Below are 57,671 nucleotides of genomic sequence, written 5' to 3' on the forward strand. Positions count from 1 at the left end.
TCCGTGCGCGACAAAAGGTTTGTCGAACTGGATGACGAAGAAGTTTTTGAAGTTATTCTGCAGCCCCCTGCCGTTGTGTACATAGCCTATAATCCTGCGCTCTTTCGGCAGTATCTTCACCATGCTCATGCCGGTGTAGCCGTCCAGCACAATATAGGAACCCTGCGAACGGGGGAAGGAGAACCGGGCATGCACCCCGCGTTCGGTAGGCGACATTTCGGTAGTGATGTTGTTGTCCAGCGTTACCTTGTAGTAGTGCGGCTTGGCAACTTCATTTTTATGGTCGAAACGGGCCGCCCTTTTATATTGGTCCACCGCGAGTTCGCCGGTTACCGGCATAAGGGAGAACACGGCATAGTCATTTGTCCAGGAGCTGCACTGGTGCGCCTGCTGAAAACCCCGTATGGAATCTGCCGCGTACTGATATTTCCAGCCGTCGCCGTTCACACCGGTCTGCGGCGTCCAGGTGTGCATCGCGAACGGGAGGGCCGTTGTCGGGTAGGTGTTGCCGCGGGTAAGCTCGAAGGAGGAGTTGGTTCCCTGCAGCGTGTTGACGTATTTTACCAGATCCGGGGTGTCTGCCAACAGGTGCCGGGCCGGGAGCCAAAGCAACAGGGCAAGCAGTATTTTTATTCTCATATCTGTCCCATATAGGATTTCACCGTTTCTGTGCTGTCTTCCTGCCCATAGACTGACAGGAAGCCACACAGCTTACTATGAAAACGTTTATGGGCAAAGTTTCTAACCGCTGTGGCGGAGATTTACTGACAATGAAGCTGTTTAGCGTTTCCTATTTTAGTGTCAAAACCTGCCGTTGTTGGTGTTTTCACCGACAACTATACTTTCACTAACAAGTTCTTGCTGGTGATAACAGGCAGCAAGGGCTTCATGCATCGATTTTTTGGAAACTCTAAACAGCTTCTATATATACCAACACCAGCAGGGGAAATAACGCTCTATATATAAACAAGAGTTTGCTGCCTTACAAAAACTTAGCTACGTTTAATAGCCTAATAGCCTCTTACCAGCGGCTATTGTCCTGCAGCGTTTTCGGACAGTGTGAGGGATTTGAATTGCCTGGTCAGGTCCGTCAGGGATTTTTCCACACCCATGCGCTCCAGCGAGGAAGCGCCTACAAAGCCATGCGCGCCAGTGTTATCCAAAACTACCCGCACATCCTCCGGCGTGTTTATTGGGCCGCCGTGGGTCAGGAAGAAGATATTGGGGTTTACTTCCCTGCCCGCCGAAATGATGCTGTTGGTACGCTCAATGGCTTCGTCCATGCTGCAGGTGGCCCCTACCACACCAATAGAACCGCCCACCGTTGTGCCCACATGGGCAATGATGGCATCAGCCCCTACCTCGGCCATCTGCCGGGCCTCCTCTGGTGAGGCCACATATACGATGGTGAACAGGTCCATCCTGCTGGCCAGCCGGATCATCTCCACCTCCTTGGCAAAGCCCATTCCGGTCTCTTCCAGCACCGCCCGAAAATGACCATCGACAATGGAATGCGTCGGGAAGTTGTTCACTCCCGAAAAGCCCATTTCCTTCACCTTCAACAAATGATGCCACATCCGGCGACGCGGGTCAGAACCGTGAACACCGCAAATAACGGGCACCTCTTCCACCACCGGCAGCACCTCGAACTCGCCAATTTCCATGGCCACCGCGTTGGCGTCTCCGTATGCCATCAGGCCCGCCGTAGAGCCGTGCCCCGCCATCCGGAAACGCCCCGAGTTATATATGATGATGAGGTCAGCGCCGCCTTTCTCGATAAACTTAGCGCTGATGCCTGTACCGGCTCCGGCAGCGATAATAGCTTTCTGCTGATCCAGGGTAAGCTGCAAGCGGTCTCTGACTTCCTGTTTGGTATAGGGGTTTCCTTTACCTGTCCATGGGTTTGGCATAGCTGTGAATTTTGAGTTATGGGTTATATGTGTCTAACTTATGTAACGCCTGAAGCAGTTGCTTCTCATCGCTGCTTTTCCACTTTCGTCTTTTTTATCAAATCCAGCAACACCTGTACGGCTGTTTCGGAGAAAGCCCTGTCGTTGATAAGTTCATCGGCCACTATATCTACCGGGATGTATGCCGTGGTGCCCATCACGCCGGTACTGACCGCCAGCACCTGTTCTCCCTGCGCCAGCAGGCGTTCGCGGAGAAAGGATAAGACTTCTCCCTTTGTGTCGAAACAGCCCAGCATTAAGATGGACTTGTGAGTGGAGGTCATGCTATATATGCGGTTTAACTGGCGCGTAAAATGGGGCTATGGCTTTTTAACCAATAGTCATTTGGTGCGTTCATGAGCTTCCCCGAAGCCTAAGCCGTGGCAAAAATGGTTTACGAATTTACAAATTCTCCCAGTAATCCAGCGGATTGCTTAAAATTTGGCCCGTGGTGGAGGCTGTATAGGCTGATATACGTGATCGATATATGGAGTTGGAGGAGTGTGTGCTACCTGCATTGGTAAGCTGCTGCAATGCTTTAACAGCCACTTTGTAGGCGTAAAGCTATATATGGCTGTGGCGGCTGCGACGTGTTGCAATCAGGCGGTGGCAGGCCAGTTGCTCCTGAGCCATGCCAGCCCTTGCCCGTATAAGGCGGTGGCCAGGTTTACTCTTTTGTCAAAGTCTTCGTTCCCTGTAAATCCATTGCTGACGAACCGGCGGATAAGCTGCGCGTTTGCTTCCGCGGTTGGGTCCTGCACAATGGCATCCGCCCCGGCTCTGTAAGCGCTGAAAGCATCCTGCGAAGCCTCAAACGACTGTGTCATAAAAGCTCCGCCCTGCTGCCGTACAGCGCAGGTAATGCCGCTTGCTTTTGCGATAGATGGCGCCAAAGTGCCTTCAACCCCCCTTTTAAACACAATAACGCCTGAAAAGCCCGCCATGCCTGCCAGCGTGATCATCTTCTCGATATAGGTGATGTGAAATACAGAGGTGACGAGGATACGCGCTTTGCAGGGGTTCAGCACTTTTTCCAGGGTTGCCAGAAATGGGCGCTTGAAAATCAACCGTCGCCTGTCCACCCATTGGTCTAAGGCCGGAGAAAGCGCCTCCTGGTCCAGCGCCCACCCAAACTCAGGCGCGGGCTGTGCCAGGTCGCTGGCTTGCCGCATAAACCGCCCCGCCAGTTCGTGGTATATATCCCGCGTGTTCAGGGTATATTTGGGCCCCGCCGATCTGCCCATGGACACGACAACAGGGAAGCCCGCCTGCTGAAACACCCGCGCCAGTACAGGCGTGATCATATAGGAGTGTTCCACGCCGTCGAAAGGCTCCGCCAGCTGGATCAACGTTCCCTCCGCTGGCTGCGCGTCGCGAAAGCCGGGAGTATAGGTTGAGGCCGCCGCTTCCATCAGGCCCCGGTATTCCTCTTCCGTTTCGTAGCGCATCCGCAGCATGCTGGCCGCCATCCCCCGAAAGGTCTCCCCGGGTGCATCCGAGAAAAGGAAGCCGCCGAGCGTCCGAGCTTCTTCTGCGCTCAGGTATTGCTTGCTGAGCAATTTTACGCCAATCTCCCTCATGTCTGCGGGTGCGTCGGCACAGAGCGAGTCATAGATGAGCGATGCCTCCTTGCCGCTCCCATATAAGAGGCGCTGTTCTTCTTCCGTAGGTCCTTTCGCCAGCAACGAACCGTAGAAGGCACCCTTCTGGATCGGGATTCCCCCTCCTGCCGACAGGTAGGCTGAAATAGCTTCAATCTGGTCGGTGGGCAAAGGCTTGCTGCCATGCTTCCCGATGCCAATGACTTTGATGCCCTGTAGCAAGGGATTGTCGGGCATTGTGTAGGAGTTCTTCATATATAAACGAATTAAGAGCGTGTAAAGGGGAACAGGGATTTGTCTAAAGCCTCTGTTGCCTTACTCTTATAACGCCCTGCATATGCCACAGCCAAGCCGGATATGAGGAATGAACCTCACTGCACCATACAGGTATTACGGGAGAAGAAGCCTGCAGTGCTACGCGACGCGCACAGCCCGCTCCCAAACTGGCTGATTAAACAAAAAAAGCCCTGAGTATCATATAGATACTCAGGGCTTCAAAATTATACTAAGTGGAGATGCAGGGATTCGAACCCTGGTCCAGACAAGGAAACCGTCGTGCCTTCTACATGCTTAGGCTTATTCAGATTGTCGGGAGCTTGCAAGTATAAGCCAGGCTTATGCGCACTCCTTAGATGCTTCAGTTTCGCCTGCGCATCGCATCACTGCACAGACTAGTAAATCGGATCGAAGCCTCGTATGTGCAGGCAGATTCACGAAACCCGCACGAGACTATGGCTAGTGCTTAATACCTAGATTAAGCAGCCATGGCGTAGTTAGATTCGCCATTTATTGTTTGAACGAATTTTTAACAGGTGGCACGTTCATCACCCGGCATGCTTACACGCAATCTGCGCAAGCTGTCAATTCCAGTCATCCCCATAAGTGAAAGAACGCCTTCCTGCCGCATAATACTCAAGAAGCATGCCACAAAGATAAGAAATTTATCCGGAATTCCCTCCCTGTGGCTTCTATGAAACAGCGTTTGCTTCCGTAAGGTTTCATCCGGTTTATATATAGCCGCGCTGTCTGAACTGCCAGTATGCTGGTTATATAGGGCACAGCACACTTGCTCACTTATATATAAGGGGTATCGTACAACCGCCCTATATAAATAGCAGGCAAGAGCATTTATATATACCCTTGCCTGCCATTCAATCTATTCCGTCCGGAGCGAGGTGACAGGGTTGGCGACAGCCGTGCGGATGGCGTGGAAGCTGAGCGTGAGCGTGGCGATGATGACCGTGGAGACAAAGGCCACCGCAAAAATCCACCAGCTCAACTCTGTCCGGTCAGCGAAGTCGTTCAGCCAGCCGCCCATCAGGTACCAGCCCAGCGGCAGGGCAATGAGGTTGGCAATCAGCACCAGCTTCAGGAAATCCTTGCTGAGCATAAACACGATGCCCGACACAGAGGCACCCAGCACTTTCCGCACCCCAATCTCCTTGGTGCGCTGCTCAGCGGTGAACAGGGCCAGCCCGAACAGGCCGAGGCAGGAGATAAAGATGGCGATGCCGGCAAAGTAGTTGGTGAGCTTGCTGATGATGGCCTCGGAGCGGTACATCATCTCAAAATCGTCGTCCAGGAAGTGGTACTCGAACGGGTAAGCCGGGTTGTGCCGCTTCAGTATCTGCTCGATGGCGGCCAGCGCCTCCGTAGTCTTGCCCGGCGCAACCCGCGCGAAGACCAGGTTCTGGTCTTCCGGCAGCAGGCGCAGAATGAGCGGCTGCATGGTGCTGTGCATGGAGCGGGTGTGGAAGTCTTTCATCACCCCGATGATGTGGCCCCGGTTGCCCCACTCCAGCCACTCGCCCACCGGCTCCTCCAGTTGCATCAGGCGGGCGGCCTCCTCGTTCACAAGAAAAGCCGCCGTGTCCGTACCGTATTCTCTGGAGAAATCGCGCCCTTCTTTTATCTCAATGCCCATGGTCTCCAGGAAATCATAATCAACCGTCATCACGCTGAACAGGATATCGGCTGCCGGGTCTTTGCCCTTCCAATTGATGCCACCCGTGGAGTTGCCCACCATCAGCGGGTTCTGGTTGGCGGAACTCACGGCCATAATGCCCGGCACATCCTCCAGTTCGCGTTTCACTATCTCATAGCGGCTGCGCAGTTCGCCTTCCAGCGGCATATACACCAGGTTCTCGCGGTCCATGCCGATGTTCTTGGTCCGGATGTAGTGCAGCTGCAGGTATACCACCAGGGTGCTGATGATGAGCAGCGCCGAAAGGATAAACTGGAACACCACCAGGCCCTTGCGGAAGACAGCCACGCGGTTTCCCAGCCGCACCGTGCCCTTCAGCACCACCGCCGGCTTAAAAGACGAGAGGAAAAAGGCCGGGTAGCTCCCGGAAAAAAGGCCCGTGAGTACGGCCACACCCAGCAGCAGGAGCATCAGCTCCGGGTTCATCAGGTCGAGCTTGATGAACTTCCCGGTCAGGTCGTTAAACTGCGGGAGCAGCATGCCCGCCAGGTTCAGCGACAGGAAGAGCGCCAGGAAGGAAACGAGCATGGACTCCACCAGGAACTGGCGCACCAGGGCCGGTTTGCTGGCCCCGATGGCCTTGCGCACGCCTACTTCTTTGGCACGTTTCGCGGACCGGGCTGTGGCCAGGTTCATGAAGTTGATACAGGCAATCACAAGTATAAACACCGCCACAACAGAGAACAGGCGCACGTTCTCGATTCTGCCGCCGCCCACTTTCCCGTTGCGGAAGTCGCCGTGGAGGTACATGTCGCTGACCGCCTGCACAAACACCTCCGTCTCCGAGTCTTTGCTGTGGTTCATGATTATGGGCTTTACCTTCTCGTTGAGGGCGGCGATGTCGGTGCCGGGCTGCAGCAGCAGGAAGGTGCGCAGGGCGTTGCTGCCCCACTCCTTCAGCCAGTCGTTTCCGGGGCTGTTGATCCAGTCATCCACCGGCATCACGTAATCGAACTGCATGGAGGAGTTCTTCGGCACGTCCTGCATCACGCCGGTCACTTTGTAGCTCTTGCTGTTGTCCACTTTGAACATCTTCCCCATGGCCTCCTCCGGAGAGTCGAAAAACTGCCGTGCCACCGTCTCCGAAATCACCACAGAGTGCGGCTGCTGCAGCACCTGCGTGGAATCGCCGTACAGCAGCGGGAAAGAGAAGACCTCAAAAAACTCCGGGTCTGTATAACGGCCGTTCACTTTCAGCACTTTGTCATTGTGGGCGAAAAGCTGCTTCCACTCCCAGGTGGTGGAACGCACGGCATGTATCACCTCCGGAATTTCCTGCTCCAGCGCCTCAGCCAGCGGACCCGGCGTCGCGTCTATCATCAGGTCGTCAGCCCCGGGGTAATGCTGCACTTCCATCACCCGGTACAGTTGGTCCCCCTTCGCGTGGAACCTGTCGAAGCTCAGCTCATCCCGCACCCACAGCATGATCAGGATGCTGCAGGTCAGGCCGAGGGCCAGGCCCGATATGTTGATGAGGGAGAATAGTTTGTGGCGCATCAGGTTGCGCCAGGCCATCTTGAGGTTGTTCTTTAACATAGTCGTAGGCGTTGTGCTGTTATATATAGTTCCGTTTCCTGCCGCTTATTCCGGAGCTGGGCGTTTCGGGAAAGCTACAAGAAATTTATATGCCATTGTATTAACATGCTGATTATCAGCATATATAAACTTATCATCATCTTAGCAGTGTGCGCTTCCGATACACTTCTTTGCGCGACACCTGTGCGCTTGTGGTACAGCTTGTCTGAATCAGGATTTTCAGGATTAGAGGATGGGCAGGATGATGGTGGCTGATGAGGTAGAGACAATGCAGTGGCAGGTGAATTTCAAATAATCCGGATTATCAAAAAATCCTGTTCATCCTTTCCCATCCTGAAAATCCTGATTCAGACATTTTCACAGAATTAACTATATTCGTCTTGATAAACAGGCACTGGAACGAAAAATGGCCGCAGTAAAAAATGCCCGGGTACTGGTAGTGGACGACGAGAGCGATGTGCTCTTCGCCATCAAAATGCTGCTGAAAACGGAAGTAAAGCAGGTGGTGACGGAGAAGAACCCGGAGAACCTGCTCCCGCTGATTGAGAGGGAGCAGTTCGACGTCATTTTCCTGGACATGAACTTCAAAAGCGCCCTGAACACCGGCAACGAAGGCCTTTTCTGGCTGAAGAAGATTCTGGGCAAAGATCCTGGGGCCATGGTGGTGCTGATTACCGCCTACGGCGATGTGGAACTGGCGGTGCGGTCGCTGAAAGAGGGCGCTTTTGACTTCATTGTGAAACCCTGGCACAACGACAAACTCATCGAGACGCTCCACAACGCGCTGCAGGCCCGGCAGCATAAAGCCAAGGGTGGTAAAGCGGCCCCGACCCCTGCAAAGCCAGACGCAGGCTTTGAGATTCTGGGGGAGTCGGAGGCGCTTCGCGACGTGCTTTATAAAATCGAGAAGATTGCCCCTACCGAGGCCAACGTGCTGATATTGGGCGAAAACGGAACCGGCAAAGAGCTGGTGGCGCGCGCCCTGCACCAGAAATCTTTCCGGTCAGGCAAGCCCTTTATCAGCGTGGACATTGCCGCCCTCACAGATACCCTCTTTGAGAGTGAACTGTTCGGCTACAAAAAAGGCGCTTTTACCGACGCCAAAGAAGACCGCATGGGCCGATTTGAGGCGGCAAACGGCGGCACGCTGTTTTTGGATGAGATCGGGAACATATCCCCGGCCATGCAGGCCAAGCTGCTCACGGTGCTGCAAAACCGGCAGGTCATCCCGCTCGGCTCCAACACACCCGTTCCGGTAGACATCCGGCTTATCACCGCCACCAACGAGCCTATATATGAACTGGCGGCAAAAAACCAGTTCCGGAAAGACCTGATATACCGGATCAACACGGTGGAGATAACACTGCCCCCGCTGCGCGAGCGCCACGGTGATGTGGAGTTGCTCGCCCGCCATTTTGCCGCCCATTATGCCGCCAAAAACCACAAGCCGGCGCCATCTTTTACGGAGGCCACGCTGCGGAAACTGAACCAGCACAGCTGGCCCGGCAATATCCGGGAGTTGCAGCATGCCGTGGAGCGGGCCATTATTATGGCCGAGGACAACGTGCTGCAGCCGCAGGATTTCAGCTTCTCTAAAATGGAGGTGCCCGCTGCGCAGGATGCCACAGCCGTCTATATGTCCCACACTACCCTGCCGCTGCACGAGATAGAGCGCGAGACGATTCGCCGCGTCATCGAGAAAAACAAGGGCAACATCTCCAAATCGGCCAAAGAGCTTGGCCTTACCCGCACCGCCCTCTACCGCCGCCTGAACAAGCATGATATTTAAGCGCCTCGAGTTCGGGCTACTCGTCCGGTTTCTGCTGTTGCTGGGGATGATGTACCTCACGCTGCACTACCTGGTGCAGTTCACGTGGCTGCAGGTGGCATCTGGCGTGCTGGTGATGCTGGCGCAGGTGTGGGAACTGGCCAGGTATGTCACGCGAAGCAACAACGAGCTGGCGAAATTTCTGCAGGCCGTGAAGCAGCGCGACTTTTCGCAGCGCTTCAACGAGCACACCACCAATAGTTCGCTGCAGCAACTGCATCGCGCCTTCAACCTCATCAACGACACCTTCAAACAGCTGCACATCGAGAAAGAGGCGCAGTTTCAGTACATGCAGACCATCCTGCAGCTGATAGACACGGGCATTATGGCGGTGGAGGAGGAAACAGGTGAGGTGGAGTGGGCAAACGAGGCGCTGAAGAAGATACTGGGCCTTCCCTATCTGAAGAGTGTATCGGGTCTTGAACCGCGTTACCCGGTGCTATATGAGGCCGTGCAGCAGCTGCAGCCAAACGAGCACCGCCTCCTGAAGCTGAAGCTGCCGAACGGCACCTCACAGTTGCTGCTCTCAGCCTCGTCCTTCACGATGCAGCACCGCCACCTGCTGCTAATTGCGGTAAAAAACGTGAGCGCCACCGTAGACGAAACGGAGACCGAGGCCTGGCAGAAGCTGCTGCGCGTGATGACGCACGAAATCATGAACTCCGTGGCTCCCATCGCCTCGCTGGCCGACACGCTGGGCCGCCACCTGCAGCAGGAGCGCGAGCGGTATGTGCAGGAGCCCGACGCGGTTCCGGACCCGGAGCTGCTGGAAGATACAGAGCAGGGCATCGCCATCATCAAGAGACGAAGCGAAGGATTGTTGCGCTTCACGCACTTTTACCGCAACCTGAACAAGTCGCAGCAACTGCTGCTGACCACTGTGTATGTGCAGGAGCTGTTTAACAGCATCGACCGCCTGATGCGGCCACAGATGGAGGCGCAGGGCATCCTGTTTATATGCCACCTCCAGCCCAAGGACCTCACCCTGAACGCCGACGTGACCCTGCTGGAACAGGTGCTCATCAACCTCCTCCTCAACGCCAGACGGGCCGTGCAGGGCAGGCCTCAGCCGCGCATCATCCTGGCGGCCCAGCTAACGGAGGGCAAAACCGTGATTGAGGTGGAGGACAATGGCAGCGGCATCCCGGAGGAACTTCTGGAAAGCATCTTCATTCCGTTCTTCACCTCGCACAAGGACGGCTCCGGCATTGGCCTCAGCCTTGCCAAGCACATCATGCTGCTGCACAAGGGAAGCATTCAGGTAGAAAGCCAGGAGGGCGTGGGCAGCGTCTTCAGGCTGGTGTTTCCGTAGAGACGCAATATTTTGCGTCTCCCTACCTCGGTTCAGACGCTCGCGGGACCTTCGAACACCGCGAGGTCATTCGAAACGCAGTATTTTGCGCATCTAATGTCACGAATAACAGGAAAGGGGTCCGTGCCTCTTCATCCTTTCGCTGCCCTTAACCATTGTGCGTTGCTTTCGTTGACAGATAAATACAATCCAGAATCTATATATCACCAAATCAGCAGCGTCATGAAGAGCCAGAGCCTCCAGCAAACTGTAGCAGCTATCTTAGCGACAGCGGATATCAAAATAAACGGGCCTGACCCGTGGGATCTGCAAGTGCATGACGAGCGGTTCTACAAGCGTGTGCTCACTGAGGGAACATTGGGGCTGGGGGAGTCCTATATGGACGGCTGGTGGGACTGCGACAGCATTGACACCTTTGTATGCAAGGCATTACGGGCAGATCTTTACAGCAAGGCCCGGTTTGGCTGGAAGACTATTGCAAAAATGCTGCTGGCCCGGGTCCTGAACATGCAGGCCAAGGGAAGGGCGGCCCGCAATGCACAGCGGCACTACGACATCGGAAACCACCTTTACCAACTGATGCTGGACAAGCGCATGGTCTACAGTTGTGGCTACTGGAAGGGGGCGGATAATCTCGACCAGGCCCAGGAAAACAAGCTGGACCTCATTTGCCGGAAGATCAGGCTGCAACCGGGGCAGCGGGTGCTTGACATCGGCTGCGGCTGGGGCAGCTTCGCGAAGTTTGCCGCCGAGCGCTACGGCGCGGAAGTGGTGGGAGTCACCGTGTCGCACGAGCAGGCGAAACTGGGCAGGGAGATGTGCAAAGGGCTGCCCGTGGAAATCCGGCTGCAGGACTACCGCGAGGTGCATGAGCAGTTCGACCATGTGGTGTCGGTGGGGATGGTGGAGCACGTCGGTTACCGCAACCACCGCACGTTTATGAAGACGGTCGCCCGATGCCTGAAGGATGACGGCCTGTTCCTGCTGCACACCATCGGCCATCCCTTCTCCAAAACGTCTGCAGATCCCTTCACGAACACTTATATCTTCCCCAACTGCCTCATTCCTTCGCTGAGGCAGCTCGGGGCGGCCATGGAGCACCTGTTCATAGTGGAGGACCTGCACAACTTCGGAGCCTACTACGACCCTACCCTCATGGTCTGGTTCCAGAACTTCGACCGCAACTGGGACCAGCTAAAGGGCGAATATGACGAACGGTTCTATCGGATGTGGAAGTACTACCTGCTCTCCAGCGCCGGTTCGTTCCGGGGGCGCAACAACCAACTCTGGCAAATGGTGCTGTCGAAAAAGGGCGCTACGGGGGTATATGAGTCGGTGCGGTAATGCCGTAAAGTTAATTTTTCCGAAACGACACTTCAGGAACGTTCCTGTTTTTCAGTCCCCGTGTGGCAGGGCGAAAGGCAGCGTAAACCATCCTGTTTATATATAGCTGCCGCCCTTACCGTTTCGGCCATATAGGGTCCTCTACCTGCATGCTGAAGGCCTAGTTCTCAGGTGGATAAGTATCTGGAAAACTACTGGGCAAATCCACTCCCATCTCTCCTTGGGTTTGATTATCTTTGTCCTAATGGAGAATTTTGTAGTATCAGCGCGAAAATACCGCCCGGCCACCTTCGACAGCGTGGTGGGGCAGCACCATATCACCAACACCCTCAAAAACGCCATCAGCAGCCATCACCTGGCGCAGGCATTCCTTTTCTGCGGCCCGCGCGGGGTGGGCAAAACGACCTGTGCCCGCATCCTGGCCAAAACCATCAACTGCCAGAACATTACCCCGGAGGTGGAAGCCTGCAATGAGTGCGAGTCGTGCCGCAGCTTTAACTCTAACAGCTCGTTCAACATTCACGAGCTTGACGCGGCCTCCAACAACTCGGTGGAGGACATCCGGAACCTGGTGGAGCAGGTGCGGTATGCGCCGCAGACGGGCAAATACAAAATCTATATCATAGACGAGGTACACATGCTCTCGAACCAGGCCTTCAACGCTTTCCTGAAGACGCTGGAGGAGCCGCCTTCCTATGCCATCTTCATACTGGCCACCACCGAGCGCCACAAGATCATCCCGACTATCCTGTCGCGCTGCCAGATCTTTGATTTCAATCGCATCCGGATAGAGGACATGGTGCGTCACCTAGGCAGCATCGCGCAGAAGGAAAACATTCAGGCTGAGCCGGACGCCCTGCACCTGATCTCGCAGAAAGCAGACGGTGCCCTGCGCGACGCGCTCTCGATCTTCGACCAGATGGTGACCTTCTCGGGCAGCCATGTCACTTACAAGGCTACGGTCGAGAACCTGCACATCCTGGACTACGATTATTATTTCCGGCTGACGGACCACCTGCTGGAGCAGAACCTGTCGGGCTCACTGTTGCTGTTCGACGAGATTCTGAAGAACGGTTTTGACGCCCACAACTTCCTGGTCGGTATTGGCGAGCACTTCCGCAGCCTGCTGGTGTGCAAAGATCAGGCAACAGTGCAACTGCTGGAGGTGTCGGATAATATAAAAGCGAAATATGCGGAGCAGTCGCAGAAGGCAAGTGTCTCGTTCCTGCTGTCGGGCCTGAACCTGGTGAGCACCTGCGACATGCACTACAAGAGCAGCAAGAACCAGCGCCTGCACGTGGAACTGTGCCTGATGAAGATGGCGCACCTCAACGCCGCGCTGAACTTTGCCCAGGACGGAGCAGTAGCAAAAAAAGCTAAGGTAGCAGCGCCGGCACCAGCCGCTACCGGTTCAGCAGGTGCCACTACGCCGCAGCCGCAGCAGGGCCAGGTGCCCTCCGGAGGACTGCAGCAGCCCGTGCCGGGCAGCGTGCCTTCGGAGCGCCTGCAACCACCACACGCCCCCGCACAGGTTCCTTCTGAAGAGTTGCGGCACCCGCCAGCGCCGCAGGAGGTAACGCCGGATGCCCATATCGCGCCTGCCAACCCGCAGACGCCTCCGGGCTCAAGCCCCATCCCCAGCGCCCACACCCCGCGCTCCGGGGTGCAACTGCCGCCACCTAAAAAGCTGAGCAAGCTGCCCAGCCTGAAAGACCTGCAGCACGCGCAGGCCGCCGCCGAAACAGCCGTGGCCGAGGAAGAGGAAGAAGTGGCTTACGGCACCGTGGTGCCCGTGGATCCTGCCCGCCTGAAAACAGTGTGGCATAATGTGCTGCGCCGGAAGAAGTCGGAGAACATGATGGAGTACACGCTCCTGAACCGCCAATACCACGTGAGCGCCGAAAATGAGATAACGCTCCACCTCGAGAACCACGTGATGCTCGACCAGTTTACCACGCTGCGCCCTTCGCTGCTGGCAGAGCTTAAAAAAGAGCTCGGCAACCGCAGCATCCGGCTCACGGCGGAGGTGATGGAACTGGAGGAAGGCAATAAAATGTACACCTCGCAGGACAAATTCAACTACCTCGCCGAGAAATATCCGCTGCTCGTCGATATGAGGCAGCGCCTGGGGCTGGATATGGATTTTTGATAGTTAGTAATGAGGCGCAAAATATTGCGTCTCTACATATATCAATGCATATATAAAAACAGCAGATTCGCCCTTCCATGCCGCAAGTTTAAAATCTCACTGTTAAGCAAAAAAAGGCTGCCCAATCACTTAGGCAGCCTTTTTATATATAAACAGCTTTCTCTTAGAAATCAGCCAGGAGGCGGTTCAGCGTTTCGCTGGGGCGCATGGCCTTTTCTGTTTTTTCGGTATCCGGATGGTAGTAGCCGCCGATGTCCACGGGCTTGCCCTGGGCCGAAATCAGCTCATCCACAATCCTGCCTTCGTTTTCCGACAGCGCTTTCGCCAGTTTAGAGAAACGTTCCTTCAGTTCCTGGTCTTCGGACTGCTCAGCCAGCGCCTGTGCCCAATAGAGCGCCAGGTAGAAGTGACTTCCCCGGTTGTCGATTTCGCCCACCTTGCGCGCCGGCGACTTGTCTTTCTCCAGGAACTCCGCGTTTGCCTTGTTCAGCGCATCGGCCAGCACCTGCGCCTTTTCGTTCTTGGTCTTGAAGGCCAGATCTTCCAGCGAAACCGCCAATGCCAGGAACTCACCCAGCGAATCCCAGCGCAGGTAGTTTTCTTCTGTGAACTGCTGCACGTGCTTCGGCGCGGAGCCACCGGCCCCCGTCTCAAACAATCCGCCGCCGTCCAGCAACGGAACGATGGACAGCATTTTGGCGCTTGTGCCCAACTCCAGGATCGGGAACAAGTCGGTCAGGTAGTCGCGCAGCACGTTTCCGGTCACTGATATGGTGTCCTTGCCTTCCTTGGCGCGCTTCAGCGTATAGCGCATTGCCTCCACCGGAGACATGATCTGGATATCCAGCCCGTTGGTGTTGTGGTCTTTGAGGTAGCGCTCTACTTTCTTGATCAGGTTGGCGTCGTGCGCTCTTTGCGGGTCCAGCCAGAAAATGGCGGGCGTGTTGGTAATGCGGGCCCTGGTGACAGCCAGTTTCACCCAGTCCTGGATCGGGAGGTCTTTGGTCTGCGTCATCCGGAAGATATCCCCTTCCTCCACTTTCTGCTCCAGCAGGGTGTTGCCCGCCGCATCCACCACCCGCACGGTGCCATTCTCCGTCATCTCAAACGTCTTGTCGTGCGAACCGTACTCCTCCGCCTTCTGCGCCATCAAACCAATATTAGGCACCGTTCCCATAGTCGTGACGTCAAAAGCGCCGTTCTCTTTGTGGAACCTGATCACCTCTTCATATATACCGGCGTAGCTGCGGTCCGGGATAATGGCTTTGGTATCGTGCAGTTTGCCGTCCGGCCCCCACATTTTACCGGACGAGCGGATAGCGGCCGGCATGGAGGCATCGATGATCACGTCGCTCGGCACGTGCAGGTTGGTGATGCCTTTGTCGGAGTTCACCATCGCCAGGGCCGGGCCCTTCTCGTAAGCGGCTTTGATATCGGCCTCTATCGCTGCCCGCTTGTCTTCCGGCAGCTTCTGGATTTTATTGAAAACATCGCCCAGACCGTTTTTAGGGTCTACGCCTATTTCCTTAAAAGTACTGGCGTGCTTGTCGAACACATCCTTGAAGAAAACGGTAACGGCATGTCCGAACATAATCGGGTCCGACACTTTCATCATGGTCGCTTTCAGGTGCAGCGACAGCAGCACGTCCTTGTCCTTGGCATCGGCTATCTCCTTCTCCAGAAACGAGCGCAGGGCCTTGCGGCTCATCACGGCCGCGTCAATCACTTCGCCTTCCGATAGCGTTGTCTTTTCCTTCAGCGTCTTTGTTTTTCCGTCAGCGCCCACAAACTCAATCTTCACGTCGCCAGCCTTCTCCACCACCACCGATTTCTCGCTGCCGTAAAAGTCGCCTTCGCTCATATGGGCCACGTGCGATTTTGAGTCAGAGGTCCAGGCGCCCATGGAGTGCGGGTTCTTTTTGGCGTACTGCTTCACGGCGTCTGCCACGCGGCGGTCGGAGTTGCCTTCGCGCAGCACCGGGTTCACGGCGCTTCCCAGGATTTTGGCATAGCGCGCCTTGGCGTCTTTCTCATCGTCGTTCTTTGGCTCCGCCGGATAATCGGGAATGTCATATCCCTGCGCCTGCAGCTCTTTGATAGCCGCCGTCAACTGCGGGATGGAGGCACTGATGTTGGGCAGTTTGATGATGTTGGCCTCCGGCGTTTTGGCCAGCTCGCCCAGATAGGCAAGCTCGTCGCTTTGTTTCTGGTCCTCGGACAGCCGCTCAGGAAAGGCAGCCAGAATACGCCCGGCAAGGGAGATGTCCCTGGTCTCTACATCAACGCCAGCGGCCTTGGTGAAGGTTTTCACAATCGGCAACAAGGAGTAGGTCGCCAGCGCCGGCGCTTCATCCGTTATGGTGTAAACAATTTTAGCTGTTTTTGTCGTCATCTTGTTCTGTTTGTTTAATTTATATTACCCAACGAAGGGCTGTATTCTGGTTATAATCCATATATAGCTCCGGCTTGCCGCCATACGGCCCTGCCTCTGAAGGCATCTGGCTGGGCAATCCGTTCCGAAGCAAATATAACAGACTTTTTGATATAGGTCAGGTATGCGTGCGGCTTTCCCGCCAATTGGGAAAACCACATAGGCGCCGCACGGCACGAAGTGCGGGTTAACCTACTGCAGGCATATAGAGATTTGGTTGCGGTTGCGCGGGGCGAACTCCTGCCAAAGGAGGGTAGATCAGTTTTCCTTCTGCTCCTGCAGCAGTTCGATCACCTGTTCGTCGCTTACCTGCGAAAACTCCTCGTAAAACTGCCCCACCGCCTGAAAACTAATGGGCACCAGCAGGCACACCACCTCATCCACCAGGCTGCTGACAGTCTCATAGGCCGAAGGAGACGCCACGGGCACGGCCACCACGATTTTGCGGGGCTGCTCTTTCTTCACCAGGTCGATGGTGGCCAACAGGGTTTTGCCGGTGGCTATGCCATCGTCCACCAGAATCGCCACCCGGTCGTGCAGGGGCACATGCTTCCGGTTGCCCATATATAAGCTGTACTTCTGCCGCAGGCCCTCCCGTATGCGCTCCACCTCCGCGGCTATATATGCCTGCGGCACGTCTGCGCGCGTGTCTACCTGCACCGAGTCGAGGCTGACGGAGCCGATGGCGAACTCAGGATTGGCGGGGTGGCCTATCTTTTTGGACAGCGTTACCTCCAGCGGCATACCCAGGTGCCTGGCAATGGGCGCCGCCACAGGCACGCCGCCACGCGGAATGGCCAGCACGACGCCCTGCTGACCCCGGTACTTTTCCAGCCGCTCCGCCAGCAGCCGGGCGGCAGTCTCCCTGTTTCGGATAAAGTTATAGCTCATCGTTCCCTCCTGCTTTCTTAATTTTGAATAAGTGATTGAGTGAATTTTCAATTTTGAATAACAGACTTTTGAATAATTGAATATACACACCGGCTGTCTTGCTAAAGGAATCCTGCTGCTAAGTCACAAAACAGAGGATATATATAAATTTATTTATTCTATAAAATGGAGCAGGTGTGCAGCATGAATTCTCCTTCGAGCATTCTCTCCAAATTCGCCCAATCATTCATTCCAAATTCACTCAATCACTCATTCGCTCAATCACTCATCCCAAATTACCCCTACGGCCGGTTCTGGTGCAGGGGCTGCTGCTTGCCGGGCTCCAGGTATTTCCGGAACCAGTCGGTGGCCAGTTGCGCCGCCATCTCCAGGGCGCCGGGCTCCTCGAACAGGTGCGTGGCGTCCGGCACAATCTCCACGTCTTTGATGCACTGCATCTGGTTCTGGGCCTGTATGTTCATCTCCAGCACGCTTTCGTCTTTGCCGCCCACGATCAGCAGCGTGGGCACCAGCAGGTCGGGCAGCACGGCGTCGGCCAGGTCGGGGCGGCCCCCGCGACTGACGACAGCCTTGATAATATCAGGCCCTTCGGCAGCGGCGGCTCCGATAGCGGCGGCCGCCCCGGTGCTGGCCCCGAAAAAGCCGATGTTCAGGTCCTGCGTCCTCAGGTCTTGCTGTACCCAGTAGGTGGTTTCAATCAGGCGCTGGGTGAGTTTGGGGATGTCGAAGCGGTTTTGAGTGTCGCGGTCCTCTTCCTCCGTCAGCAGGTCGAAGAGCAGCGTGGCGAAGCCCGAGCGCTGCAGGTGCTCGGCCACGAAGCGGTTCCGTTTGCTGAGGCGGCTGCTGCCGCTGCCGTGTGCGAAAACCACCAGGCCTTTCGCCTTCTCCGGCACGGCGAGGTCGCCCAGCAGCGACACTCCCTGTACATCAATCCGCACACTGTCGTAGAATTTGTAGTTTGCCATAGCTCATATATAGTTGGGGTAGCTGCGTTCCATGCAGCTTGTCTTTATAAATTACGACCTCTCCTTTCCAAAGTTCAGGAGCGGCAACTCCGGCCATGGTTTACCCCGTATTCCCTGTAGCCATCTATATATGCCCATGCCACGCCACCTCTCCCACCTCCTCCTGCTGCTGCTCTGTGTGCTTGGCAGCGCCTGTACCTCCGACAAGCAGGAAGCCGGCAATAGCGGCACCGACTTAAACAGCAGCGGAACCGACTCTTTAGAGGCCTTGCAGGAGGAAACGGCGCGAAAGGACACCACAGTTTTCCGGGATGCTTTCGAACAGTTTTTCACGGCCCTGCAGGCGGCGGACACCGCCGCGCTGAACCGGTTCATTCACCCGGAACTGGGCGTCTGGATGATAGAGCAGCCGGGGGCGCTGCCCAAAATGACGCATGTGACCGATATTAGTGCGTTTAAGCGCGAATACCAGGACCGCTCATTTTTTACGGTTGCAGAAGAGGTGAAGGCGTGCGAGCTATCGGAGGAACCCTTCCCGACATTCGACTGCGCTGCTATGGATTATGAGGCAGGAGAAACCGGATACAGCAAAGACGGCTGCTTTGTCTGGAAGCCCGGCAAGTTCCAGAAAAGCGGCTACTGGAACTACGCCAACCTCTCTCCGTCCCAAATTAGGCAAATAGAGGCCATGCTTCCGCTGGTCCGGCGCTCGGTGCTGCACACCAACACATCCTTCGAATTCCATTTCGGCTATATAGACCAGCAGTGGCGGCTCCTTTTCGCGAAGCTCATATACCCCTGCAGCGCTTGATTTTAACTTTGAATGAGTGGTTGAGTGAATTTTGAATGAGTGATTGAGTGAATGAGTGAATTTTAATTTTGAATAACTGAATTTTGAATAGCTGAATAAGAAGGCGGTGTTGACACCCTGTTATCATATATCAATCAGCCCTATATCACCCCATCATATACCATTCGGAACTCGTAATTCGTAATTAAAAAAGATGGCTTACTATAGAAATTTTGATACGCCTCCGCCCGACCCAAAGGTGCTGCAGGCGCTCACAGCGCAGCAACGGCAGATGCAGGAGCGCATCATCCTCCAGAAACCCGACTTCGACCTGAAGCTCATTGCCGGCTGCGACTCCTCCTTTATCGGGGAAGACACCATCCTCTCCGTATTTGTGCTGCTGACCTACCCAAGCCTGGAAGTGGTGGAGAAAGTGTGGCACCGGGGGCCGGTGGAGTTGCCGTATATACCTGGTTTCCTGGCCTTCCGCGAGGCTCCCAACCTGCTGAAAGCCTTCGAGAAGTTGCAGCAGAAGCCAGACCTGATTATGGTAGACGGGCACGGCATCTCGCACCCGCGCCGCCTGGGTATTGCCACGCACCTGGGCCTGCACCTGAACAAACCCACCATCGGCGTGGCCAAAAAGGTGCTGGTGGGGAAATACACCGAGCCCGCCGCCACCAAAGGCGCTGTCTCCCCGCTTATATATAAAGACGAGCACATCGCCAACGTGCTCCGCACCAAAGACAACGTGAAACCCGTGTTTGTGTCGCCCGGCCACCTGATGGACCTGGAATCTGCCACCGACATTGCCTTGGCCTGCGCCATCAAGCACAAGCTACCCGAGCCAACCCGCCTGGCTGACCATTATGCGGCAGTGTATAAGCGGGAAGTCTGAATCAGGATTTACAGGATTGGGAAGGATGGACAGGATTTTATTTTTAAATTTTTAGGATGAGAGGGTAGTTCAAATAATACAGTAATGCATTTAGACGACGTAACTTATAAGATTATAGGATGTGCGATGAACGTGCATAATACTTTGGGGAGCGGATTCCAGGAGGTAACATATCAGCGATGCTTGGCTATCGAACTTGAAAAGGAAGGGCTAGGCTTTGAGCAGGAGAAAGAGCAGGTTATCTATTATGACGGAGCTGGAGTTGGGGGCAGACGAGCAGACTTTGTAATTGAGAACAGCATTGTGGTAGAGTTAAAAGCGTTAGTGAACCTGGAAGACATACGCCTGGCGCAGGCCAAGAATTATACAGTAGCTTATAATTTTCCATTAGGTCTGCTGATCAACTTCGGCGCCCTCAGCCTCCATTATAAAAAATGTTCAACAATAGCTACAAATTAACTTCATCCTTGAATTTTACACCCCTGGAAAATCCTGCACTTCCTTCCAAATGCTGTAAATCCTGATTCAGACAATTTGTCTCAAACCTCCACATTTACCATTCTTCAGCATGACATAATTACATACAAACCACCCAAAAGTACCACTGGTGCGTAAATTGATTGTATAGCGATTGTAAGTAAAACCAAAGGAAACAAACAAGGATATGAACTTTAACAACTATACCATCAAAGCGCAGGAGGCCATCCAGAAGGCCACCGAGATAGCGGGCGGCAACCAGCAGCAGGCTATCGAGACCGGGCACATATTGAAGGCGATTCTCCAGACAGACGAGAACGTCACGACCTTCCTGCTGCAGAAACTGAACATCAACGGCAACATCCTCAACAGCAAGCTGGACGAAATTGTGGCCGGTTACCCGAAAGTAACGGGCGGAGGCGGCCCCTATTTAGCCAATGACGCCAATGCAGCGCTGCAGAAAGCCACCTCCTATTTGAAAGAGTTTGGCGATGAATATGTCGCCATCGAGCACATGCTGCTGGGCCTGCTGGCTGGCCGCGACAAAGTGGCTGGCCTGATGAAGGACGTAGGCTTCAACGAGAAAGACCTTAAGAAAGCCATCAAAGAGTTACGCGGCGGCGCCAAAGTAACCGACCAGAACGCCGAGGCCAAGTACAACTCGCTGAAGCGCTACGCCAAAGACCTGAACGAGCTGGCGCGTGCCGGTAAAATTGACCCGGTGATTGGCCGTGATGAGGAGATTCGCCGCGTGCTGCAGATTCTGAGCCGCCGCACCAAGAACAACCCGGTGCTGCTGGGTGAGCCCGGCGTGGGTAAAACCGCCATTGTGGAAGGCCTGGCGCAGCGCATTGTGGCCGGCGACGTGCCCGAGAACCTGAAGTCGAAGACGCTAATGAGCCTGGACATGGGCCTGCTGGTAGCAGGTGCCAAATACAAGGGTGAGTTTGAGGAGCGCCTGAAAGCGGTAATCAAAGAAGTGATTGACGCAGAGGGCGAAATCGTGCTTTTCATCGACGAGATTCATACCCTGATTGGCGCGGGTGCCGGTGGCGAGAGCGCCATGGATGCGGCCAACCTGCTGAAACCGGCCCTGGCGCGCGGTGAACTCCATGCAATTGGTGCGACCACGCTGAAAGAGTATCAGAAGTATATCGAGAAAGACAAGGCGCTGGAGCGGCGCTTCCAGGCGGTGATGGTGGACGAGCCGAGCGTGCCGGATGCCATCTCTATTTTGCGCGGTATCAAAGACAAATACGAGCTGCATCACGGGGTGCGCATCAAAGACGATGCAATTATCGCTTCCGTGGAACTCTCGAACCGCTATATAACAGACCGCTTCCTGCCAGACAAGGCAATTGACCTGATGGACGAGGCGGCTGCCAAACTCCGCATCGAGATCGACTCTTTGCCAGTGGAACTGGACGAATTGCAGCGCCGCATCATGCAGCTGGAGATTGAGCGGGAAGCCATCCGCCGTGAAAATGACAAGGACAAGGAAACAGTGCTCTCCAAAGAAATAGCCGACCTGAGTGGCAAGCGCGATGACCTGAAAGCCAAATGGCAGAACGAGAAGCAGCTCATCGAAGGGCTGCAGCACGAGAAAGAGAACATTGAGCAGTACAAACTGGAGGCCGAGCAGGCAGAGCGCTCCGGCGACTATGGCCGCGTAGCCGAGCTGCGCTACGGCAAAATTCAGGAGGCCGAAGCCAGGCTAAAGCAGTTGCAGGATCAGGTACATGAGATGCAGGGCGAAAACCCGATGCTGAAAGAAGAGGTGAACGCCGAGGATATTGCCGAGGTGGTGGCCAAATGGACAGGCATCCCGGTCAGCAAGATGCTGCAGAGCGACCGTGAGAAACTCCTGCACCTGGAGCAGGAACTGGGCAAACGCGTGGCCGGCCAGGAGGAGGCCATCGGGGCCATCTCGGATGCCGTGCGCCGCAGCCGGGCCGGCATGCAGGACCCGCGTCGCCCGATCGGCTCGTTCATCTTCCTGGGCACCACCGGTGTGGGTAAAACAGAGCTTGCCAAGGCGCTGGCCGAGTACCTCTTCAACGACGACAACGCGATGGTGCGCATCGATATGAGTGAGTACCAGGAGCGTCATGCCGTGAGCCGCCTGATTGGCGCGCCTCCGGGATATATAGGCTACGACGAAGGGGGCCAGTTAACGGAGGCGATCCGCCGCAAGCCGTACTCGGTGGTGCTGCTCGACGAGATTGAGAAGGCGCACCCGGACGTGTTCAACATCCTGCTGCAGGTGCTCGACGACGGCCGCCTCACAGACAGCAAAGGCCGTGTGGTGAACTTCAAGAACACCATCATCATCATGACCTCGAACATCGGCTCGCACATCATCCAGAGCAATTTTGAGACGATGGATGAGTTTAACCACGAGGAGGTGATCGAGCGCACCAAGGACGAGGTGTTCGACCTGCTGAAGAAGTCGGTAAGGCCGGAGTTCCTGAACCGAATTGACGAGCTGGTGATGTTCCGTCCGCTGAGCCGTGGCGACATCCGCAAGATTGTAGATATCCAGTTCGGCCACATTCAGGACAGGCTGGAAGAAAGTGGTATACAGCTGATAGCCACCGACGAGGTGCTGGATTACCTGGGCGAGCAGGGCTTCGACCCGCAGTTCGGTGCCCGTCCGCTGAAGCGTGTGCTGCAGCGCCAGATCCTGAACGAGCTGTCGAAGGACATCCTTTCCGGCAAGATCAGCAAGGATTCGGTGGTGGAAGCCACCCTGGAAGACGGCAGAATCAGGTTCGTGAACGTGGATGTGGAAATCCCTACAGGCGAATAAGCAGTATAAGGTTTGAAGTTTAGTTGTAAAAAGGCCGCCCGCTTGGGTGGCCTTTTTGTTTTAGAGCATATTTGGCTGGTGGCCATTCAGACCACACGTTTTCAGAAGATCTCGCGGTGTCCGAAGGTCCCGCGAGTGTCTGTCTGCGTCAGAGGCTAAGGCTATATATACGCCGGACGCGCGCACGCTGCAAGATCTTTTTAGCAGAAACATCTGCTTCCCAAACACAACTCTTTTCCACTTCCGCGCTGATTCCAGAATCTTCACCGCCGACAGGATATTTCCGGCGATGAGCGGTACTGCTCCGAACTAATGCAGCCGGTTCACTTATCCCCTGCCTCTCAAACAAAAAAGCGCCAGCCACCCCGGCCGACGCTTCGCTTATATATCCCCTGATTTCTGACTACTGAAAGTCTGGCACCACCTGCACGCACACGGGCTTGCTTACCTGCGCCTCGTGGCCTGTGGCGGTCAGCTTGCCGGTTGCTTTGTCTATTTTAAACGAAGTGATGCTGTTGGAGCGCTCGTTGGCCACCAGCAGCACATTCCCGGTCAGGTCAATGGTCATGTCGCGGGGCCAGTCGCCGCCGGTGGGCACGTTCTCCACGTACGTCATTTTGCCTGTATTTTCGTCGAGGCCGTAGACCACAATGCTGTTGTGCCCGCGGTTGGAGCCATACAGGAACTTCCCGTCCGGCGATACCCGGACAGCGGCAGGGAAATTGTCTTTCCCGTAATCTGAAGGGATGGTGGGCAGCGTCTGCACCTCAGCGAACGTGCCGTTGTTACCGTCGTAGGCAAGGGCCGTCATGGTGGAGTTGAGTTCGTTTATCACGTAGGCATATTTCCCGTCCGGGTGAAACGCCATCTGGCGCGGCCCCGCGGCGGGTGCGGCGGCAAAAGCCACGGCAGGTTCCGTGGGCGTCAGGGTGCCGCTGCCGGAGTCGAGGCGGTAACCTAAAATCTTGTCAATCCCTAAATCAACAGAATAGACATATTTGTTGTCCAGGCTTGGGGCGATATAGTGGGCGTGGGGGGCCTCCTGCCGGTCTTTGTTAGGGCCAGTGCCTTTGTGCTGCTCCACATCAGCGGCCCCGGCCAGTTGTCCGTTATCCTGGATGGGGAATGCGGCCACGTTGCCGCCCGAGTAGTTGGCCACCAGCGCCGTTTTGCCGCCTTCGCCCAGGGATATATAACAGGGCGCTCCCCCCTTGGAGGCCACCTGGTTCAGCAGTGTCAGGTCTCCGGTTTGCTGGTCGACGGAGAAAGCGCTGACCGCTCCGCTCTTTTGCCCCTGGTAGTCGCCGGTTTCGTTCACGGCATACAAGTGTTTGCGCTGCGCATCCAGGGTCAGGAACGAGGGGTTGGCCCCGGCCTTGAAGCCGCTCACGCGGGTCAGCTCCCCGCTTTCGGGGTTCAGCTTATACAAAAAGATGCTCTCCTTGCCAGCATCGGCGTAGGTGCCTATATATACCATGGCTGTCGCTTCGTTTAGTGTCTCGGTTTCGGCGGCCGTTTCTTCCGAGGCGGCCGTATCCGGAGTATTGGAGTTACAGGCCGACAGCGCCAGCGATAAAATCAGCACGCCTGCCGTTGCTGCTTTTACAATGTTGTGCCGGGTAGGGTTGCGGGGATGCTTCATGTTCTTGTTTTGGTGGTTTATATATAGGAGGACATTCAGGGCGGCAGGCTATATATAGGTTTGATGCTCTCTGCGCTGCTTCTATCAAATTGTACTCAAAGTAAGAAATAAAGCTGTATTGTTATCAAATCCTGCCCGTATTTCCTCAGAGGGCCATATCATATATGGCTGCCCAACACGTGAATTTCGGGTTTCCGTAGTAGACAGTGCCTGCGCTGAGAATAGCTGTTCATCCCTGCGGACCCTGCTACTTCTAAATTCCATAGCTGGTTTTGGTGCTCTCAGGGCGAGGGCATAGCATTAACTTACCATATATGGCTTCATACTGCCCGAAAAAATTTCAATAGGCTCAATTTAAGAGCTGAAGTTAGTCCTCCTAAAGCATCGGAAACAGCCTATTTGGGAGGAAAGGCTTCAGATTGAGGTGCGGTCAGCATTACTTGAAAGGATTGAGTTCCGGATTTGCGGGGCTGTTGCAAGTGTGTGGGCAAAGGCTTAATTTGCCTGCTCGTACGCCGTCACCCTTACTTTAGCTAACCTGTGTCCTCCGTTTTCTCGACCTATATACAACTGGGCTTTCACCATATCTTCGATCTCAACGCCTACGACCACATGCTGTTCCTGCTGGCCCTGAGCGCCATCTACACGCTCAGCGACTGGCGCAAAGTCATTGCCCTGGTCACCTCCTTCACCATCGGCCACTCCGTCACGCTGGCGCTCGCCACCTTCAACATCATCCAATTCGACACAGCCCTGATTGAGTTCCTGATCCCGGTCACCATCCTGCTCACCTGCATCACCAACTTCTTCAAACTGAAGGGCGCGGCGGGCAAGCAAAATACCATCCTGTCGCTGCATAACCTGATGGCGCTGTTTTTTGGGCTGATCCACGGCATGGGCTTCTCCAACTTCCTGAAGGCGATGCTGGGGCGCAACGGCAGTATATGGCAGCAACTGCTGGCCTTCAACATCGGCATCGAGCTGGGGCAACTGCTGATTGTGGCCATCCTGCTGCTGGCCGGGGCTGTTATCTTAAATGTGTTTCATGCCAAGAAGCGCGACTGGATTATGGTGCTGTCGAGCGCGGCGGCGGGCATTGCCCTGGTTTTGATGCTGGAAACAAACATCTTTTAGATCCAAATTCCTATATTTGAACTTTATGCCTGAACGAACCCCTTACTATATAACCTTACTACTTTACCCGACATCCATGAGAAACCTTTTAGCAGGGTTGGCGCTGATGTGCCTGGCGGCGGGGCCGCTGACGGCGCTGGCGCAGGACACGAAATTCGCCCAGCTGGGGCAGGAACTCCCCACCCCGAACACCTACCGCACCGCCTCCGGCGCGCCCGGCCACCAGTACTGGCAGCAGCGCGCCGACTATAACATCAAGGTAGAGCTGGACGACAAGAACCAGACGCTGACCGGCTCCGAGACCGTGACCTACACCAACAACTCGCCCGACGTGCTGCGCTACCTGTGGGTGCAGCTGGACCAGAATATCTTCGAGCCCAATTCCATGACCAACCTGACGGAGACAGCCGAGCTGGAGGACAAGATGACGCTGCAGGCGGTGGAGTACCTCACGCGCGAGGAGTTTGACGGCGGCTTTAAGATAAGCAAGGTAACGGACCGCAACGGCAAGGCCCTGAAGCACACCATCAACAACACCATGATGCGCATTGACCTGCCCGCGCCGCTGAAGCCGAACCAGAGCGTCACCTTCAACGTGGACTGGAAGAACAACATCAACAACCAGAAGACGCTGGGCGGCCGCTCGGGCTACGAGTATTTCCCCAAAGACGACAACTACCTCTACGAGATAGCGCAGTGGTTCCCGCGCATGGCCGTGTACGACGACGTGAACGGCTGGCAGCACAAGCAGTTCCTGGGCCGGGGTGAGTTTGCCCTTCCTTTCGGCGATTACAAGGTCAGCATCACGGTGCCGGCCGACCACATTGTGGCGGGTACCGGCGAGCTGCAGAACGCCAGCCAGGTGCTGACCGCCACGCAGCAGAAGCGCTGGGCCGAGGCCGCCAAAAGCGACGACCCCGTGCTGATCGTGACGCAGGAGGAAGCCACCAGGGCCGAGCAGAACAAAGCCACAGCTAAGAAAACGTGGGTGTTTGAGGCCGAGAACGTGCGCGACTTTGCCTGGGCGAGCTCCCGCAAGTTTATATGGGATGCGATGAACGTGAATGTGGGCGGCGAAAACGTGCTGGCCATGTCGTATTACCCGAAAGAGGGGAACCCGCTCTGGGGCCAGTACTCTACCGAGGCTGTGGCCCACACCCTCCGCACCTACTCCAAGCGCACCATCGACTACCCCTACCCCGTGGCCATATCGGTACACGGCCCGGTGGGCGGCATGGAGTACCCGATGATTTCCTTCAACGGCTACCGCCCCGAGGAAGACGGCACCTACGCTGACCGCACCAAGTACGGTCTTATCTCCGTGATCATCCACGAAGTGGGCCACAACTTCTTCCCGATGATCGTGAACTCGGACGAGCGCCAGTGGACGTGGATGGACGAGGGCCTGAACACTTTCATGCAGTACCTGTCGGAGCAGGAGTGGGAGCGCGGCTACCCCTCGCGGCGCGGCGAGCCGCAGGACATTGTGGAGTATATGAAGAGCGCCAAAAACACGCAGGTCCCCATCATGACGAACTCTGAGTCGGTGCTGCAGTTTGGCAACAACGCCTACGGCAAGCCTGCCACGGCCCTCAACATCCTGCGCGAAACTGTGATGGGCCGCGAGCTGTTCGACTACGCCTTTAAGGAGTACGCCAACCGCTGGGCCTTCAAGCACCCGATGCCCGCCGACTTTTTCCGCACGATGGAGGACGCCTCGGGCGTGGACCTGGACTGGTTCTGGAGGGGCTGGTTCTACACCACCGACCACACCGACATCGCCCTGACCGACGTGAAATGGTACACCATCGACGCACAGAACCCGGAGTTGGTGAACGCCCAGCGCCGCGAGCAGCTGAACAGCGAACCAAAGACGCTCTCGGAGCAGCGCAACCTGCAGGACATCCCCAAGACACTGGTGGAGAAAAAGCCGGAGCTGAAGGATTTCTACAACACCTACGACCCGCTGGCCACCACGGCCGCTGACCAGAAGCGCTACCAGACTTTCATGAAAAACCTGACACCGGAGCAGAAGAAGGCGCTGGACTCGGGCCTCAACTTTTACGAGGTGGGCTTCCGGAACGAAGGGGGGCTGGTGATGCCGCTCGTGGTGAAGATGACGTACGAGGACGGATCTGAGAAAGTGGTGAACATCCCGGCGGAGATATGGCGCTACGACAACAACGAGATCACGAAGGTGTTCGTGACGGAGAAGCCGGTGGTGAGCTTTACACTGGACCCGTACCTGCAGACCGCCGACACCGACCTGTCGGACAACAGCTTCCCGCGCCAGCTGGCCCCGTCGCGTTTCGAACTGTACCAGCAGCAGCGGCAGCAACAGCCCAACCCGATGCAGCAGCAGCGCAGCACTACCCGCACCGGCGGCGGTAATGGCAATGGCTCTTCGGCGCAGTAAATCAACGGCAGCCATATATAAATCGCGCCTTCAGACCATGGTCTGAAGGCGCGATTTATATATGGACCCTATCGCTGATTAAAGCCTTACACATCCGTGTTGTACTGTTCGAAGAACCTGCGCCGGGCGTGGTCTCCTTTCCGGACGAACGGCCGGATGATGAGGCGGGTGCCGTGCTCGTAGGTGAAGAGGCGGTACACCCAGTTGCTGAGCACCACCAGCTTGTTACGGAAGCCGACAAGGTACATGATGTGCACGAACAGCCAGATCATCCAGGCAAGGAAGCCGCTTATATGGCGGTTCTTCGGCAAATCGGCCACGGCGCGGCTTCGCCCGATAATAGCCAGCGAGCCCTTGTCGTGGTATTTGAACGGCTCCAGCGGCTCGTTCCGGATGATCCGGGTCAGATTTTTGGCCAGCAATGCGCCCTGCTGAATGGCAGGCTGCGCCACGCCCGGATGGCCCTTCGGGTACTCTTCGGTTCTCATGAAGGCGATGTCGCCGATGGCAAAGATGTCGCTGAAGCCCAGCACCTGGTTAAACTGGTTCACGCGGATGCGCCCCCGCTCCACCGCCTCCGCCGGGAGGCCATCTACCAGCGCGCCCGCCACGCCGGCAGCCCATACCAGCGTGTGCGTCCGTATCTGCTCCCCCCCCTTAAAAGTGGCCACACTGCCGTCATACGACTCCACGAGCGTGTTCAGCTTAATGATGATGCCCATCTCCTCGAGGTACTGCTTCGTTTTGGCGCTGGCCTCCGGCGACATGGGGGGCAGCACGCGGTCGAGGCCCTCCACCAGGTAGATGTTCATCTGGCTGAAATCCAGGCCGGGATAGTCCGAGGGCAGGATATACCGCTTCATCTCGGCCAGCGCCCCCGCCAGTTCCACGCCTGTCGGCCCACCGCCCACAATCACGATGTTCAGCAGGCTCTGCCTGATCTCCTCGTTCTTCGTCATGCTGGCCTGCTCGAACGACTGCAAGAGCTGGCTGCGCAGGTTCAGGGCGTCAGGGATCTGCTTGAGCGGGAAGGAGTATTTCTTGATCTGGTCGTTCCCGAAGTAATTGGACTTGGTGCCGGTGGCCACCACCAGGTAGTCGTAGGGCAGGTCGCCGATCAGCGTCGACACGGTTTTGGACTCGGGGTTGATGCCCGTCACCTTCACCAGCCGGAAGTGGAAATCCGTGTAGTCGTCGCTGCCGAACATTTTGCGCAGGGGCTCCGCGATGGAGTCGGGCTCCAGCCCGGCCGTGGCCACCTGGTACAGCAGCGGCCAGAACCCGTGGTAGTTCTGCCTGTCGAACATCACCACCTGAAACCTTTTGTTATCCAGCTTCTTGGCCAGGTTAATGCCCCCAAAGCCCCCTCCGATAATCACGACGCGGGGTTTGGTGGTAGCGGGAATGTTCAGGGAGAGTAGGTCGGTTTCGAGCATAGGTTTCTTCTTTAGGGTGATTTTAACCGCAGCCCCTTGCCCGGCTTGCCTGTGGCCAACCCGGGTATATATATAGGACTACCATTGGAAATAACGAAACCTGCACCGCTTAGTTTCCGGCATGCCTATATAGGTACAAGTATAGGCACAAGCCACAACCTGCGCCAGCCAAATGGCCTTCGCCCGAAACACACGAAGGCCGGAAAGGCTACTGTTTCTTAAAGTCGCCGTTGATGATGGACTTGATGAGCGCCGGGATGGCGAAAGGGCTGATGCCTGTCTGAATCATATAGCGGTTCTGCTGCAGTTGCCGCTGTTGCTCCATGCCGTACCGGAAGTTGCCCGCGCCGTCCATGGGGGTTGTTTTGAAGAGTTCCTCCAGCCGTTCGGGGTCGAGGTTGCGCATGGCGATGGCCCGGCCCTCGTCAGGCAGCTTCACGTTGGCCACCGCCTCCCGCAACTCGCGCTCCGTCGCCCACGGAAACACGTCCACCGTCGGCAGTTCGGTGGGGTCTTCCTGCAGCTGCATGATGATGGAGTAGCTTTCGCTGCTGTAGTTTTTGGGAATTTTGAGGTACTGCCGCTTAAAGCCGATGGCGCTGAAGAGCACGCTGTCGCCAGCCAGCACTGGCACCGAGAAGAAGCCGTACTCGTTGGACTGGGTGCCCCGGCTGGTGCCCGGCACGAAGATGCTCACGCCCGTTACCCCGTACAGGCTGTCGCCGGTGGCCACGAAGCCCGAGAGCTGCACCACCCGCGCCTTCCGCTGCGCCGCCGCCTGCTCCGGGGTGCAAAGGAAAAGCAGCAGGCCCAGCAGTGGCAGCAGGAGCCTTTTGAGAGGCATCGCTTCAAAAAGAAACGGGTGTTCGGTAAGCTTCATCTGATACAATTATACTATATTTATCTTTTATTATAGCTGCTTTTACCTAATTTTGTTCTGCGCCCGACCTATTATGAGACTCAAGCATTTCAGTCTGTCTTTTGGTGAGCAGGTCCTGAAGGCCCTCGCCGACGAATCACGCCTCCGCATCCTCCACCTGCTCCTGCACAGCAAGGAGATGTGTACGTCGGACCTGGAGCAGGTGCTCGAGTTCACCCAGACCAAAACCTCGCGCCACCTCTCTTACCTGCGCAACGCCAGCATCGTGTCGACGCGCAAGATGGACCAGTGGGTGTTTTACACGGTAAAAGAAGAAGCCACGGACTTCATCAACCAGATTTTCTCCTATATGGAGCGCGACGCGGCGCTGCGGAAAGACATTGAGGCATACCAGATCCTGTTCTCCAACCGCGAGCTGGCCGTGAACAAGCTGCAGACGCGCCGCTGGACCGCGCACTAGCTTTCGCCTGCCCCCACATAACCCGTAAATCCGGATTATATTGTCCCGGTCCGGGGGCGCCGCCGCTGCGCCCGACGCCTAAATAAGGAAATTCTCAAAACATCCGTTCCCCTGGCGCGTTTTAACTACGCTTAGGCCGGCATTTCCGCATGAAAACATACACCCACATCCTCTTCGACCTCGACCACACCCTCTGGGATTTTGAGAAAAACTCCGAGGAAACGCTAAATGCCCTGTACGACCAGTTTGCGCTCGGCAGCTTCGGCAAGTTCGACTGCGACTCGTTTTACCGCAAGTACAAGTTCGTGAACGCGCGCCTCTGGGACCTGTACAACAAAGGCCGCATCAAGCAGGCGGAGCTGCGCGACAGCCGCTTCGTGAAAACCCTGACGGGGCTGGGGCTGGAGCCGCATGAGGTGCCGGAAGGCTTGGCCGAGGCCTATATCACCCTGTGCCCCACCAAGACCGCCGTGTTCCCTTACGCTTACGAGGTGCTGGAGTACCTGCAGCCCAGATACGGCCTGCACATCATCACCAACGGGTTTAAGGAAGTGCAGCATATAAAAATGACCTCCTCCAACCTGCACCCCTACTTCCGGGAGATTGTGACTTCGGAGTGCTGCGGCTACAAAAAGCCGGATCGCCGCATGTTTGAGCACCTGCTGGGGCGCATCGGGGTGGCGCCGGAGGAGTGCCTGATGGTGGGTGATAACTACGAATGCGACATTGAAGGCGCCCGCGCCGCCGGCATAGACCAGGTTTTCTTCAACCCGGAGGGCATCACCCGGAAGCGCAGCCCCCGACCCACCCACGAGATCAGCTGCCTGAGCGAGCTGAAACTTTTTTTGTAAGCAAAGGTCATATATGCCTTCTGCCTGTTGCTGTTTTTGTACAGGACCCGCAAGGCTCCCCTATCGTTGCATCCGGCCTTCAAACCGGGGTTAAACCGACCTGAATAAAGGAAAGCTGCACTGGCCATATATGGCTGCACGCGTTCTTTGACAGACGGCGCCCACGTCTGCCGTTTTGGGTGCCCGGAGGAGGCGGGATGGTGGCGCCCATACGGCTTTCCGGTGAAAAAGCCGTACCTTTGCGCCGCGAGGGCGCTGCTGTGCAGCACCTTCCGCAGTAGCATATATATACATCACCAAAAAATATAAACGCATGGCAACCGGATTTTTTAAAGTACCCACTCCCGTAAACGAACCAGTAAAATCATATGCGCCCGGCTCCCCCGAAAAGGAGGAACTGCAGCGCACCTATAAAGAACTGAAGTCGAAGCAACTGGACGTGCCGATGTACATTGGCGGCGACCGGGTGTATACCGACAACAAAAGGCCCATGGTGCAGCCCCACGACCACCAGCACCTACTGGGCCATTTCAGCGAAGGCGACGCGTCCCACGTGGAACAGGCCATCAACGCGGCGCTTGCCGCCCGCGAGATGTGGGCGAACATGGCGTGGGAGCACCGCGCCAGCATTTTCCTCAAGGCGGCCGAGCTGCTGGCCGGGCCGTGGCGCGCGCGCCTGAACGCCGCCACCATGCTGGGCCAGTCCAAAAACGCCTACCAGGCCGAGATCGACTCTGCCTGCGAGCTCATCGACTTCCTGCGCTTCAACGTGCAGTACGCCACCGATATATACCGCATGCAGCCGGAGTCGTCGCCGGGCGTCTGGAACCGCATGGAGCACCGCCCCCTGGAGGGCTTCGTGTTCGCGCTCACGCCCTTCAACTTCACGGCCATCGCCGGTAACCTGCCTGCCTCCGTGGCCCTGATGGGCAACGTGGTGGTATGGAAGCCCGCGCACACCCAGGTATATGCCGCGCACATGATCATGGACCTGTTGCAGGAGGCGGGTCTTCCGGACGGCGTGATCAATTTGATCTATGTGGACGGACCGGTGGCGGGCGAGGTGATCTTTAACCACGCTGATTTCGCGGGCATCCACTTCACGGGCAGCACCGGCGTGTTCCAGAACATCTGGAAGACCATCGGCAACAACATCCACAAGTACAAAACTTATCCGCGCATTGTGGGCGAAACCGGTGGCAAGGATTTTATCGTGGCGCACCGCTCCGCAGAGGCAAAGCAGGTGGCCACGGCCATCACGCGCGGCGCGTTCGAGTACCAGGGCCAGAAGTGCTCCGCTGCCTCGCGCGCCTATATACCCAGCAACCTCTGGGAGGAGGTGAAAGACTTTGTGATTGCCGATGTGAAATCTTTTAAAATCGGGCCGCCGGAGGATTTCTTCAACTTCATTAACGCCGTGATCGACGAGAAGTCTTTCGATAAGATTGCCCGGTATATAGACAATGCGAAGGAGAGCAACGAGGTGGAGGTGATCGCGGGCGGCAGTTACGACAAATCGAAAGGGTACTTCATCGAGCCGACCGTCTTGCTGGCGCACAACCCGCAGTACGTGACCATGTGCGAGGAGATTTTCGGGCCCGTGATAACGATCTATGTATATGACGAGAACAACTGGGAGGACACCCTGGAACTGGTAAACGCCACCTCGCCCTATGCCCTGACCGGCGCCATCTTCAGCAAAGACCGTTATGCCATTGAGTACGCCACCAAAAAACTGAGCGACGCGGCTGGCAACTTCTACATCAACGACAAGCCGACCGGCGCGGTGGTGGGGCAGCAGCCGTTCGGCGGCTCCCGCGCCTCCGGCACCAACGACAAGGCCGGGTCTATGCTGAACCTGCTGCGCTGGGTGTCGGCACGCTCTATCAAAGAAACGCTAAACCCCGCCACCGATTACCGCTATCCGTTCCTGGGCGAGGACAAATAGCCTATATATGTTATATATAAACACAGTGGCCATGTTCTGAAAAGTGCGTGGCCACTGTGTTTATATATCGTCTGAATCAGGATTCAGACAAGTAGGCGCCTTCTTTTTTCGCTAAACCTACTAAAGAGATATGCTTTTGATTGTTGGCTATTTATACCTAATTTTGCTGCTCAATTTATAGAAGGACTACCGCATTATGGAACCAACTGTGGATCAGTATGTACCGTCTGATTACCTGCCCATTCTCATTCAGTTTGCAGCCGCCCTTGGCTTTGTGATTTTTGCGCTCACGCTCACGCACCTGCTTGGCCCCAAGCGCAACAGCGCCGTTAAAGGCGCCGCCTGGGAAAGCGGCATCGAGTCGGTGGGCGATGCCCGCACGCCTATCTCCTACAAGTACTTCATGATCGCCATCCTGTTTGTACTTTTCGATGTGGAAATCATTTTCCTTTACCCCTGGGCGGTCAACTTCCGGGAGTTCGGCCTCGATGGGTTCCTGCAGATGATCGTGTTTATGTCGCTGCTGATGGCGGGCTTCTTCTACGTTCTCAAAAAAGGCGTCCTGAAGTGGGAATAGGACATTAAACTTTTACAAGCGCGATGGTGTTAAAACACCGGGCACTGAAGCCTGTACTTGTGAGATTAAATTATCCTTCAAATGAGCAACTCCAATAACGATATTAAATTAGTTGACGCGCCGGACGGTGTGTCGGGTGCCGGCTTCTTCGCCACCTCTTTCGAGAAAGTGATCGGCCTGGCCCGCAAGCATTCGCTGTGGCCGCTGCCCTTCGCCACCTCCTGCTGCGGCATCGAGTATATGGCCACCATGGGCTCCAACTACGACATTTCGCGCTTCGGTTCGGAGCGCCCCAGTTTCTCCCCGCGCCAGGCGGATATCCTGATGGTGATGGGCACGATCGCCAAGAAAATGGGCCCTGTGGTGAAGCAGGTATATGAGCAGATGGCGGAGCCGCGCTGGGTCATAGCGGTGGGGGCCTGCGCCTCCTCCGGCGGCATCTTCGACACGTATTCTGTGCTCCAGGGCATCGACCGCGTGGTGCCCGTGGACGTGTACGTGCCCGGTTGCCCTCCCCGTCCCGAGCAGATCCTGGACGGTCTGATGCGGGTGCAGGACCTGGCGGCAAACGAATCGCTGCGCCGCCGCAACTCTCCGGAGTACCAGGCGCTTCTGGCCTCTTACAATATTCAATAAGCACATGGAGCTTACGCACGAAAACGTACTCGGCAAGATCATCAGCAAGTTTGGGGAAGAGAACATCCAGGATGCCTACAACCCGGACGGGATCATGACGTTCACCACCAACCGGGACACGATCATCGACCTGATCCAGTACCTGCACAGCGACGAGGAGTTGCAAATCCGCTTCCTCACCACACTGTGCGGCATCCACTACCCCGACCAGAAAGACAAGGAGCTGTGCGTAATGTACCAGTTGCACAGCCTGCGCCATAATTACCGCCTCCGCATCAAGGTGTTCTTCCCGATTGCCGACCCCGTGATGCCAACGCTGACGGGTGTATATGCAACCGCCAACTGGATGGAGCGCGAGACGTTCGACTTCTACGGCGTCATCTTCACGGGCCACCCGAACCTGACCCGCATCCTGAACATCGAGGAGATGGAGTACCACCCGATGCTGAAGCAGTACCCGCTGGAGGACCTGACGCGGGAAGACAAGATAGACACGTTTTTCGGGCGATAAGCTCTTTCGCTGCGACTGCCCCGGAACACCGGGCGCGTAACAGCAGACAAATAAAGCATATATAGCATGGCTACTGAAAATAAAACCGCAGAACTCACCGAGTTGGAGCAGTTCCGTAAAGACCACGGGCTGGCCCTGCAGGACGAGCGGCCCCTGACCACGCTGAACCTGGGCCCCACGCACCCGGCCACGCATGGTATTTTCCAGAACATCCTCCAAATGGACGGCGAGAAGATCGTGGACGCAGTGCCCACCATCGGCTATATCCACCGTGCCTTCGAGAAAATAGCGGAACGCCGGCCGTTCTACCAGATCACGCCGCTGACTGACCGCATGAACTACTGCTCGTCCCCATCAACAACATGGGGTACCACATGACGGTGGAGAAACTGCTCGGCATCACCATCCCGAAGCGCGCCCAGTATATCCGCGTGATCATGATGGAGCTGGCCCGCATCTCCGACCACCTGATCTGTAACTCCATCCTGGGGGTGGACTCCGGCGCCTTTACCGGCTTCCTGTACGTGATGCAGGAGCGCGAGCACATCTACGATATATATGAGGAGGTCTGCGGTGCCCGCCTGACGACGAACATGGGCCGCATCGGGGGCATGGAGCGCGACCTTTCACCGAAGGCCCTGCACCTGATCGATGAGTTCCTGAAGCGCTTCCCGAAAGTGTGGGCGGAGTTTGAGAAAATGCTGACCCGCAACCGCATCTTCATCGACAGGACAACCGGCGTGGGCGCTATTTCGGCGGAGCGGGCCCTGAACTACGGCTTTACCGGCCCCAACCTGCGTGCCACGGGTGTAGACTACGATGTGCGCGTGATGAACCCCTACTCTTCTTACGAAGATTTCGAGTTCGACATTCCGGTAGGCGCCAAAGGCGACACTTACGACCGCTTCCTGGTGCGTAACGAGGAAGTGTGGCAAAGCCTGAGGATAATTGAGCAGGCCTACAAAAACCTGCCGGAGGGCTCTTACCACGCCGACGCGCCGCATTATTACCTGCCGCCGAAGCAGGCGGTCTATACCAGCATGGAAGCCCTTATCTACCACTTCAAGATTGTGATGGGCGAGACAGACATTCCGGTGGGCGAGGTGTACCACAGCGTGGAGGGCGGCAACGGCGAGTTAGGCTTTTACCTGCTCAGCGACGGCGGCCGCACGCCATATAGATTGCACTTCCGCAGGCCTTGCTTTATATACTACCAGGCTTATACCGAGATGATCAAGGGCGGGCAACTGGCTGACGCCATCCTGACACTGAGCAGCCTGAACGTGATTGCCGGCGAACTGGACGCATAATTAACAAGAATCATTTACCATTCAACATTGACCCATATACAGGGCCAGTGACAATTGAAAAATGGCAGAGACTATAAACGAAGTACAGTTTTCTGATGCGGCTCTGGCCGAGATGCAGCGCTACATCAGCCACTACCCGGAGGGTCGCCAGAAGTCTGCCCTGCTGCCCATCCTGCACATCGCGCAGGCCGAGTTTGGCGGCTGGGTGAGCCCGGAGGTGATGGACAAGATAGCCGAGATCCTGGACATTCAGCCGATTGAGGTATATGAGGTCGCGACGTTTTATACCATGTTCAACCTGAAGCCGGTGGGCAAGCACGTGCTGGAAGTATGCCGCACCGGCCCCTGCTGCCTGCGCGGCGCCGATGAGCTCATCGACACGCTGAAGCGCAAGCTGAACATCGAGGAAGGCGAGACTTCGGCTGACGGCATGTTCACGCTGAAGCCGGTGGAGTGCCTCGCTTCCTGCGGAACAGGCCCGATGCTGCAGGTGCGTGAGCTGTACTACGAGAACCTCGACAGCGAGGCCCGCGTGGACGAGTTCCTGGCGATGATGCGCCAGAAAGAGCACGAGACGCCAGCCTGGGCGAAGTAAGATTAGACAAAAGACAGAAAAGTGACGAAGGGCATTTTTTATTTAACCGCCCCTGGCGTTCTTGTCTAAACATCTTTTGTCGATTAAATCATTGATAAACAGCCAGTGCGCCCCTGAACAAGCCACTGCGAAGCAATACATCCTGCTACAATGGGACTTAAGATATTAACCGAACATATAAACGTACCCGGCATCGAGACGCTGGAGGTATACCGGAAGCATGGCGGCTACAAATCAGTAGAGAAAGCCCTGAAAACGATGTCCCCGGCGGAGGTGGTGGAAGAGGTGAAAACATCCGGCCTGCGCGGCCGCGGTGGCGCCGGTTTCCCGGCGGGTATGAAGTGGAGCTTCCTGGCAAAGCCGGAGGGCATTCCGCGCTACCTGGTCTGCAACGCCGACGAATCCGAGCCGGGCACCTTCAAGGACCGCTGGTATATGGAGAAAAACCCGCACGGGCTGATTGAGGGGATGATTACCTCCAGCTACGCGCTCGGTGCCAACACCTCCTATATCTATATCCGCGGCGAGCTGATGTTCATCCTGCGCATCCTCGAAAAAGCCATTGCAGAAGCATACGCAGCCGGCTTGCTGGGCAAAAACATCCTGGGCTCCGGCTACGACCTGGACCTGCACGTGGCGCCCGGCGGCGGTGCTTATATATGCGGCGAGGAAACTGCCTTGCTGGAATCTCTGGAGGGCAAGCGCGGCAACCCGCGCAACAAGCCCCCGTTCCCGGCGGTGAAAGGCCTTTTCCAGAGCCCGACGGTGGTGAACAACGTAGAGACAATTTCGTCTGTGCCCTGGATTGTGAACAACAGCGGGGCCGAATATGCTAAAATCGGTATCGGGCGCAGCACAGGCACCAAGCTGATCTCCGCCAGCGGCAACATCAACAACCCCGGGGTATATGAAATTGAGCTGGGCGTGCCGGTAGAGGAGTTTATATACTCTGATGAGTACTGCGGCGGCATCTGGAAAGGCCGCGAGCTGAAGGCCGTGGTGCCGGGCGGTTCGTCTGTGCCGATTCTGCCAAAGAACCTTATCCTGAAGACAGCCGCCGGGGAAAATCGCCTTATGTCTTACGAGTCCTTGTCTGACGGAGGCTTTGTAACGGGCTCTATGCTGGGTTCGGGTGCCTTCATCGTGTTCGACGAGGAGCAGTGCATCGTGCGCAACACCTGGAACTATGCCCGCTTTTATCATCATGAGTCGTGCGGCCAGTGCAGCCCCTGCCGCGAAGGAACCGGCTGGATGGAGAAAGTGCTGCACCGCATCGAGTACGGCCACGGTCATCAGCAGGACATCGACCTATTGGTAAGCGTGGCCAAGCAGATAGAGGGAAACACCATCTGCCCGCTGGGTGATGCCGCCGCGTGGCCGGTAGCCGCCGCCATCCGCCACTTCCGCGAGGAGTTTGAGTGGCATATAAAACACCCGAAAGAGGCGACAGCCCCGGGTGCGGTATATAGAGGCCAGTTGGATACCGTGACAGCGTAAAATCGTAGAGACGCAATATTTTGCGTCTCCTGCCTACACCACACAAAACCTAAGACGCAAAATATTGCGTCTCTAAAGCATCAAAATCTGGCGGTAGCGCCAGCTGCATATATAAAATTCTATTTAGGTTAGACCGTTTTCGTTGTTCGCCTTCTTCCGAGAAACGAACAACGAGAAACGAACAACGATATATAAGATGGCCAAAGTAACCATTGACGGCATTGAGATAGAGGTAGAGGACGGAACTACCATTCTGCAGGCCGCAAGAAAAATAGGGGGCAAAATTGTGCCGCCTGCCATGTGTTTTTATACGCCGTTAAAAGGCAGTGGCGGCAAGTGCCGTGTGTGCCTGGTAAAAGTAACGCAGGGCTCCTCCAAAGACACCCGCCCGATGCCTAAACTCGTTGCCTCGTGCATCACGCAGGTACAGGACGGCATGGTGGTGGAGAACACGACGAACGAGGAAGTGCTGAACGCCCGCAAAGGCATCGTGGAAATGCTGCTCATCAACCACCCGCTGGATTGCCCTATCTGCGACCAGGCCGGGGAGTGCAAGCTGCAGGATTTGTCCTATGAGCACGGCGTGAGCGCGCAGCGCTTTGAGGAAGAGCGCCGCACGTTCAACAAAGTGGACCTGGGGCCCTATATCCAGCTGCACATGACGCGCTGCATCCTTTGCTACCGCTGCGTACACGTGGCCGACCAGATTACGCCGGAGCGCGTGCATGGGGTGCTGGGCCGCGGCGATGCCGCCGAGATAGGCACTTATATCGAGAATGTGATAGACAACGACTTCTCCGGCAACGTGATCGATGTGTGCCCGGTGGGAGCGCTGACAGACAAAACGTGGCGCTTTAAGAACCGCGTTTGGTTCACCAAGCCACTCGACGCGCACCGCGACTGCCCTACCTGCTCCGGAAAAGTGACCCTCTGGACGCGGGGCGAGGAAGTGCTGCGCGTGACAGCCCGCAAGGACCAGTACAACGAGAGCCTGGAGTTTATCTGCAACACCTGCCGCTTCGACAAGAAGGAGACAAAAGACTGGACAATAGAAGGCCCGACCCATATCAACAGAAATTCTGTAATTTCGGCAAACCATTACGAACTGCCGGTGCTCAATGTGCCGATAGTTCCGAATCTGCCAGTGTCCACCAAGAAAAACCTGCCACAGGAATAATATATGGATTCCGTAGACCTCTTATACAAAGGAATTTACATCCTGGTGATTTTCGGAATCACCCTGCTGATAGCCACGTACTCTACCTACTTCGAGCGTAAGATTGCCGCTTTCATCCAGGACCGGGTGGGCCCGAACCGCGCAGGCCCGGCGGGCTTACTGCAGCCGTTGGCCGATGCGGGCAAACTGTTCTTCAAGGAAGACTTTATTCCCGCCAGGTCAAGCAAGGCGCTGTTCATTATCGGCCCCGGCATCGCGATGCTGGTGGCCACCATGTCTAGTGCCGTTATCCCATTCGGGGATATGCTGCTGGTGGGCGGCCGTGAGGTGTTTTTGCAGGCGATCGAGGTGAACATCGGGGTGCTGTATGTATTCGGGGTAGTGTCGCTGGGCGTGTATGGCCTGATGATAGGCGGCTGGGCCTCGAACAACAAGTTCTCGCTGCTGGGCGCCATCCGTGCGGCGTCGCAGAACATCAGCTACGAACTGGCCATGGGCCTGTCGCTGATCGCGGTGCTGATGATGACGGGCTCCCTCTCCCTGCGGGAAATAGCGGAGCAGCAGGCGGGTTTCAACTGGAACATCTGGTACCAGCCGCTGGGCTTCATCATTTTCCTGGTGTGCGCCTTCGCCGAGACAAACCGTACGCCCTTCGACCTGCCGGAGAGTGAGGCCGAGCTGATTGGGGGTTACCACACCGAGTACGGCTCCATGAAACTGGGCATGTACCTGTTTGCGGAGTACATCAACATTTTCGTGGCCTCCGCCGTGATGGCGACGCTGTATTTCGGGGCTTATAACTTCCCGTTCATGGCGGAGCTGGAAGCCTGGCTGGCCGGTGCCACAGAAAGCGCGGTGACGGCCAATAACATTGTGACCCTGCTTGGCGTGGCGGCGATGTTCGCGAAGATATTCCTGTTCATCTTCTTCTTCATGTGGGTGCGCTGGACGCTTCCGCGCTTCCGCTACGACCAACTGATGAAGCTGGGCTGGCAGATCCTGATTCCGCTCGCCATCCTGAACATTGTGCTGACAGGCGGCGGTATTCTGCTGAAAGATTACCTGTTTTAAATTAAAGTATCTAAACTTGAATGTTGGCGTTCTGCATCCTGTTAAGGCAGGAGGAAAGACACTGACATCCAAAAGATAACATACATGGAACCACTAACCAATAGAAGAAAGAACGTAGAGCAACTGCCGATGACCTTTGCGGAGCGCGCCTACCTGCCTGCTATTGCCCAGGGGCTCGGCATCACGCTGAAGCACTTCTTCAAAAAGAAGGCCACCGTGCAGTACCCGGAGCAGACGCGCGAGCGCAGCGAAGTGTGGCGCGGCCTGCACGTGCTGAAGCGCGATGAGAACGGCGCGGAGCGCTGCACCGCCTGCGGACTTTGTGCCGTGGCCTGCCCAGCCGAAGCCATCACCATGACGGCCGGAGAGCGCAAGGCGGGCGAGGAGCACCTGTACCGCGAGGAGAAGTATGCCGTTACCTACGAGGTGAACATGCTGCGCTGCATCTTCTGCGGCCTCTGCGAGGAAGCCTGCCCGAAAGCCGCCATCTTCCTGCAGGACGACAAACTGGCCCCGGCCCGCTTCGAGCGCGACGAATTTATATATGGCAAAGACCGCCTGGTGGAGCCGCTGAAGACTACTGAAACAAAATAATCCGATGACAGAGAGCCTGTTCTATTTTCTTTCCTCGCTGACGCTGCTTTGCGCCCTGATGGTGGTGATTTCCAAAAACCCGGTACACAGCGTGCTGTTCCTGATCATCACGTTCTTTACCATCTCCGGCCATTATATCCTGCTGAATGCGCAGTTCCTGGCGGCGGTCAACATCATCGTATATGCCGGGGCTATCATGGTGCTCTTCCTGTTCGTGATTATGTTCCTGAACATGAGCAAGCAGACGGAGAGCCATGCAAAGGTGTCTGCCCTGAGCAAGATTGCGGGCGTTATTGCGGGAGGCTTGCTTTTTGTGGTAATGATCGCCGCGCTGAAAGACTCCGACATAGAAGGCTACAACCCCGACACCTACAACTCGCAGGTGGGCATGGTGGAGAACCTGGGCCAGGTGCTGTTCACGGAGTACCTGCTGCCTTTCGAGCTGGCGTCCGTGCTGTTTCTGGTAGCCATGGTGGGTGCCGTGATGCTGGGCAAGAAAGAAACTGGCGAGCGGCATTTCTAAAAGCGTTCAGTTTATATATAACCAGAAAGGCCAGCGCTTCTACAGCGCTGGCCTTTCTGGTTATATATGATTACATATGGCGTGATATGTTTTGCTTTCATCCTTCAGGCATCACCTCCGCTATCGCTGTTTCGGATTACAAATCCGGAAGAGCAGATAGTCCTTAAAAAACAAGTTTATATACCGCGACTCTTGCCATATATAAACTTGTCATATATAAATAAGGCCGGTGTTTCTAAAGTGCTGCGCCTTATATAGATACGATACTCAGTCCTACTCCTTCACCTCCAACTGGATCTCCAGCAATTCCGAGCCGCCCTGGTCATCATCCGACACCACCACGAGCTTGTACGCTCCGCCTTCACCGGCTGCCACCACCAGCGACTCCGCCTTTCCGGTATAGACGGAGCCGTCAGGGTTCATGAGCTGCACCGCAGGCACCCGCAGCGGGTTTGTGGCATCTGCGGCATAGGGCAAAGCGTTCAATTCAATCAGGCCCACCAGGCTTCCCAGCACCTCCCCGTCCTCAATGGCGTTAGGGGTGTTCTCTACCGAGGCAGTAAAGAACAGTTTGCCGCCGAAGGCGTAAGCGCCTGAAAACCCGGCCATATATCCCCCCAGCTCCGGGAGCGCAAAATGATAGACAGCAGCAGCCGGTATGTCTCCCTCACCCATCACAAAATCCTTGAAGCCTCTGGTAGGAAAGCGGAACAGCACCCCGGCGGCCGTGCCAAGCGCGCGCTGCATGATGTAGGTGTCGGTTTCGTCCATCGCAAAGCCTTCCAGGTTCAGTTCGCTGTCTGTCTTCATTCGCAGCACCCGTTTCAGAAACATGTAGAGCCGGGTAAAGTCCAGTTCCCGCACCTGCATGCCATCCGTCACGTTCACCACGAAAGCCCGGTTGCGCCTGTCGCTGGAGCCGGACCCGATCAGCAGCAGCATCTGGTCGCGGCCGTAGGTGAAATGCGCCATGGCCTCCAGGTCGGGCTTCAACGGTTTCGGAATGCGGCCCGTGGCAAAGTCAGCGGTGTCGAACAGCACATGCCGTTGGGCCAGCTTATACTGCGCATCCAGTTCGTACAGGTACGGGGAGTCATCCCCCACAACATAATAGGCGCTGTCGACCAGCTCAATGCCGGAGGCGGAGGGCAGATGCTCGTAAGTCAGCTTCTGCTGCACGGTGGCTTCTAATTGGATTTCTTTCATGCGGACTTCGGCGGTGGCCGCGTTCGAGGCGGCGGGTTGTTCAGTTTTGCAGGCGGTAAGCGCCAAAGAGGCAAGGCACACCGGCAAGATACACTTATAGTTCATACAGGGAGTTCGGTTCAGAATTACCCTTAACTACGGAAACCTGCCGCCGTTGGTATAAACCCATGGCCAAAGCGCGCTCCGCCGCAGGCAGAAAAGGCAGAAACAGGAGCCGGAATCCTACGCCGCCCGCCTAAAGAAGATTCAGATTATTTATGTTTATTTGAAAATAGGGGATAACTTTGCGCCTTAGTTTTAGCACAGCACTTAACCAGCCATACGTTCAGACCCACAGAAAATGAACCAGATACCTGAGGTTATCAGAACCATTCCACTTGAATATTACCTGTTTTTCAGCACCGCCCTTTTTGTTATCGGAGTCATCGGGGTGCTTACCCGCCGCAACGCCATCGTTATATTCATGTGCATCGAGCTGATGCTGAACGCTGTGAACATCCTGCTGACCTCCCTTTCCGCTTACCGCGCCGACGCCAGCGCCCAGGCCTTTGTGTTCTTTATCATGGCGGTGGCGGCAGCCGAGGTTTGCGTGGGCCTGGCCATTATCGTGATGACGTACCGTAACATCCGCTCCACGGACGTGCAACTGCTCAACTACCTGCGGTGGTAGCAGCCCCACAATTTATCACTCAACAGCATATATAAGACATATACAGATGCAAGAGATTGTAATGCCAAGTAGTAACCAAGCCATGGCACTGCTCTGTCTGCTCGTTCCGATGCTGCCTTTCCTGGGCTTTATCCTGAACGGCCTGGGCAACAGGAAACTGGCAAAAGGGCTGGTGAGCCTGGTAGGGTGCGGCACGGTGCTGGCCTCCTTCCTTATCTCCATCTACCTCTTCCTGGACTTCACGGCCAGCGGCGGCCGCGCCTACACCGTCGATTTCTACAACTGGATCTCGGTGAGCGATTTGCGCATCGGCTTCTCCTTCCTCATCGACCAGCTCACGCTGCTCATGATGCTGATGGTGACGGGCATCGGCTTTTTCATTCACCTGTACTCGGCCGGGTATATGAGCCACGACGAGAACTTCGGCAAGTTCTTCGCCTTCATCAACCTGTTCATGTTCTCGATGCTGCTGCTGGTAATGGGCTCCAACTACGTGATGATGTTTGTGGGCTGGGAAGGCGTGGGGCTCTGCTCCTACCTGCTGATCGGCTTCTGGAACAAGAACACCAGCTACAACAACGCCGCCAAGAAAGCCTTTATCATGAACCGCATCGGGGACCTGGGCTTCCTGCTGGGCATCTTCCTTATTTTTATCACCTTCGGCAGCGTGAGCTACCCGCAGGTGTTTGCCGAGGCGGCCCGCTACGCAGGCGGCATCGACTCGGGGGTGATGATTGCCATTACGATGCTGCTCTTTGTGGGCGCGATGGGCAAGAGCGCGCAGATTCCGCTGTTTACCTGGCTGCCCGACGCGATGGCGGGCCCGACGCCGGTTTCCGCGCTCATTCACGCCGCGACCATGGTGACGGCGGGTATCTATATGGTGGTGCGCTCGAACGTATTATATGTGCTGGCCCCTACCACCCTGGAGGTGATTGCCGTGGTGGGTGTGGCAACCGCATTGCTGGCCGCCACCATCGGCCTGGCGCAAAACGACATCAAGAAGGTGCTGGCTTACTCCACCGTGTCGCAGCTGGGCTATATGTTCCTGGCGCTGGGGGTGATGGCCTTTTCTTCTTCGCTGTTCCACGTGCTCACGCACGCCTTCTTCAAGGCGCTGCTGTTCCTGGGTGCCGGTTCTGTGATTCATGCCATGAGCAACGAGCAGGACATCCGCTATATGGGAGGCCTGCGCAAATATCTGCCCATCACGTTCCTCACCTTCCTCATCGGCACGCTGGCCATTGCCGGTATTCCGCCATTTGCAGGTTTCTTCTCAAAAGACGAACTTCTGGCGCACGTATATGAGCACAGCAAGCTGATGTGGGCGCTGGGCCTGCTGGCCTCCTTCATGACGTCCTTCTATATGTTCCGCCTCGTGTTCCTGACCTTCTTCGGAACGTTCCGGGGCACCGAGGAGCAGCGCCACCACCTGCACGAGTCCCCGGCTTCCATGACGATTCCGCTGATTGTGCTGGCTGTGCTGTCCACGGTGGGCGGCTTCCTGGGCATTCCGGCGGTGTTTGCCGAGAACAGCCATGTGTTGCAGAACTCCCTCTCGCCTATATATGGCTTTGCCCGCGTAGCCAACGCCGCTGCCATTGAGCCGCTGCACCTCGACCATGCCACGGAATATATGCTGATGGCCATTTCGGTGGCCGTGGCCGTGATAGCAGCCATCATCGCCTATGTGCTATATGTGAGCAAAAAGACGGTGCCTGCGCCGGAGGGCGAGCGCCTGTCGCCTGTTCATAACCTCATCTACCACAAATACTATATCGACGAGCTGTACAACGCCCTTATCGTGCGCCCGGTGATGTGGCTCTCCTCCGTTTTATACCGCTTCGTGGATACGGTGCTGGTGGACGGCATCGTGAACGGCTTCGGCAAATTCGCGACGCAGAGTGGCCGCACGCTACGCTACGCCCAGAGCGGGGTTATCGGATTTTATATACTCGTGATGGTGTGCAGCATCGTGCTGATTCTATTTTTAAACTTCTTTATCGGATAAGATTCTTAGAAGATGATTACAGCTCTCTTACTTTTCTGGCCTGCCTTAGCTGCACTGCTGGTGTTGCTCCTGAAAGGGCAGACTGCCAGAACGGTGGCTTTTGTGGCGGCACTTATCGAGTTTGCCATTTCGCTGGTGGCGCTGGCCGGGTTCAACACCGCCAGCGGAAGCATGCAGCATGCGCTCTCCTTCCCCTGGATTGAAAGCCTCGGCATCGGCTTCACCATCGGCATGGACGGCATCAGCATCCTGATGGTGCTGCTCACGACCTTCCTGGTTCCGCTCATCATCCTGTCCTCTTTTAAGCAGGAGTACAAAAACCCGAATGCTTTTTACGCCCTCATCCTGTTCATGCAGACGGGCCTGATCGGTGTTTTCGTGGCGCTGGATGCGTTCCTGTTCTATTTCTTCTGGGAGGTGGCCCTGGTGCCGATATACTTTATCGCGGCTATATGGGGCGGTACGAATCGGGTGCCGGTCACCATCAAGTTCTTTGTCTACACTATCCTGGGCTCGCTGTTCATGCTGGCGGCGTTTGTGTATCTCTACCTGCAGACGCCGGGCAGCCACTCCTCCGAAGTGTTTGAATTCTACAACCTGAACCTGTCGAGCGCGTCGCAGAGTTGGATCTTTTGGTTCCTGTTCATCGCCTTCGCCATCAAAATGCCGGTGTTCCCGTTCCATACCTGGCAACCCGACACCTATACCGAATCGCCAACGCAGGGCACCATGCTGCTGTCGGGCATCATGCTGAAGATGGGTATATACGGCGTGCTGCGCTGGCTGCTGCCGGTGGTGCCCTACGGCGTGAGCCAGTGGGCCGACCTGGTGCTGGCGCTGTCCATCATCGGGATTATATATGCCTCCGTCATCGCCATCCGCCAGAGCGACCTGAAGCGCCTGATTGCCTACTCCTCTATTGCACACGTGGGCCTGATTGCGGCGGGTATCTTCACGCTGAACGAGCGGGGCCTGCAGGGCGGGGTGATCCAGATGCTGAGCCACGGCATCAACGTGGTGGGCCTGTTCTTCGTCATCGACATCATCTTCCGCCGCACCAACACCCGCGAGATCACCAGCCTGGGCGGCATTACACAGCATGCCAAGGCGCTCTCTATCTTTTTTATGATTCTGATGCTGGGCTCCGTGGCGCTACCGCTCACCAACGGTTTTGTGGGCGAGTTCCTGCTGTTGTCCGGTGTGTTTCAGTACAACTACTGGCTCGGCGGCGTGGCCGGCCTGACTATTATCTTGGGCTCAGTCTATATGCTGCGTATGTTTCAGGGCGTGATGTTCGGCCCAACGGGGGCGGCGACGGAGATATTTGCCGAACTGACGATGAGTGAAAAGGCGGTGCTGATTCCGCTCGTGATCATGGTGTTCTGGATCGGCTTGTTCCCCAACACGTTCCTGAGCATCTCGGAGCCCGCCGTGGGTAACCTGCTGAACATCATTAACCGGTAGGCGGCACAGGAATTAGAAAAGAATTTAACAGGAAACACGACGACATGACTTCGATCATACTTCTTTCCCTCTTCGGCATCGTGAACCTCTTCATCGGTTTCGCGAACTCGAAAAGGATGCTGCTGCCACTGGCGCTGCTGTTCCTGGCGGTGGTGTTTGGCGCCAACCTGTTGAGCTGGAACGACACCCAGAGCTACTTCAGCAACATGATCACCATCGACAATTATTCGGTGGCGTTCACGGGCATCATGGTGCTCACCACGCTGCTGATGCTGCCCTTTTCGCAGCGCTACGTGGACGACCGGGACGATAACCTGGCCGAGTTCTACTCGCTGCTGCTGTTCTCGCTGGTGGGCGCCATCATGATGGTGAGCTTTGAGAACATGCTGATGCTGTTTGTGGGCGTCGAGATTCTCTCCATTGCCATGTACGTGCTGGCGGGCAGCGACAAAAAGAGCCTGCGCTCCAACGAAGCCGCCCTCAAGTACTTCCTGATGGGCTCCTTTTTCACCGGCATCCTGTTGTTCGGCATCGTGCTGATATATGGCGCGACCGGCACGTTCAACATCACCGAGATTGGCGCTGCCCAGGCAGCCACCGACGGTGTGATGAACGCCATGTTCCTGCTGGGCCTGCTGATGGTGATCATCGGCATCTCGTTTAAGATATCGGCTGCGCCGTTCCACTTCTGGGCGCCGGATGTATATGACGGCACCCCTACCTTCTTCACCTCGTTTATGTCGACGGTGGTGAAAACGGCGGGCGTGGCGGCATTTTACAAACTGATGGCGGCGGCTTTCGCGGCCTCCTACCCCAGCTGGTTCCCGACGCTGGTGGCCATCACGACGCTTACCCTGGTGGTGGGCAACGTGGGCGCACTGGTGCAGACGAGCGTGAAGCGCATGCTGGCCTACTCCAGTATCTCGCACGCGGGCTACCTGCTGATGGCCCTGGTCGCTTTCAACGAACAGTCTGATTCGTCCATCCTGTTTTACTCACTGGCTTATTCGGCTGCCACGGTGGTGGCCTTCGGGGTGCTGGGCATGGTGAAAAACCAGCGTGGCGGCGAGGTATACGAATCATTCAACGGGCTGGGCAGGACGAACCCGCTGCTGGCCTTTGCCATGACGGTGTCGATGTGCTCGCTGGGCGGGATTCCGCTGACGGCCGGTTTCTTTGCCAAGTTTTTCGTGTTCGCTGCTGTGCTGCAGGATGCCCATATGATGTGGCTCGTAATCGTCGCCGTGGTGCTGGCCGCTGTGGGTATCTACTATTACTTCCGTGTCGTGATTGCCATGTACCTGCACCCGGCAGAGAACCTCGCGCCAATCAAAGTGAACAGCTTTTCGGCCTTCATGCTCATCTTCATCACTGTACTGACGATTCTGCTGGGCGTAGCCCCGGCACTGGTGAGCGACATCCTCTAAGGAAGGTTATAAACCCTTACAGAAAGCGGCGGCTCCATCAGGGGCAGCCGCTTTTTTATATATAGCCCTGATAAAGTGCCGCACCTATATAAATTAACCATCTTCGCGCGCCGGGGGGCGCGAAGACGGTTCTGTCAAATAATTCATATTCCTATTTCCGATATGTTCTGTAACGGCTATCTATACCTGCAGCTTTCTTTTAACCTGTCATGTGCTGTAAGAAAAGCTCACCCTGGCCCCCAAACTGCGTACAATTGGTTAAAGAGTAGTTTGATTGATTGTTCAGGAAACTTACAAGACGATGAAAAAGACAGGAATGACAGCCTTTATGGCATTTGCATTGGCCACCCTTGCCGCCTGTGGCGACGGAGGCGCGAACACGGCGGCAGAGGAGATGGAAACGATAGACACAGAAGAAACGCCTACTGACGTTCAGCTGGATATAGAAGATGACTCTGCCGAGACACTGGACCCGGACACCGCCGTGTACCACGACATGACGCTGTGATTGAACCCAGGCTATATATAGCCGCTTACATATTTTAAGGAGACGTGCTCTTATATGCCTCACCCACCGGCTGCAGGATGCCATGTTTCCTGCTGCCGATGGGTGAGGTTAAATTTTCTTGCTGGCTGTATGGAAACCAGGCTTTATATAATGTGCTACGTTAGCGATGTGCTTTAAAGCTCCCTTACCCAAATGTTGCGGAAACTGATGGGTATGCTTTTGTCGCCGTGCGCCTGTAGCTTGATGGGGGAAGCCCCGTGCGGCTTGTAAGACGGCTTGCCGATATACTGCGTCGGGCCCAGTAACTCCACGTTGTTTTGCACCAGCACCCCGTTCAGCAGCACCGTTACGCGCGCAGGCGTTTCCACGGAGCCATCCGCCTTAAAGGTGGGCGCTTTCCAGAACACGTCATAGCTCTGCCACTCGCCCGGCTTTTTGGTAGGGTTGGCCAAAGGCACGAATTGCTTGTAAATGCTGCCAGCCATTCCGTTCACATAGGTTTTGTTGTCGTAGGAATCCAGCACCTGCAGTTCGTAGCCCGCGTCGCCTTTGCCCGTGGAGGCCAGGAAAATACCGCTGTTGCCCCGCGATTGCCCCTCCAGGTTGATGTTTTCAGGGATTTTCCACTCGATGTGCAGTTGGTAATCCTCAAATTCCTTCTTGGTCTCGATGTTGCCGGCTTCCTTGTTCACCGTCATCACTCCGTCCGCCACTTTCCACTGGGCGGGCTTGCTCCGGTCTGCCGTTGCTACCCACTGGTCCAGGTTCTTCCCATCAAAAAGGACCGTAGCATCTGACGGAGCCTCGATACGCGCCTCGCCTGGGGTTACTTTCTCAGGCACCGGCTCCCACACCTCCGTGTCTTCCGGCTTTGCTTTTTGCTGCGCCTGCACCATGAAAAAGCTGCCTGCCAGCAGCGTTGTCATTAAAATTTTAGATGTCATTTTAGGGTTGTTTATATATAATCTGTTTTTTACCTGTTTATGTATGCGCGCTATATATGGGTTACAGATAGGCGCGCTTTCAATGTTGAAATACCCTGAAGGAGCGCCTATATATATAGCCTATACGTTCCGCCCGTTTGTCACGCACTCGCGCAGTTGCTTTTCCGTGTAGGCCAGGTTATGCTCCCGCAGCACCTCCTCCGGCACGCCCTGCCACTGGTTGGGGCGGTTGCCCATATAGCCGATGTCCTTCACGCCCATCTCAGAGGTGTAGAAGCCGGTCGCCGTGAGGTTGCGCATTAGGCTAAAGAATGCCACCCCCTTTTTCATTTCCGGCGCCGCCTTCTCGGGGTAGGCAATGGCGTCCACCATCTCCAGTTGCTGCTTCTCCGTACACTCCCGGAAGGGGTTGTCGTAACGGTCCTGGCACTGGATGTCCAGCCATTTCAGGCCGTTGCGCATCGGCGTCTGGTTCTCGGGCTTGTCTTTCACGATAAACTCGATGAAGGCAGGCACGCCCGCCTCGGAGGCGCTTCCGCTCACGTCGTCCGCCGGGATAATGATATCCGCCAGCACCGTGATCGTGGCCATCTCCGGTTCTGTGAAGAAGGTCTTGGAGGTGATTTCCTTTAAATGGGCAATCTCTTCCGGCATGCGGCCCGGCAGGGCCGCAGACTCGGTAGGCGTCTCCAGTACCTGTGCGGCCTGCTCTTCGGTTTTGGTGTCGCCGCAGGATTCCAGCAGAAACGCCGAGGAAACGGTGCCCAGCACAATGGCCTTAAGTGATTCTCTTCTGTCCATATAGTTAAGCTTTAGCCTGTGAGGGCGCTTATAGATTTTGCTTTTTCATTTGGTCGATGATGTATTCCGAGGCCCGCATAGAGAGCGCCATGATGGTCCAGGTGATGTTCTTGTCGCCCTGCGAAACGAATTGCCCTCCGTCTACGCAGAAGAGCGTCTTGCTGTCGTGGGCCTGGCTCCATTTGTTCAGGGCCGATTTCTTTGGGTCGTTGCCCATGCGCACCGTGCCTGCCTCGTGTATGATTTTCCCGGGTGCCGCAAGGCCCCAGTTGTTATGCGGGCCAGCGTCGCCGCCCGAGGTGATGATGGCCCCCATCTCATGCAGAATCTCCTTGAACGTCTCGTTCATGTGCTTGGCCTGGTTGATCTCGTAGTCGGAGTACTTCACGTTGAAGCGCAGCACCGGAATGCCGTATTTGTCCACCACGTTCGGGTCTATCTCGCAATAGTTGCTCTCAAACGCGATGGCCTCGCCCCGGCCGGCCATGCCCACGCCTGCGCCGTACATAAAGCGGTAGTCTTCTTTCAGCGATTTGCCGTAGCCGCCCGCCTCCTTGGTGCTGCCATTCACCTGCAGCTTGCCGTTCATGTTCTCGACACCCCAGCCAAAGCCGTAGGCTGGCTGCTGCATGCCGCCCCAGTACTCTATATGATACCCCCTCGGGAAGTCGAGCTTTTTGTTATCCAGCCACCAGGGCGTGTAGACGTGCATGCCGCCCACACCGTCCTCGTTGTAGCGCTTGCGGCCCATCAGTTCGGGCAGCACGCCGCTCACAGAGGCGCCTGTGGAATCGTGCAGGTACTTGCCTACCACGTCGCTGGAGTTGGCAAGGCCATTGGCGTGGCGCCGCGACACCGAGTTGAGCAGCAGGCGGGCGCTCTCGCAGGCGCTTGCCGCCAGTATCACCACCCGGCCGTTTACCTGGTAATCCAGCATGTCTTTTTTGTTCACGTACGATACGCCCGTGGCCAGCCCCTCCGAGTTGGTGATCACCTCCCGCGCCATCGCGTTCGGAATCACGTCTACGTTTCCGGTTGCCACGGCAGGTTTCACCAGGCAGGAGCCGGCGGAGAAGTCGGCGTACACTTTGCAGCTGCGCCCGCACTGCGCGCAGTAGAAGCACTGCCCGCGCTCCTCGTTTATTTTTTCGGTGAGGATGGACAGGCGCGAGGGAATGACCGGAATGCCGATGCCCTGCGCCGCTTTCTGTATTTTCAGTTCGTGCAGGCGCGGCAGCGGCGGCGGCAGGAAAACACCATCCGGCTCGTCCTCCAGCCCTTCTTTGGTGCCGAACACGCCTATCAGCCTGTCCACTTTGTCATAGAAAGGCTTTACGTCATCGTAGCCGATGGGCCAGTCTTCGCCCAGCCCGTCAATGCTTCTGTGCTTGAAGTCCTTTGGCCCGAAGCGGAGGGATATCCGGCCCCAGTGGTTGGTTCTGCCGCCCAGCATGCGGGCACGCCACCAGTCCCACTCCGTTCCTTCAACCTTCGTGTAGGGCTCGCCGTCTATCTCCCAGCCCCAGTAGCAGCCGTCAAAATCGCCGAAAGGCCGGTACTTGGTGCTGGCCCCTCTCCTTGGCGACTCCCAGGGATTCTTCAGTTGCGCGGAGTCAGTGGCGGGGTCAAACATAGCGCCTGCCTCGAGCAGACATACTTTCAGGCCGGCTTTCGCCAGCACGTAAGCTGCCATACCGCCACCGGCGCCGGAGCCTACTATAACAGCATCGTATTTCTTGGGTTCTTCTTTGATTTGATAAGCAGCCATGCAGAATATGTGCGTAAGGGTTTGAGGGCGTGTACATAACAGAGCGGGCGGAGGCCGGAACTTGGCGCTTCAGGTGCTCCCGCTTCTTTGCCAAAATATTTGCCTCTGCTATGTTACAAATTTATCCGGTGAAGTGCAACGCGTTTGCCGTATTTCCCAGCGGTTATATGCCTCGCGCTAAAGCAAAGCAGGAAAAAGCAACAATATTTCAGGGGAGGCTGGGGAAGCAGGCGGCAACAAAAAAGCCCGCGACCATTTCAGTACGCGGGCTTTTTATATATGCTTGGGGCTATTGGAGAGAAGCTGCATCATCAACAGAAAGCACCTTCTTCATCCCATACCAACCGGGTTACATGCAGCAAGCAGCTAAACCGCTTATGGTAAGTCTTGTATCTTATGTCTCGTCAAAGGTTCAGCGTCATGATGATGCTTTCGCTGTAATCCACCTGGTCCTCGGGCGCTATATCCGGCTGCTTTCCTTCCACCCTGAAGCCAGCTTTCTGATATAGCCGCACCGCGCTTTTGTTGGCCCGCTCCACCTGCAGGCAAAGCACCTGCAGCTTGTGATTCTGCCGCGCCCACGCCACCGCCGCGCGCAACAGAATAGAACCCAGCCCCTTGTTCTGATACTCCTGCAGCAGGCCCATGGTTATCAGGCCCGACTGGTCTTCATACTCCTCCTCGCTGCCGGTCAGGTCGAGGTTGCCGATGACGTTTCCGTTGTGCAGGGCCAGCAGCAACAGGCTGTTCGGGTTCTGCCGCAGTTCCCGTATCCACTTCGCCTCGTCCGCCACCGTGCTCTCCAGTTCCTCAGGAGCCACAATCAGGTAGCGGCTCGTGAGCACGTATTCCCGCACGGTTTGCAGCAGGGCTTCCGAGTCGGTCACCTTGCCTTCTCTGATCAGGATCTTCTCCCCTGTTTTCAACTCATACTCCTGCGCTGCTACCTTCACCTGTCCGGATAAATCTATATATAAACCCACTACTCAACAGCATCCTGCCTATATGGCTGCGGCACGGCTCGCCACAAGTTAAACACGCATCTTATATGCCTTACGCCTTTTCCTGCGCTTAGTGCGGCAGGTGCTTCATGCGGATGTGCAGTTCGTCTAACTGCTCATTTGCAATTGGCGACGGGGCATCTATCATCACGTCGCGGCCCGAGTTGTTTTTCGGGAAGGCGATGAAGTCGCGGATAGAGTCTGCGCCACCAAACAGCGAGCAGAGCCTGTCGAAGCCGAAGGCAATGCCCCCGTGCGGCGGCGCCCCATACTCAAAGGCGTTCATCAGGAAGCCGAACTGCGCCTCTGCCTCTGCGCGGGAGAAGCCCAGCAGCCGGAACATCTGCTCCTGCAGCCTGCGGTCGTGGATCCGGATAGAGCCGCCGCCCACTTCCACCCCGTTTATCACCATGTCGTAGGCGTTGGCGCGGATGTCGCCGGGGCGGTCATCGATCAGGGGCAGGTCTTCTGGCTTCGGAGAGGTGAACGGGTGGTGCATGGCATGGTAGCGCTGCGTGGCCGCATCCCACTCCAGCAGCGGGAAGTCCACCACCCACAGCGGCGAGAACACGTTCTTGTCGCGCAGGCCGAGGCGCTCGCCCATCTCCAGGCGAAGCTCGCTCAGGGCTTTGCGGGTTTTGTCGGCTCCGCCGGCCAGTATCAGCAGCAGGTCGCCGGGGCGGGCGTCAAAGGCCGCGCCCCATGCCGCCAGGTCTTCTGCCGTAAAAAATTTATCTACCGACGATTTGATGCTGCCATCCTCCGCCACGCGGGCATATACCAGACCCGTGGCCCCTATCTGCGGGCGCTTCACAAAATCTGTCAGTTCGTCGAGTTGCTTGCGGGTATAGCTGGCCGCGCCTCTCGCGTTGATACCGACCACCAGTTCTGCATTATCAAATACCGGAAAGCCCTTGTGCCGGGCCAGCGCGTTCAGTTCCACGAAGTGCATATCGAAACGGGTATCCGGTTTGTCGGAGCCGTAGAGCCGCATGGCGTCGGCGTAGGTCATGCGCGGCAGCTTCTCGATCTGGATGCCCATCACTGCCGAGAACATGTGCCTGATGAAGCCTTCGAAAACTTTCAGGATGTCTTCCTGCGTCACAAACGACATCTCGCAGTCTATCTGCGTGAACTCCGGCTGGCGGTCGGCGCGCAGGTCTTCGTCGCGGAAGCACTTCACAATCTGAAAGTACTTGTCGAAGCCAGCCACCATCAGCAACTGCTTGAACGTCTGCGGAGACTGTGGCAGCGCGTAAAACTCACCCGGGTTCATGCGGCTCGGCACCACGAAGTCGCGGGCCCCTTCCGGTGTGGATTTGATCAGCACCGGTGTCTCCACCTCTATGAAATAATGGCTATCGAGGTAATGGCGGGCTTCGCGCATCATGCGGTGGCGCAGTTCAAGGTTGCGGCGCACCGGGGCGCGGCGCAGGTCCAGGTAGCGGTACTTCATGCGCAGGTCGTCGCCGCCGTCGGTTTCGTCCTCAATCAGGAACGGCGGCAGCTTGGAGGGGTTCAGCACTTCCAGCTTCGAGACTTTCACCTCTATCTCGCCCGTGGGGATTTTCTCGTTCTTGGAGAAGCGCTCGATCACTTTGCCGGTTGCCCGCATCACAAACTCGCGGCCCAGGTTACGCGCCTGCTCCACAATGGCCGGTGGCGTAATGCCCTCCTCAAAAGAAAGCTGCGTGATGCCGTAGCGGTCGCGGAGGTCGACCCAGACCATACCGCCTTTGTCGCGCACGCGCTGCACCCATCCGGTTAAAACAACGTCTTCGTGTATGTTATGGAGGCGGAGTTCGCCGCAAGTGTGTGTTCTGAGCATGGCTTCAATGAGTGTGTCTGTATCTGCAAAGGTAACAATTTGTAAGTTTCGGAGAGGCAGGTGCGAAAAAGATGTTAGTCGAGCATCCGGCGCATGGCCGCCACGTCGTTCACCTGGGCGGCATAGATGCCCATCGAAATCATCCTGGCGATATAGGCGTTGGACTTGCCGCCGAACAGCACCACCTCCAGCCCCTGCTGCTTCGCCTCCTGCACCTGCCCGTGGCTTACCTTGCCGCCATGGGCACATATGCCCTGAAAGCTGTGGGCCAGCACCGTCTGCTGTGCCTGCCCGAAGTCACTGCCCGCATCAATCATCAATATGGCATCGGGCTCCACCTGGCGGAAGGCCTCCAGGAAATCGGCATTTGGGGAGATAAAAACGAGCTTCTGCAGCGGGTATCTGTATTGCCGCAGCAGCGCCAGCAGCGTGCGGGCATATATGGCGTGGCGCGAGGCGTCGTGGTTGCGCAGGTCGAGGTGCAGGTACGGCGGCTCCGGGTAGGTGCGGAACAGTTGCAGGAGCTCTTCCAGGGTCATGATTCCCTCGTTGTGGAACAGGTCATACGGGAAGCCGCCTTTGTAGGCCAGCCCCGCCACCTCCGAGGCTGGCAGGTTCTCGATGGTGTCCGGCTCCGGCCACACCGTCATCGAGGCAAGCGTCACGTCGTGGTACAGAATGGGCACACCGTCTTTGCTCAGTTGCACGTCCACCTCCACGCCGTCTGCCCCGTTTTCCATGGCTTTTATGATAGAGGCCCTGCTGTTGGGCGGCAAAAAGTTAACAGGGTTCAGCGGGGAAAAGAAGCCTGAGCCAGCGTGGCCTATCAGCAGCACATCGGCATCGGCGTAGAGGGAGGCGAAGTAAAATTCGCGGCAGCCATATATGGCCAGCCCCGCCGCGCCCAGCACGAGCAGTAATTTGGGGAGGAGTTGTAAGCGTCGCTTTCTGACCGTCTTCACAGGATGCAGGATGCTTTGCATTCAATTTAAAAGTCCAAGGTAACACCAATTCTTTTATTTCCCCTTAAATTTGGGCAGCACTACAGCCGCCGCATGCAAAGTCATACGAAAACAACTACCGGGCCCGCCGCCGAAACTCTCCTCCCCGGTACCACCCACAGCCGTTACCTGGTGCCGCTTTCCTTCATCCTGCTGCTGGCCCTGCTTATCCGCATGGCGGCGGCCTTCTTCTCCAAAGGGTTTGCTTTCAGCGACGATCATTTCGACGTGATCACGATTGCGCAGGGCTGGCTCGACGGGCTGCCGCTGTGGCTGAACGAGCCGACGCCGCCCTACCACAGCATGCTGTACGTGCTGGTGCATTACGCCATCTTATATATACTGGAGGCAATGGGCGTCTATAGCCCGGAAACAAAAATGACGGTGGTGCGGGTGCTGCATGGACTGTACTCGCTGCTGGTGGTGTACTTTGGCTACAAGCTGACAGAGCGCCTGTCTAACACGCAAAACGCGCGGCTGGTGGGCCTGATGCTGGCGCTGGTGTGGTTCATGCCGTTTATGAGCGTGCGCAACCTGGTAGAGATGGTGTGCATCCCGCCATACCTGGCCGCCTTTTACCTGATGGTGAAGCAGGAGCAGGCCGACCGGAGGCGGGTGATGCCCTATATATGGGCGGGCGCTTTGTTCGCCCTCGCCTTTACCATCCGCTACCACGCGGTGCTGTTCGGGGCGGGGGCAGGGCTGGTGCTGCTCTACCGCCGCCAGTGGCGCGAAGCGGGCGCTGTGCTGCTGGGTTTCGCCGTGGCCGCCTTTCTGGTGCAGGGCGTCATCGACATCATCTTCTTCGATTACCCTTTCC

General features: G+C 56.4%; 46 protein-coding genes, 1 other RNA gene and 1 pseudogene (2 of these 48 cut by a window edge). 29 read left to right on the forward strand and 19 right to left on the reverse strand.

Annotation, left to right across the window (positions count from 1 at the left end; all coding sequences use genetic code 11):
• The 6 genes from GSQ62_RS08445 to GSQ62_RS08470 all read right to left on the reverse strand — a co-directional run.
• Positions 1–639 carry the start of a GH92 family glycosyl hydrolase gene (locus tag GSQ62_RS08445; protein ID WP_161889100.1) on the reverse strand. The gene continues 1,650 nt to the left of window position 1, outside the view, so the window shows 639 of its 2,289 coding nt (coding positions 1–639); the start codon lies at positions 637–639; the stop codon falls past the left edge of the window.
• A gap of 392 nt (positions 640–1,031) precedes the next feature.
• A complete protein-coding gene (locus GSQ62_RS08450; RefSeq protein WP_161889101.1) occupies positions 1,032–1,910 on the reverse strand; it encodes a phosphoenolpyruvate hydrolase family protein in 879 nt (292 codons plus the stop codon).
• A gap of 65 nt (positions 1,911–1,975) precedes the next feature.
• Positions 1,976–2,233: a Tm-1-like ATP-binding domain-containing protein gene (locus tag GSQ62_RS08455; protein ID WP_161889102.1), complete on the reverse strand. Its 258-nt coding sequence runs from the start codon at positions 2,231–2,233 to the stop codon at positions 1,976–1,978.
• 315 nt (positions 2,234–2,548) lie between these two features.
• Positions 2,549–3,805, reverse strand: a complete 1,257-nt coding sequence (locus GSQ62_RS08460) for an anthranilate phosphoribosyltransferase (protein ID WP_161889103.1) — start codon at positions 3,803–3,805, stop codon at positions 2,549–2,551.
• Between the two features lie 252 nt (positions 3,806–4,057).
• Positions 4,058–4,428, reverse strand: a transfer-messenger RNA (tmRNA) gene (ssrA, locus tag GSQ62_RS08465).
• A 278-nt stretch (positions 4,429–4,706) separates the two neighbouring features.
• Positions 4,707–7,070, reverse strand: coding sequence for an ABC transporter permease (locus tag GSQ62_RS08470; protein WP_161889104.1), 2,364 nt, complete (start codon positions 7,068–7,070; stop codon positions 4,707–4,709).
• A gap of 406 nt (positions 7,071–7,476) precedes the next feature.
• Between GSQ62_RS08470 and GSQ62_RS08475 the strand changes: the two genes are divergently transcribed.
• The 4 genes from GSQ62_RS08475 (at position 7,477) to GSQ62_RS08490 (ending at position 13,703) form a co-directional block, all read left to right on the forward strand.
• Positions 7,477–8,859 (forward strand): sigma-54-dependent transcriptional regulator, encoded by a 1,383-nt coding sequence (locus GSQ62_RS08475; RefSeq protein WP_161889105.1) that lies wholly within the window; start codon positions 7,477–7,479, stop codon positions 8,857–8,859.
• The gene (locus tag GSQ62_RS08480; RefSeq protein ID WP_161889106.1) at positions 8,849–10,210 is read left to right on the forward strand and encodes a sensor histidine kinase; all 1,362 of its coding nucleotides are present in this window, start codon (positions 8,849–8,851) and stop codon (positions 10,208–10,210) included. The genes GSQ62_RS08475 and GSQ62_RS08480 overlap by 11 nt, the downstream gene beginning before the upstream one ends.
• Positions 10,211–10,432: 222 nt before the next feature.
• Positions 10,433–11,554: a cyclopropane fatty acyl phospholipid synthase gene (cfa, locus tag GSQ62_RS08485; protein WP_161889107.1), complete on the forward strand. Its 1,122-nt coding sequence runs from the start codon at positions 10,433–10,435 to the stop codon at positions 11,552–11,554.
• Between the two features lie 244 nt (positions 11,555–11,798).
• Positions 11,799–13,703, forward strand: a complete 1,905-nt coding sequence (locus GSQ62_RS08490; RefSeq protein ID WP_161889108.1) for a DNA polymerase III subunit gamma/tau — start codon at positions 11,799–11,801, stop codon at positions 13,701–13,703.
• A 163-nt stretch (positions 13,704–13,866) separates the two neighbouring features.
• Here the strand turns inward: GSQ62_RS08490 and GSQ62_RS08495 are convergent, their stop codons facing one another.
• The 3 genes from GSQ62_RS08495 to GSQ62_RS08505 all read right to left on the reverse strand — a co-directional run bounded on the left by GSQ62_RS08495 (position 13,867) and on the right by GSQ62_RS08505 (position 17,990).
• A complete protein-coding gene (locus GSQ62_RS08495) occupies positions 13,867–16,095 on the reverse strand; it encodes an NADP-dependent isocitrate dehydrogenase (RefSeq protein WP_161889109.1) in 2,229 nt (742 codons plus the stop codon).
• A gap of 297 nt (positions 16,096–16,392) precedes the next feature.
• Positions 16,393–17,025, reverse strand: a complete 633-nt coding sequence (locus tag GSQ62_RS08500; protein WP_161889110.1) for a phosphoribosyltransferase — start codon at positions 17,023–17,025, stop codon at positions 16,393–16,395.
• A 281-nt stretch (positions 17,026–17,306) separates the two neighbouring features.
• Positions 17,307–17,990 carry a dienelactone hydrolase family protein gene (locus GSQ62_RS08505; RefSeq protein ID WP_161889111.1) on the reverse strand — a complete coding sequence of 228 codons (684 nt, stop codon included), beginning with the start codon at positions 17,988–17,990 and terminating at the stop codon, positions 17,307–17,309.
• Between the two features lie 130 nt (positions 17,991–18,120).
• On the opposite strand from GSQ62_RS08505, the gene GSQ62_RS08510 reads away from it, so the two are divergent.
• The 4 genes from GSQ62_RS08510 (at position 18,121) to clpB (ending at position 22,964) form a co-directional block, all read left to right on the forward strand.
• Positions 18,121–18,801, forward strand: coding sequence for a hypothetical protein (locus tag GSQ62_RS08510; RefSeq protein ID WP_237587089.1), 681 nt, complete (start codon positions 18,121–18,123; stop codon positions 18,799–18,801).
• A gap of 193 nt (positions 18,802–18,994) precedes the next feature.
• Positions 18,995–19,678 carry a deoxyribonuclease V gene (nfi, locus tag GSQ62_RS08515; protein ID WP_161889112.1) on the forward strand — a complete coding sequence of 228 codons (684 nt, stop codon included), beginning with the start codon at positions 18,995–18,997 and terminating at the stop codon, positions 19,676–19,678.
• 84 nt (positions 19,679–19,762) lie between these two features.
• Positions 19,763–20,137: a GxxExxY protein gene (locus tag GSQ62_RS08520; RefSeq protein WP_161889113.1), complete on the forward strand. Its 375-nt coding sequence runs from the start codon at positions 19,763–19,765 to the stop codon at positions 20,135–20,137.
• Between the two features lie 205 nt (positions 20,138–20,342).
• On the forward strand, positions 20,343–22,964 hold the full coding sequence (clpB, locus tag GSQ62_RS08525; RefSeq protein ID WP_161889114.1) for an ATP-dependent chaperone ClpB: 2,622 nt from the start codon (positions 20,343–20,345) through the stop codon (positions 22,962–22,964).
• 403 nt (positions 22,965–23,367) lie between these two features.
• Here the strand turns inward: clpB and GSQ62_RS08530 are convergent, their stop codons facing one another.
• A complete protein-coding gene (locus GSQ62_RS08530; RefSeq protein ID WP_161889115.1) occupies positions 23,368–24,606 on the reverse strand; it encodes a lactonase family protein in 1,239 nt (412 codons plus the stop codon).
• Between the two features lie 540 nt (positions 24,607–25,146).
• Between GSQ62_RS08530 and GSQ62_RS08535 the strand changes: the two genes are divergently transcribed.
• The gene (locus GSQ62_RS08535) at positions 25,147–25,740 is read left to right on the forward strand and encodes a HupE/UreJ family protein (protein ID WP_161889116.1); all 594 of its coding nucleotides are present in this window, start codon (positions 25,147–25,149) and stop codon (positions 25,738–25,740) included.
• A gap of 76 nt (positions 25,741–25,816) precedes the next feature.
• On the forward strand, positions 25,817–28,156 hold the full coding sequence (locus tag GSQ62_RS08540; protein WP_161889117.1) for a M1 family metallopeptidase: 2,340 nt from the start codon (positions 25,817–25,819) through the stop codon (positions 28,154–28,156).
• 86 nt (positions 28,157–28,242) lie between these two features.
• Here the strand turns inward: GSQ62_RS08540 and GSQ62_RS08545 are convergent, their stop codons facing one another.
• Both GSQ62_RS08545 and GSQ62_RS08550 read right to left on the reverse strand, forming a co-directional pair.
• On the reverse strand, positions 28,243–29,592 hold the full coding sequence (locus GSQ62_RS08545) for an NAD(P)/FAD-dependent oxidoreductase (RefSeq protein ID WP_161889118.1): 1,350 nt from the start codon (positions 29,590–29,592) through the stop codon (positions 28,243–28,245).
• A gap of 208 nt (positions 29,593–29,800) precedes the next feature.
• On the reverse strand, positions 29,801–30,472 hold the full coding sequence (locus GSQ62_RS08550) for a carboxypeptidase-like regulatory domain-containing protein (RefSeq protein WP_237587091.1): 672 nt from the start codon (positions 30,470–30,472) through the stop codon (positions 29,801–29,803).
• A gap of 73 nt (positions 30,473–30,545) precedes the next feature.
• Here GSQ62_RS08550 and GSQ62_RS08555 point away from each other — a divergent pair, with 73 nt between their 5' ends.
• The 13 genes and pseudogenes from GSQ62_RS08555 (at position 30,546) to GSQ62_RS08615 (ending at position 42,222) form a co-directional block, all read left to right on the forward strand.
• On the forward strand, positions 30,546–30,932 hold the full coding sequence (locus GSQ62_RS08555) for a metalloregulator ArsR/SmtB family transcription factor (RefSeq protein WP_161889119.1): 387 nt from the start codon (positions 30,546–30,548) through the stop codon (positions 30,930–30,932).
• Positions 30,933–31,081: 149 nt separating this feature from the next.
• Positions 31,082–31,783 (forward strand): YjjG family noncanonical pyrimidine nucleotidase, encoded by a 702-nt coding sequence (locus GSQ62_RS08560; protein ID WP_161889120.1) that lies wholly within the window; start codon positions 31,082–31,084, stop codon positions 31,781–31,783.
• 313 nt (positions 31,784–32,096) lie between these two features.
• Complete coding sequence (gene pruA, locus GSQ62_RS08565; protein ID WP_161889121.1) at positions 32,097–33,731, forward strand: L-glutamate gamma-semialdehyde dehydrogenase; 1,635 nt, start codon at positions 32,097–32,099, stop codon at positions 33,729–33,731.
• Between the two features lie 196 nt (positions 33,732–33,927).
• Complete coding sequence (locus GSQ62_RS08570; RefSeq protein WP_161889122.1) at positions 33,928–34,308, forward strand: NADH-quinone oxidoreductase subunit A; 381 nt, start codon at positions 33,928–33,930, stop codon at positions 34,306–34,308.
• 81 nt (positions 34,309–34,389) lie between these two features.
• Positions 34,390–34,944 (forward strand): NADH-quinone oxidoreductase subunit B, encoded by a 555-nt coding sequence (locus GSQ62_RS08575; RefSeq protein ID WP_161889123.1) that lies wholly within the window; start codon positions 34,390–34,392, stop codon positions 34,942–34,944.
• A gap of 4 nt (positions 34,945–34,948) precedes the next feature.
• A complete protein-coding gene (locus GSQ62_RS08580; RefSeq protein WP_161889124.1) occupies positions 34,949–35,455 on the forward strand; it encodes an NADH-quinone oxidoreductase subunit C in 507 nt (168 codons plus the stop codon).
• A 66-nt stretch (positions 35,456–35,521) separates the two neighbouring features.
• Positions 35,522–36,765 (forward strand): annotated as a pseudogene (gene nuoD, locus GSQ62_RS08585) (NADH dehydrogenase (quinone) subunit D).
• Between the two features lie 61 nt (positions 36,766–36,826).
• A complete protein-coding gene (locus GSQ62_RS08590; protein WP_161889125.1) occupies positions 36,827–37,360 on the forward strand; it encodes an NADH-quinone oxidoreductase subunit NuoE family protein in 534 nt (177 codons plus the stop codon).
• 150 nt (positions 37,361–37,510) lie between these two features.
• On the forward strand, positions 37,511–38,857 hold the full coding sequence (gene nuoF, locus GSQ62_RS08595; RefSeq protein WP_161889126.1) for an NADH-quinone oxidoreductase subunit NuoF: 1,347 nt from the start codon (positions 37,511–37,513) through the stop codon (positions 38,855–38,857).
• A gap of 196 nt (positions 38,858–39,053) precedes the next feature.
• Positions 39,054–40,034 (forward strand): 2Fe-2S iron-sulfur cluster-binding protein, encoded by a 981-nt coding sequence (locus tag GSQ62_RS08600; protein ID WP_161889127.1) that lies wholly within the window; start codon positions 39,054–39,056, stop codon positions 40,032–40,034.
• A gap of 3 nt (positions 40,035–40,037) precedes the next feature.
• Positions 40,038–41,105 carry an NADH-quinone oxidoreductase subunit NuoH gene (gene nuoH, locus GSQ62_RS08605; RefSeq protein ID WP_161889128.1) on the forward strand — a complete coding sequence of 356 codons (1,068 nt, stop codon included), beginning with the start codon at positions 40,038–40,040 and terminating at the stop codon, positions 41,103–41,105.
• A gap of 84 nt (positions 41,106–41,189) precedes the next feature.
• Positions 41,190–41,699, forward strand: a complete 510-nt coding sequence (locus GSQ62_RS08610) for a NuoI/complex I 23 kDa subunit family protein (protein WP_161889129.1) — start codon at positions 41,190–41,192, stop codon at positions 41,697–41,699.
• 4 nt (positions 41,700–41,703) lie between these two features.
• Positions 41,704–42,222, forward strand: a complete 519-nt coding sequence (locus GSQ62_RS08615; RefSeq protein WP_161889130.1) for an NADH-quinone oxidoreductase subunit J family protein — start codon at positions 41,704–41,706, stop codon at positions 42,220–42,222.
• A gap of 273 nt (positions 42,223–42,495) precedes the next feature.
• Here GSQ62_RS08615 and GSQ62_RS08620 read toward each other — a convergent pair whose 3' ends face one another.
• Positions 42,496–43,533 carry a DUF6929 family protein gene (locus GSQ62_RS08620; protein WP_237587093.1) on the reverse strand — a complete coding sequence of 346 codons (1,038 nt, stop codon included), beginning with the start codon at positions 43,531–43,533 and terminating at the stop codon, positions 42,496–42,498.
• Between the two features lie 235 nt (positions 43,534–43,768).
• Here GSQ62_RS08620 and nuoK point away from each other — a divergent pair, with 235 nt between their 5' ends.
• The 5 genes from nuoK to GSQ62_RS08645 all read left to right on the forward strand — a co-directional run bounded on the left by nuoK (position 43,769) and on the right by GSQ62_RS08645 (position 49,508).
• Entirely contained in the window at positions 43,769–44,098 is a 330-nt protein-coding gene (gene nuoK, locus GSQ62_RS08625; RefSeq protein ID WP_161889131.1) for an NADH-quinone oxidoreductase subunit NuoK, read from the forward strand.
• A gap of 82 nt (positions 44,099–44,180) precedes the next feature.
• The gene (gene nuoL, locus GSQ62_RS08630; protein WP_237587095.1) at positions 44,181–46,109 is read left to right on the forward strand and encodes an NADH-quinone oxidoreductase subunit L; all 1,929 of its coding nucleotides are present in this window, start codon (positions 44,181–44,183) and stop codon (positions 46,107–46,109) included.
• 12 nt (positions 46,110–46,121) lie between these two features.
• Positions 46,122–47,573, forward strand: coding sequence for a complex I subunit 4 family protein (locus GSQ62_RS08635; protein ID WP_161889132.1), 1,452 nt, complete (start codon positions 46,122–46,124; stop codon positions 47,571–47,573).
• Between the two features lie 44 nt (positions 47,574–47,617).
• Entirely contained in the window at positions 47,618–49,000 is a 1,383-nt protein-coding gene (locus tag GSQ62_RS08640; RefSeq protein ID WP_161889133.1) for an NADH-quinone oxidoreductase subunit N, read from the forward strand.
• 301 nt (positions 49,001–49,301) lie between these two features.
• Complete coding sequence (locus GSQ62_RS08645; protein ID WP_161889134.1) at positions 49,302–49,508, forward strand: hypothetical protein; 207 nt, start codon at positions 49,302–49,304, stop codon at positions 49,506–49,508.
• A gap of 173 nt (positions 49,509–49,681) precedes the next feature.
• On the opposite strand, the gene GSQ62_RS08650 is transcribed toward GSQ62_RS08645, so the two are convergent.
• From GSQ62_RS08650 to GSQ62_RS08675, 6 genes are all read right to left on the reverse strand, one after another.
• A complete protein-coding gene (locus GSQ62_RS08650) occupies positions 49,682–50,452 on the reverse strand; it encodes a 3-keto-disaccharide hydrolase (protein WP_161889135.1) in 771 nt (256 codons plus the stop codon).
• A 120-nt stretch (positions 50,453–50,572) separates the two neighbouring features.
• Entirely contained in the window at positions 50,573–51,253 is a 681-nt protein-coding gene (locus GSQ62_RS08655) for a gluconate 2-dehydrogenase subunit 3 family protein (RefSeq protein ID WP_161889136.1), read from the reverse strand.
• A 28-nt stretch (positions 51,254–51,281) separates the two neighbouring features.
• Positions 51,282–53,021: a GMC oxidoreductase gene (locus GSQ62_RS08660; protein ID WP_161889137.1), complete on the reverse strand. Its 1,740-nt coding sequence runs from the start codon at positions 53,019–53,021 to the stop codon at positions 51,282–51,284.
• Between the two features lie 404 nt (positions 53,022–53,425).
• A complete protein-coding gene (locus GSQ62_RS08665; RefSeq protein WP_161889138.1) occupies positions 53,426–53,974 on the reverse strand; it encodes a GNAT family N-acetyltransferase in 549 nt (182 codons plus the stop codon).
• A gap of 118 nt (positions 53,975–54,092) precedes the next feature.
• Complete coding sequence (aspS, locus tag GSQ62_RS08670) at positions 54,093–55,850, reverse strand: aspartate--tRNA ligase (protein WP_161889139.1); 1,758 nt, start codon at positions 55,848–55,850, stop codon at positions 54,093–54,095.
• A 74-nt stretch (positions 55,851–55,924) separates the two neighbouring features.
• Positions 55,925–56,812: a glycerophosphodiester phosphodiesterase gene (locus tag GSQ62_RS08675; RefSeq protein WP_161889140.1), complete on the reverse strand. Its 888-nt coding sequence runs from the start codon at positions 56,810–56,812 to the stop codon at positions 55,925–55,927.
• Positions 56,813–56,905: 93 nt separating this feature from the next.
• Here GSQ62_RS08675 and GSQ62_RS08680 point away from each other — a divergent pair, with 93 nt between their 5' ends.
• Positions 56,906–57,671, forward strand: partial view of a glycosyltransferase family 39 protein gene (locus tag GSQ62_RS08680; RefSeq protein WP_161889141.1) — the start only. It continues 863 nt past the right edge of the window; the window shows 766 of its 1,629 coding nt (coding positions 1–766); the start codon lies at positions 56,906–56,908; its stop codon lies off the right edge, out of view.

The organism is Pontibacter russatus, from assembly GCF_009931655.1.
Taxonomy (GTDB): domain Bacteria; phylum Bacteroidota; class Bacteroidia; order Cytophagales; family Hymenobacteraceae; genus Pontibacter; species Pontibacter russatus.

What these genes read in the sequence shown, in the direction of transcription:
- GSQ62_RS08450 (WP_161889101.1), bottom strand. Translation starts at nt 1,910, where the DNA reads ATGCCAAACCCATGGACAGGTAAAGGAAACCCCTATACCAAACAGGAA.
- GSQ62_RS08455 (WP_161889102.1), bottom strand. Translation starts at nt 2,233, where the DNA reads ATGACCTCCACTCACAAGTCCATCTTAATGCTGGGCTGTTTCGACACA.
- GSQ62_RS08460 (WP_161889103.1), bottom strand. Translation starts at nt 3,805, where the DNA reads ATGAAGAACTCCTACACAATGCCCGACAATCCCTTGCTACAGGGCATC.
- GSQ62_RS08470 (WP_161889104.1), bottom strand. Translation starts at nt 7,070, where the DNA reads ATGTTAAAGAACAACCTCAAGATGGCCTGGCGCAACCTGATGCGCCAC.
- GSQ62_RS08475 (WP_161889105.1), top strand. Translation starts at nt 7,477, where the DNA reads ATGGCCGCAGTAAAAAATGCCCGGGTACTGGTAGTGGACGACGAGAGC.
- GSQ62_RS08480 (WP_161889106.1), top strand. Translation starts at nt 8,849, where the DNA reads ATGATATTTAAGCGCCTCGAGTTCGGGCTACTCGTCCGGTTTCTGCTG.
- cfa (WP_161889107.1), top strand. Translation starts at nt 10,433, where the DNA reads ATGAAGAGCCAGAGCCTCCAGCAAACTGTAGCAGCTATCTTAGCGACA.
- GSQ62_RS08490 (WP_161889108.1), top strand. Translation starts at nt 11,799, where the DNA reads ATGGAGAATTTTGTAGTATCAGCGCGAAAATACCGCCCGGCCACCTTC.
- GSQ62_RS08495 (WP_161889109.1), bottom strand. Translation starts at nt 16,095, where the DNA reads ATGACGACAAAAACAGCTAAAATTGTTTACACCATAACGGATGAAGCG.
- GSQ62_RS08500 (WP_161889110.1), bottom strand. Translation starts at nt 17,025, where the DNA reads ATGAGCTATAACTTTATCCGAAACAGGGAGACTGCCGCCCGGCTGCTG.
- GSQ62_RS08505 (WP_161889111.1), bottom strand. Translation starts at nt 17,990, where the DNA reads ATGGCAAACTACAAATTCTACGACAGTGTGCGGATTGATGTACAGGGA.
- GSQ62_RS08510 (WP_237587089.1), top strand. Translation starts at nt 18,121, where the DNA reads ATGCCCATGCCACGCCACCTCTCCCACCTCCTCCTGCTGCTGCTCTGT.
- nfi (WP_161889112.1), top strand. Translation starts at nt 18,995, where the DNA reads ATGGCTTACTATAGAAATTTTGATACGCCTCCGCCCGACCCAAAGGTG.
- GSQ62_RS08520 (WP_161889113.1), top strand. Translation starts at nt 19,763, where the DNA reads ATGCATTTAGACGACGTAACTTATAAGATTATAGGATGTGCGATGAAC.
- clpB (WP_161889114.1), top strand. Translation starts at nt 20,343, where the DNA reads ATGAACTTTAACAACTATACCATCAAAGCGCAGGAGGCCATCCAGAAG.
- GSQ62_RS08530 (WP_161889115.1), bottom strand. Translation starts at nt 24,606, where the DNA reads ATGAAGCATCCCCGCAACCCTACCCGGCACAACATTGTAAAAGCAGCA.
- GSQ62_RS08540 (WP_161889117.1), top strand. Translation starts at nt 25,817, where the DNA reads ATGAGAAACCTTTTAGCAGGGTTGGCGCTGATGTGCCTGGCGGCGGGG.
- GSQ62_RS08545 (WP_161889118.1), bottom strand. Translation starts at nt 29,592, where the DNA reads ATGCTCGAAACCGACCTACTCTCCCTGAACATTCCCGCTACCACCAAA.
- GSQ62_RS08550 (WP_237587091.1), bottom strand. Translation starts at nt 30,472, where the DNA reads ATGAAGCTTACCGAACACCCGTTTCTTTTTGAAGCGATGCCTCTCAAA.
- GSQ62_RS08555 (WP_161889119.1), top strand. Translation starts at nt 30,546, where the DNA reads ATGAGACTCAAGCATTTCAGTCTGTCTTTTGGTGAGCAGGTCCTGAAG.
- GSQ62_RS08560 (WP_161889120.1), top strand. Translation starts at nt 31,082, where the DNA reads ATGAAAACATACACCCACATCCTCTTCGACCTCGACCACACCCTCTGG.
- pruA (WP_161889121.1), top strand. Translation starts at nt 32,097, where the DNA reads ATGGCAACCGGATTTTTTAAAGTACCCACTCCCGTAAACGAACCAGTA.
- GSQ62_RS08570 (WP_161889122.1), top strand. Translation starts at nt 33,928, where the DNA reads ATGGAACCAACTGTGGATCAGTATGTACCGTCTGATTACCTGCCCATT.
- GSQ62_RS08575 (WP_161889123.1), top strand. Translation starts at nt 34,390, where the DNA reads ATGAGCAACTCCAATAACGATATTAAATTAGTTGACGCGCCGGACGGT.
- GSQ62_RS08580 (WP_161889124.1), top strand. Translation starts at nt 34,949, where the DNA reads ATGGAGCTTACGCACGAAAACGTACTCGGCAAGATCATCAGCAAGTTT.
- GSQ62_RS08590 (WP_161889125.1), top strand. Translation starts at nt 36,827, where the DNA reads ATGGCAGAGACTATAAACGAAGTACAGTTTTCTGATGCGGCTCTGGCC.
- nuoF (WP_161889126.1), top strand. Translation starts at nt 37,511, where the DNA reads ATGGGACTTAAGATATTAACCGAACATATAAACGTACCCGGCATCGAG.
- GSQ62_RS08600 (WP_161889127.1), top strand. Translation starts at nt 39,054, where the DNA reads ATGGCCAAAGTAACCATTGACGGCATTGAGATAGAGGTAGAGGACGGA.
- nuoH (WP_161889128.1), top strand. Translation starts at nt 40,038, where the DNA reads ATGGATTCCGTAGACCTCTTATACAAAGGAATTTACATCCTGGTGATT.
- GSQ62_RS08610 (WP_161889129.1), top strand. Translation starts at nt 41,190, where the DNA reads ATGGAACCACTAACCAATAGAAGAAAGAACGTAGAGCAACTGCCGATG.
- GSQ62_RS08615 (WP_161889130.1), top strand. Translation starts at nt 41,704, where the DNA reads ATGACAGAGAGCCTGTTCTATTTTCTTTCCTCGCTGACGCTGCTTTGC.
- GSQ62_RS08620 (WP_237587093.1), bottom strand. Translation starts at nt 43,533, where the DNA reads ATGAACTATAAGTGTATCTTGCCGGTGTGCCTTGCCTCTTTGGCGCTT.
- nuoK (WP_161889131.1), top strand. Translation starts at nt 43,769, where the DNA reads ATGAACCAGATACCTGAGGTTATCAGAACCATTCCACTTGAATATTAC.
- nuoL (WP_237587095.1), top strand. Translation starts at nt 44,181, where the DNA reads ATGGCACTGCTCTGTCTGCTCGTTCCGATGCTGCCTTTCCTGGGCTTT.
- GSQ62_RS08635 (WP_161889132.1), top strand. Translation starts at nt 46,122, where the DNA reads ATGATTACAGCTCTCTTACTTTTCTGGCCTGCCTTAGCTGCACTGCTG.
- GSQ62_RS08640 (WP_161889133.1), top strand. Translation starts at nt 47,618, where the DNA reads ATGACTTCGATCATACTTCTTTCCCTCTTCGGCATCGTGAACCTCTTC.
- GSQ62_RS08645 (WP_161889134.1), top strand. Translation starts at nt 49,302, where the DNA reads ATGAAAAAGACAGGAATGACAGCCTTTATGGCATTTGCATTGGCCACC.
- GSQ62_RS08650 (WP_161889135.1), bottom strand. Translation starts at nt 50,452, where the DNA reads ATGACATCTAAAATTTTAATGACAACGCTGCTGGCAGGCAGCTTTTTC.
- GSQ62_RS08655 (WP_161889136.1), bottom strand. Translation starts at nt 51,253, where the DNA reads ATGGACAGAAGAGAATCACTTAAGGCCATTGTGCTGGGCACCGTTTCC.
- GSQ62_RS08660 (WP_161889137.1), bottom strand. Translation starts at nt 53,021, where the DNA reads ATGGCTGCTTATCAAATCAAAGAAGAACCCAAGAAATACGATGCTGTT.
- aspS (WP_161889139.1), bottom strand. Translation starts at nt 55,850, where the DNA reads ATGCTCAGAACACACACTTGCGGCGAACTCCGCCTCCATAACATACAC.